Raw genomic sequence first — 53668 nt, 5'->3', positions numbered from 1 at the left:
CGGAAATCCGACAGGCGCGGCATCAGCCAGCTTGCCGCGAACATCGGCGTGGTGGTGATCTGGAGCGGACGGTCGGCATCGGCGCCAGTCATCGCGTCGATTTCGGCGCCGATCCCGTGGAACGCATCGCGCACCGTCTCGGCCAGCCGTGCGCCCTGTGCAGTCAGCGCAATGCCCCGCCCGTCGCGGATCACCAGCTTGAGCCCAAGATGCGCCTCCAGCGCGCGCACCTGCTGGCTGATCGCGGCATGACTGACGTTCAGGGACGCGCCCGCTTCGGTCATGCTGCGCGTCTCGGCCAGCGCAGCAAAGGCGCGCAGGCTGGACAGCGGCGGAAGGTCTTTCAAGGCCATGCGTAACCCAGGCTTACAGATGCAAATAATTCCTGAGTCGCAGAAACGCACGTAAAGCGCAATATGAGGACAATCGAAAAACCGTAGCAGGAGCCGCCGAGATGATAAATCCTTACGCATACACCTACATGATCGCCGCCCGCCTCGAGCGCCGCGACACCCCGACCCGCGCCGAAATCTTCGAGCGTCCCCGCCTGCGCGCCCCGGTGCGCGAAACGGATCAGGGCCGCCCCGAAGGACGGCCCTGAAAGGATAACTCGGCATCGGTCCCGGCAGACGCGCGAACATGAAACCGGGCCCGATGCCGTCCGGCGGATCTCTCCGCCGGAGCCTGTGCGCTATTCGCCGCCGCCCAACTGGTGGACGTAGGTGGCGACCGCGTTGATCTCGGCCTCGGTCAGTCCTGCCGCCGTGCGGTATTCCTCGGACCAGGCCGGCATGACACCGAAGCGCGCGTTGGTGACGGTCTCGGTCAGGGTCACGGGATCGCCGCCATAGAGCCAGATTGCGTCCGTCAGGTTGGGCGCGCCGACATAGACATCACCCAGCCCCTCATCGCCGTGACACGCCGCGCAGTTGTCGAGGAACAGCGTCTCACCCGCACCGGCGAGGGCCGCGTCATGCCCTTGCCCCGAGATCTGCAGGACATATTGCACGACCTCGCCGATTTCCTCGTCCGACAGGATGCCGTCGGCCCCGAAAGCGGGCATCTCGGACCAGCGGGTATCGGGCGATTGCTCGTTCCGGATGCCGTGGGTCACGGTGTACTGGATGTCCTCGATCGTCCCGCCCCAAAGCCAGGCGTCATCCAGAAGGTTCGGATAGCCCTTGGCCCCAGCCGCGCCGGAGCCGTGGCACTGCGAGCAGTTGGTGCGGAAGATCGCCGCCCCGCCCTGCACCGCGTAATTGTACAGCTCGCCGCCATTCGCAGAGATCGTCGTCAGGTCGGCGCTTGCAAGTTGTGTCTCGAGCGCGGCGTTCCGCGCCTCGACTTCGGAGATCTGTTCCGCGACCTGCGCGCGGGTCGAGAAGCCCAGCACGCCCGCCGTGGCGCCGCTGACCATCGGCCATGCCGGATACGCGATGGTATAACCGACGCCCCAGATGATCGTGGCGTAGAAGGTCCACAGCCACCAGCGCGGCAACGGGTTGTTCAACTCCTCGATGCCGTCCCACTCGTGGCCGGTCGTCTCGGGATCTTGTTTCTTTTCAGGCTGCCTGGCCATCACCGCGCCTCCTCGTTGTCCGCCACGGCGTCGGCGGGGGTGTCATCGTGCCGGAACGGAATGCCCGCGATATCGTCATGCACCGATCGGCTGCCGGGGCGGATCGTCCAGAGGACGACACCGCCAAAGAACAGGAACATCGCCAGCAGAACCCAGCTGTCCGCGAATTCCCGCAGGAGCGAATAGAAATCCATATCGGCCCCCTATCGGCTTGCGTCTGGAATGAAGGTCGAGAAATCGACCAGCGTGCCCAGCATCTGAAGGTAGGCGATCAGCGCATCCGTCTCGGAGATGCCCGGCTGCCCGTCGAAGTTGCGCACCTGTGCGTTCGGATACCGTTCCAGCAGGCCGTCATGGTCGCCAAAGGGATCGGCCTGCACGCGGAAGTCAGCGACCGCGTTCTCCAGCATCTCGTCGGTGTAGGGCACACCGACCGCCCGGTGCGTCAGCAGCGAGTCCTCGATGTACTTGCCGTCGATCAGGCGGTTTTCGAGGAAGCGATACTTGGGCATCACCGATTCCGGCACCACCAACTGCGGGTCGGCCAGGTGGTCGACATGCCATTCGTCGGAATACCGGCCTCCGACGCGGGCAAGATCGGGGCCCGTTCGCTTGGACCCCCACTGGAACGGATGGTCATACATCGATTCCGCCGCCAGCGAGTAATGGCCGTAGCGTTCCACCTCGTCGCGCATCGGACGGATCATCTGGCTGTGGCAGACATAGCAGCCCTCGCGGACGTAGATGTCGCGCCCCGCCAGTTCCAGCGGGCTGTAGGGCCGCACGCCGTCCACCTCTTCGATGGTGTTTTCCAGGTAGAACAGCGGGGCGATTTCCACCGCCCCCCCGATGGTCACCACCAGAAGCGAGCAGGCAAGAAGCAACGTGGCGTTCTTTTCCAGGATCTTGTGACGGTCGAGGATGCTTTTCCTCTTTGGCCGGTCGCCCAGCCCCGTGGCGCCCTTCGGCATCGGGTTCTTGTCTTCGGTAGCCATTGCTCGGCCCCCCTATTCAGCCGGAGCCATGACGGGACCCTCGGCTTTCGCCGGGGACCGCCGCACGGTCATCCAAAGGTTGTAGACCATGATGAGAGCGCCGGCGAGGTACATGACCCCGCCCAGCCCGCGCACCACATACATCGGAAACTTGGCGGCCACGGTGTCGGCAAAGGAGTTCACCAGGAACCCCTGCGCATCGACTTCGCGCCACATCAGGCCTTCCATGATGCCGGTGACCCACATCGACGCCGCGTAGAGAACGATGCCGATCGTGGCGAGCCAGAAGTGCCAGGACACCATGGGCAGGCTATACAGCCGCTCGCGGTTCCACAGCTTCGGCACAAGGAAGTAGAGCGCCCCGAAGGTTATCATGCCGTTCCAGCCCAGCGCGCCGGAATGGACGTGGCCGATGGTCCAGTCGGTGTAATGTGACAGCGAGTTGACCGCGCGGATCGACATCATCGGGCCTTCAAAGGTCGACATGCCGTAGAAGCCGACAGAGATCACCATCATCCGGATCACCGGGTCGGTGCGCAGCTTGTCCCAGGCCCCCGACAGGGTCATCAGGCCGTTGATCATTCCGCCCCAGCTTGGCATCCACAGGATGATCGAGAACACCATGCCCAGCGTCGACGCCCAGTCGGGCAGCGCGGTGTAGTGCAGGTGGTGCGGGCCCGCCCAGATATAGAGGAAGATCAGCGCCCAGAAGTGGATGATCGACAGCTTGTAACTGTAGACCGGCCGCTCTGCCTGTTTCGGGATGAAGTAGTACATCATCCCCAGGAAGCCTGCCGTCAGGAAGAAGCCGACCGCGTTGTGGCCGTACCACCACTGGGTCATGGCATCCTGCACGCCGGCGAAGACCTGCACCGATTTTGACCCGAAGATCGACACCGGCAGCGACAGGTTGTTGACGATGTGCAGCATCGCGATGGTCACGATGAACGAGAGGTAGAACCAGTTCGCGACGTAGATGTGGGGTTCCTTGCGCTTGATGATCGTTCCAAGGAACACCGCCAGGTAGGCGACCCACACCAGCGTCAGCCAGATGTCGACGTACCATTCCGGCTCGGCGTATTCCTTGGACTGGGTCGCGCCCAGCAGATATCCGGTCGCCGCCAGCACGATGAACAGCTGATAGCCCCAGAACACGAACCACGCGAGGTTGCCGCCCCAGAGCCGCGCCGCGCTGGTGCGCTGCACGACATAGAACGACGTGCAGATCAGCGCGTTGCCGCCAAAGGCAAAGATCACCGCCGAGGTGTGCAGCGGTCGCAGGCGGCCAAAGTTGGCGTAGCCTTGCGCCCAGTCGAAGTTCAGCACGGGAAAGGCCAGCTGGAAGGCGATGAAGGTGCCGACCAGAAACCCCGCGATGCCCCAGAAGGCCGTGGCGATGACGCCTGCCCGGATCACGCCGTCAAGATAGCCGGTCTCTACCGCCTGCCCCGGCTCGTCCGTGCGCCGCAGCGTCCACAGGAACACGCCGCCCGCGGTCAGCATGATGATGACCGCGTGAACCTGGAATGCCAGGTCCCGCGCGTAGTTGGCGGCGATCGCAGCCAGAAGCGTGATCAGCCCCAGCACCACCAGTTTCATGTAATCCCACATCTTTTTCGTCCCTTCGTCAGGCTCCGGCCGCAGAGGGGAATCTGCGGACGGGTATCTTGGCTTCAGGTTCGGGTTCTGGACCGGGGCCGGGACAGCCGCCTTGATCCATGTCAACCGTGAGCGCGGCAAGAATTGACATGCGTCAAGGACGGCGCCTCGCGCGTTGATCGAGGGTATCGCCAAGGTTCGCCAATCGACCGACCGAAGGAGGACACATGGCCTACAAGACAATCGCAACTGTGCTGACGGACGCCGAAACCGGTGCGGCCGGGCTGGACGCCGCCGCAGCTATCGCCCGGCGCGAGGACGGACATCTGCACGCCGTCTGCATCGGCGTCGATCGCACCGAGGCGGGGTTCTACTATGCCGGGGCCAGCGCTGTGGTGCTGGACACCAACCTGACCCAGGCGCGCGAGGATGCGGCCGCGCTGGCCGCGCTTGTCGATCACCGGATGAAGGGCACGGGAACGCTTTACACCTGCGAAACGGCGACGGCGCAATTCGCGGCGGTGTCGTCCATCGTGGCGCACCATACCCGCATGGCCGATCTGGTCGTGCTGCCGAAGCCCTACGGCGATGGGCGCGGTCCGGAACATGAGGCGGTCGTCGAGGCGGCGCTGTTCGGCGGACAGGTCCCGGTGCTCTTCATGCCGCTGAACGCCCCCCTGCCCGAGGACGCGCACCGCGTCGTCATCGCCTGGAACGAAAGCGCCGAGGCGCTGTCGGCGATTCGCGCCGCGCTGCCGATCCTCAAGGCGGCGGACAGCGTCAACATCGCAATCATCGACCCGCCGAAACATGGCCCCGACCGGTCGGACCCGGGCGGCGCGCTGGGTGAGATGCTGTCACGCCACGGCGTGCGCGCCGAGGTATCGGTGCTGGCCCGGACGATGCCGCGCATCTCGGACGTGCTGTGCCGCCATGTCGAGGATATCGGCGCCGATCTGGTGGTGATGGGCGCCTATGGCCATTCGCGGTTCCGCGAGGCGATCCTGGGCGGCGCCACCCGCAACATGCTGCAGACGGCGACGGTCCCGGTTCTGATGGCGCACTAGGCGCCGTCAGCCATACATCGCGGACAGGGACGCCATCGCCCCGGCCACAAGCGCGGTGTCAGGCCTTCCGGCCAGGCGCCGCGCTGCGCCTGCGGCGTTGAAGGCGACCAGAACCGGCGCCCCGGTGACGGGCAACAGGTTGATGAAGGCGGCGAACTCCCCGTCCGTCTGACCGGCGAAAGCGATCACTTCGGCGTCCTCGTCCCAGAAGACGTCGTCAAACCGCAGCGCCAGCTTGTCAAGGACGCCCATCGCAAGGCCCGCGATGGCCTGTGCCGTGCGGTCCGGTAGCGGCGGCGAGAACCGCACGCTGCCCGCCTTCAGCACACCCAACGGCACGGTCACGATCGCCGCATCAGCCCGCATCGCAGCGCCCCTGGCCGTCACATCGACCCCCGCGCCGCTTACGGCAACGTCCGTCACCGTCAGCCCAAGCCGGATGTCGAGGCCCTGCGCCAAGGCCTCGGGAATCGCCGCGTATCCGCCTTGAAAAACGTAGTCCGACCCGCCGAAGGCTTCCCCTTCGTCCAGTGCCTCGGGGGACAGCTCGGCGGGATCCTCGGCATATTCCTGCGCGATGAACAGCACGTCCCGCAGCTCGGGAGACAAACGGCGCACCCGCGCACCACCCGGCCCGCGCAGGACCAGCCCCTCGTAGTCGCTGCGCAGTCGGTCCAGCCGCAGCCCATCCGCGATCTTCGTCACCGGATTGCCCCGCGCCCCGTGAATCCAGGCCGCGCCCAGATCGACCGGGGTGCCGAGGCTGCGGTCGGTCCATACCCGCCCGCCGATCCGGGCGCGCGCCTCGATCACCGAAACCTCGCGCCCCGCGTCGGTCAGCACCCGCGCCGCAGCCAGCCCCGCGACGCCGGCGCCCACGACAAGGACGCGCCGTGCGCCGGTTTCAAGCACCCCGGCCGCGGCGTCGCGCCCAGACAGGATCGCGCCATGCACTGTGGATGGATGATCCGGATGCGCCGCCTCGCCCGCCAGCCAAAGACGTCCGTGAACATCGCCCGCCAGCGCCACGCGGTCCGCGCGCCGGGCGGTCAGCCCGAGATTCGAGTATGAGCCGAATGCGAAGGGATCACGCGACCAGTTCGTGCGAAGGTATCCGCTGGGCTGCGGCAAGGCGCGCTGCGACAGCGCAGGCGCGGCGACAAGGCTGGCGGCTCCGGCAAGGACACCCCTGCGCGACACCGGGGCCGCGGTCACGACAGAAGGCCACCATCGGCGTCGTCGCCGGTCTCGTCGATCAGGGCATCGAAATCGGGCACGATCACCCGCCGCTTGCCCTCAAGCGCGATCACGCCATCGCGCTTGAGCGCCGAGATCTGGCGGCTGACCGTTTCTAGCGTCAGGCCAAGGTAATCCGCCATCGCTTCGCGCGTCAGGGGCAGGTCAAAGGCGAACCCGTCGCCGGTCTTGCCAAGATGCAGCGACGCCTCGCGCCGGGCGATGATCGCCAAAAGGCTCGCGATCTTCTCGCGCGCGGTCTTGCGGCCAAGGATCAGCATCCATTCCCGCGCCGCGTCCAGTTCATCGAGCGTCATCTCGAGCAGGCGCTGGCCGATGTGCGGCGTCGTCACCATCATCGTCTCGAACGGCTTGCGCCGGAAGCAGCAGATCGTCACCTCGGACACCGCCGTGACGTCATAGCTGGCGCGCACCCGGCCCGGGCGCCCGATGAAATCGGACGGCAGCAGCAGCCCGACCATCTGGGTGCGCCCGTCTTCCATGGTCTGGGACAGGGTCGCGATGCCCGTGACGACCGAGGCGACAAATTCCATCTGGTCTCCGGCCCACATGATCGGCTGGCCCGCGTCGTAGGTTCGATAGAACTTGATGTCCTCAAGCTGCTCCAGCTCGTCCGGCTCGCACCGCGCGCACACGGCGCGATGACGGATCGGGCAATTGTCGCAATTCTTGAGGTCGATGACGGCTGAGGACATTTTTTCCGTTTGATCCGGATCAAGGCGCAACGTCGCGCGCCCCATATTGATAGGGGAATGGACAACCTCGCGCAACTCAGGCGGCTTGGGCTTTTTGACGCCCGCGTGCCGCGTTACACCAGCTACCCGACCGCGCCGCATTTCGTGGGAGGGGTCGATGCCGACACGGTATCGGGCTGGATCGGCTCGATCCCCGAGGGGTCGAACATCTCGCTTTATCTGCATGTGCCGTTCTGCCGAAGGCTGTGCTGGTTCTGTGCCTGCCGCACGCAAGGATCGCCCAGCGCGGCCCCGGTCGCGGCCTATGTCGACACGCTGAAGACAGAGTTGCGGCATCTGGCCACGATCCTGCCGCGCGGCGTGCGAATCGGCCATCTACACTGGGGCGGCGGCACGCCCACGCTCCTCGGTCCCGAAATGATCGCCGATCTGGCCCGGGCGATCGAGGATCTTGCCCCGCTCGCCCCCGGCGCTGAATTCTCGGTCGAGATCGACCCGAACGAGATCGACCAGCCCCGCACCGACGCTCTTGCGCGGGCGGGGATGACCCGCGCCTCCATCGGCGTGCAGGATTTCGACCCGCTGATCCAGCAGACCATCGGACGCCCGCAGACCTACCAGATCACCAAGACCGCCGTGGACATGCTCCGCGCCACCGGGATCGCCAGCCTGAACGTCGACATCCTCTACGGTCTGCCGCACCAGACCCGCGCCCGCATCGCCGAATCGGTCGAACTGGTGCTGTCGCTGTCGCCGGACCGCGTGGCGCTGTTCGGGTATGCCCATGTGCCCTGGATGGCCAAGCGCCAGACGATGATTCCCACCGATACCCTGCCCACGCCCGAGGAACGATTGAACCTGTTCAACACGGCGCGCCAGCTGTTCGTCTGGGACGGCTACGACGAGATCGGCATCGACCATTTCGCGCGGCCCGGGGACCGGCTGCAGACTGCGCAGCGCGGCGGACGGCTGCGGCGCAATTTCCAGGGCTACACCGACGATGCGATGGATGTCCTGATCGGGGTCGGCGCGTCGTCCATCTCGCGCTACCCGCAAGGCTACGCCCAGAACGACGCTGCGACCTCGCGCTACCAGGCGGCGGTGCGCGGCGGGCTTGTGCCGATCAAGCGCGGGCACGTCTTCACCAGGGACGACATCCTGCGCGGCCGCCTGATCGAGATGCTGATGTGCGACTTCGCCGCCGATCTCGGCAGGCTGGCCACCGAGACAGGGGCCGCGCCGACCGAGATCGCGCGCCTTGTGGACGGCGTCGAAAGCGCCTTTCCCGGCATTGTGCAGATGCGAGACGACCGGCTGTCGATCCTGCCGAACGCCCGCCCCCTGACCCGGATCATCGCGCGCCACTTCGATGGCTACGAGGCACCGCAAACAGCCTATTCCTCCGCCGTCTGACCTAACGCCCCGCTTGCCCCTCGGCGCGAAACGCGGCATCCCAAGCGGGTTACGCGCCTTGGGGAGGATCGGCATGGACGTGATCGGCAGACTGACCGAGGCGCTGGGCGAGGGCCATGTCCTCACCGGCGAGGACATGGCACGCTATGCGCGCGACTGGACGGGCCGCTACGTCAGCACGCCAATGGCCGTCACCCGCCCCGGATCGACCCTCGAGGTCTCGGCGGTGCTGAAGATCGCTCATGACACCGGAACGCCCGTGGTCCCGGTCTCGGGCAACACCGGCGTCGCGGGCGGCACGAAATCCGACGGCGCGATCATGGTGTCTGTCGAACGCCTGCGCGCCGTTCGCGCGATCAACCCCGCCGCCCGCACCGCCACCGCCGAGGCCGGCGTGATCCTGTCGAAACTGCATGATGCGGTGGCCGAGCACGACCTTGCCTTCCCGGTGTTCTTCGGCGCGCGCGGCTCGGCGATGGTGGGCGGCATCCTGTCCACCAACGCGGGCGGCTCGAACGTGCTGCGCTACGGCAACACCCGCGCGCTGGTGCTGGGGATCGAGGCGGTGCTTCCGGACGGCACCGTGCTCGACCTGATGAGCGAATTGCACAAGGACAACTCTGGCTACGACCTGCGTGATCTGTTCATCGGCGCCGAGGGCACGCTGGGGATCATCACCGCCGCCGTGGTCAAACTGGTGCCTGCGCCGCGCGCCCATGCCACCGCGATGGTGGCCGTCCCTTCGCTCGCCGACGCGCTGGCGCTGCTGAACGACCTCCAGGCCGAGACCGGCGGCGGGGTCGAGGCGTTCGAATACATGCCGCAAAGCTATTTCGACGCGCTGGCCACCGTGCATCCCGACCTGCGCGCGCCCTTCGCGGACCGGCACGAGGTCAACATCCTCATCGAGGTCGCCGCCACCGCCGCCCGCGACGCCGCCGAAACGTCCGAGGGCACGATCCCGGTCGTCGACCTGCTCGAAGCGACGCTGGCCCGGCGATTGGAGGACGGCACCGTGACCGACGCCGTGGTCGCCCGCACCGGGCGCGACCGGCAAGAGATGTGGGCGCGGCGCGAGGCCGCCGCCGAGGTCTCGGTCGCCCGCAAGCCGAACCTGACGACTGACATCGCGGTGCCGCTCGACAAGGTGGCGGCCTTCCTGGACCAGACCTATGCCGCCCTCGCCGCGCTTGACGCCGGGGTCGAACATACCCTGGTCTCGCATCTGGGCGACGGCAATGTGCACCTGACCATCTGGCCCTCTTCCGAAGACGAGGCACTGCGCGACCGCATGAACGAGGCCGTCGAAGAGGTCGTGCTGGCCCTCAATGGCAGCTTCTCGGCCGAACATGGCATCGGCCTGTCGAAACTGCCCTCGATGCGGCGCCGCAAGAACCCGGTTGCCCTTGCCGTGATGCGCCGGATCAAGCGGGCGATCGACCCCAAGGGCATCATGAACCCCGGCAAGGTGATCCCCGACTAGCGCGCTCCCCCCGCATCATCTTTGGTCCCCAAATACTCGAAACGGGGGAGTCGCGCGGCAGCGCGGCGGGGGCGGAGCCCCCCAAGGCATCGCGTGCGCCGAAGGCGCTCATTTCCAGTCGAAAAAGCCCTCTCCGGCCCGCGCCAGCAGGCCAGCCGCCAGGGCGCTGCCCATCTCGGGGCCGTCCTCGACCGCGCCGCTCACGGCATCGGCCAGGCATTCCGACCCGTCCGTGCGCAGGATCTCGCCGCGCAGGCGCAGCGTTGCGCCGTCGATCTCGGCCAGTCCGGCGATGGGCGTCTCGCAGGACCCGTCGAGCGCGGCCAGAAACGCGCGTTCCGCCGCCAGCCGCTTCCCGGTCTCGGTGTCGTGGATCGCCGCCAGCATCTCGGCGACGCGGGTGTCGTCCTCGCGCCGCTCGATCCCGATGGCGCCCTGCGCCACGGCGGGCAGCATGTCGTCGGTTTCAATGGTTCCGTGCGGCACCTCGTCCAGCATCCCCAGCCGGTTCAGTCCCGCTTGGGCGAGGAACGTCGCCACGGCGACGCCGTCCGCCAGCTTGCGCAGGCGGGTCTGCACGTTGCCACGGAACTCCACCACCTGCAGGTCGGGCCGCCGATTTAGAAGCTGCGACTTGCGGCGCAGCGACGACGTGCCGACCACCGCGCCCTCGGCCAGATCGGCCAAACCCTTGACCGACAGCGACACGAAGGCGTCGCGCGGGTCCTCGCGCGGCAGGTAGGTGTCCAGCACCAGCCCGCCCGGCTGGTCCACCGGCATGTCCTTCATCGAATGCACGGCGATGTCGATCTCGCCTGCCAGCATCGCCTCTTCGATCTCGCGGGTGAACAGTCCTTTGCCGCCGATCTCTTTCAGTGGGCGGTCCAGCACGCGGTCGCCGGTCGTCTTGATGACGATGACCGAGAATGCCTCTTCGGGCAGTCCGAAGGCGTCGGCCAGCCGGTGCCGCGTCTCATTGGCCTGCGCCAGCGCAAGCGGAGACCCACGGGTGCCGATCTTGAGGGGTGAAGCGGGACTGGGAAGTGTAAGTGCCATGCAAAGTCCTTTAGCCGGTGTCAGCCCGGATTGACAATCGCCTGCCTTGACAGGCGCGCGGCGACAAGGGACGACAGGGCAGCAATAAACCGGGGACAGGCATGGCGGAAACCAAAAAACTGATGCGGGCGCTCAAGGGCGAGATTATGGACGTGCCGCCGGTGTGGCTGATGCGGCAAGCCGGGCGCTATCTGCCCGAATACCGCGAAACGCGCGCCAAGGCGGGCGACTTTCTGTCGCTGTGCTACAATCCCGAACTGGCCGCCGAGGTCACGTTGCAGCCGATCCGCCGCTACGGCTTTGACGGGTCCATCTTGTTCGCCGACATCCTGCTGGTGCCCGACGCGCTGGGGGCCGACCTGTGGTTCGTCACCGGCGAAGGCCCGCGCCTGTCCACGATCACCGGGGCGGATGATTTCGCCAAGCTGAAACCGGCGGACGCGATCCACGAGACCCTGTCGCCGATCTACGAGACGGTGAAGATCCTGGCGCGCGAGCTGCCTGCGGAGACCACGTTGATCGGCTTTGCGGGCGCGCCCTGGACCGTGGCGACCTACATGATCGCCGGGCGCGGCACGCCCGACCAGGCCCCCGCCCATGCGCTGATGCGCGAGGACCCCGCGACCTTCGATGCGCTGATGGACCGGATCACCGAGGCGACGATCCTTTACCTGTCGGCACAGATCGACGCGGGCGCGGAAGTGGTCAAGCTGTTCGACAGCTGGGCCGGATCGCTGCGTGGCGAAGCGTTCGACAAATACGCAACGGCACCTGCCAAGCGGATCATCTCGGCCCTCAAGGCCAGGTATCCCCACGTCCCCGTCATCGCCTTCCCGCGTGAGGCAGGCGATGCCTACATCGGCTTTCACGCCGCGACAGGGGCCGATTGCGTGGCCATCGACAACTCGGTCGATTCCGACTGGGCGGCGGCGAACGTGCAAAAAGACGGCTGCGTTCAGGGCAACCTGTCCCCGGCGCTGATGATCGAGGGCGGCCAGCGCCTGATCGACGAGACAAAGCGCATCAAGGCCGCCTTCGCCGGAGGCCCGCACATCTTCAACCTTGGCCACGGCATCACGCCCGAGGCCGACCCCGAGAATGTGCATGTCATGCTCGAGGCGCTGCGCGGCTAACCTTGCGTCGGCCAGGCATGGTGTTCGTCGTCGATGACGAACACATGCCTGTGCCAGTAGGCGCCGCCGCGTCGCTCGGCACCGCGCAAATGCGGATGATCGGGCGGAAGGTCGTCATGCGTATGCGCCACCGCATCCGGCAAGCCTGCGGGCCACAGAAGGGCAGCATAGGCAACCCCGCCCAATGCCGCCGCCCCCAGTGCCAGCATGGCCGCCGCAGGCCCGCCCGCAGACCCGATCAGCCCCGCCGCCGGATAGGCCACCAGCCAGCACGCATGGCTTAGCGCGAACTGCGCGGCGAAGACGGCGGGGCGATCCTCGGCATGGGCAGAGCGTCGCAGAAGACGCCCGGACGGCGTCATGATCCCCGACGCCGCAGCGCCCATCACGCACCACAGCGCAAGGAACGCGCCCCATCCCGGCCAACCCGTCAGCAGGATCACCGCGCCCGTCCCCGCCATGCCTCCGCCCGCCAGCAGCCCGGCCAGCAGCATGACAGGACGCTCGCCCGCGCGGTCCAGCACCATCGGCAAGCCCAGCGCCACAAGCATCGAGCCCAGCCCGTAGGCGCCCATCGCCCAGGCCAGATCGCCCTCGCCCCCGCCATAGACGGACCGCGCGATCACCACCGACAGCACGATCACCACCGCGCCCGAGAACGCGACGGCGACATTCAGCGCCAGAAGCCCGCGCAGCCGGGGCGTTGCGATGAAAATCCGTGTCCCGCGTGTCAGCCTGTCGCGGAACGGACGCGGCGCGATGCCGCGCGGCGTGGGCACCGCCGCCCCCGCCACCAACGCGGCAGAGACCAGGAACCCGATGCCGGTCCCCGCGAATAACCCGTTGCTTGCGATCACCGTCAGCAGCAGCCCCGCCAGCGCGGGCGACAGGACGTTTTCCAGATCATAGGCCAGCCGCGACAGCGACAGCGCGCGGGTATAGTCGGCCTCGTCCGGCAGGATGTCGGGGATCACCGCCTGAAACGTGGGCGTGAACGTCGCGGACGCGGCCTGAAGCACGAAGATCAGCGCGTAGATCTGCCATTCCTCGGTGACGAAGGGCAGGCACAGCGCGGCGCCCGCCCGCACCAGATCGGCACCGACCAGCACCCGCCGCCGGTCAAGCCGCGCGACCACCGCCGCCGCGACAGGGGACAGCCCGACATAGGCCAGCATCTTGATCGTGAGCGCGAGGCCCAGTACACGCCCGGCGTCGGCGCCCGCCAGATCGTAGGCCACCAGCCCCAGCGCGATGGTCAACAGTCCCGTGCCCATCAGCGCAATCACCTGCGCGCCGAACAGGCGCGCGAAATTGCGGTGGCTCAGGACCGACAGCATGGCCCAACGCCCGTGCCTGCGGTGTGCCGTGGCCACCGCAAGGCGGTCAGTACCACTTGGCGATCGGCGGCAAGCTCATCAGGACGGCATCGGGGTCGTGCCCCGTCTCCAGCCCGAACTTGGTGCCCCGATCGTAGACAAGGTTGTATTCCGCATAAAGGCCCCGGTGGCGCAGCTGCGTCTCGCGGTCGTCCTCGGTGAAGGCATCGGTGCGATGCTTTTCGACCAGCGGGACATAGGCGGGCAGGAAGGCGCGCCCGACATCCTGCGTGAAGGCGAAATCCTTGTCCCAGTCGCCCGAGCAATGGTCGTCATAAAAGATGCCGCCGACCCCCCGCGCGCGCTTGCGGTGCGGGATGTAGAAATACTCATCCGCCCACGCCTTGTAGCGCGGGTAGAACGACACGTCGTGCGGCTCGCAATGGGCGCGCAGCGTGTCGTGGAAATGCGCGGTGTCTTCGGCGAACTCGATGCAGGGGTTCAGGTCCGATCCGCCGCCGAACCACCAGGCGTGGGGGGTCCAGAACATCCGCGTGTTCATGTGGACCGCCGGAGCCATCGGGTTGCGCATGTGCGCCACAAGGCTGATGCCGGACGCCCAGAAGCGCGGGTCGTCTGAAATGCCGGGAATGTCCTTGCGCGCCGCCATCGCCTTTTGCGCACGCTCCTGCAGCGTGCCGTAGACGGTCGAGACGTTCACGCCGACCTTCTCGAACACCCGCCCGCCACGCATCACGCTCATCAACCCGCCGCCCGCGTCGCTGCCATCGTCAGAGGTGCGGCTGGTCTCTGTCACCTCGAAGGACCCCGGTGCCTCGTCCGCAAACGGCCCTTCGGTGTGCGACTGTTCCAGCGCCTCGAAGGACGCGACGATCTCGTCGCGCAAGTGCCGGAACCAGGCGGCTGCGGTGGCCTTGCGGTCGTCGAACATCTCGGTCATGGGCGCCTCTTTCCGTCTGCGGATCGCGCTTGGCGGTAGCTGGCGAGGCGGGGCGCTGTCAAGGTGACGGGATGACTATGCCGCCCGCCGCCCCGCGACCGCGATCACCAGAGCTGATAGGAAATACATCGCAGTCGCAATCGCTCCCGCAGCGGCAAGGAACATCCCGAAGGCCGCAAGCAGCGGGGCCGTCCCGTCCGGCACCACGTCGCCCAGCGGCGCGGGCAGCGCGCCGGTGACGATCACCGCGCCCATCGTCACCGCGAAAGCGCCAGCAACCAGAAGGGCGGACAGGACCGTCGCCGCCTGCACGCCGCGCGCCGGGCGCCCTGCGCCCAGCCCGCGCCGGAACGCGCGCACCTGCTTGCCGACGTCCTGCTGCATCGCCAGAAGCGCGGGCACCACCAGCAGCACCAGCACCATGCCGAAGCCAAGGCCGTAGACCAGCGTGATCACCGTGGGCTTGAGGAACTGCGCCTGTTCGGACGTCTCGTACAGCAGCGGCGCAAGGCCCAGAACCGTCGTCGCCGTCGTCAGGAACACCGCGCGCAGGCGGTCCGCCGCACCGTCGATGATCGCAGGGATCAGGCCCCTGTCCTCGGCGTATTCGTCGACCGTCGTGACCAGCACGATGGAATCGTTGATGATGATCCCGGTCATCCCGATCATCCCCACGACCGAGAACATCGTCAGCGGCACATCCCACAGGGCATGACCGTAGAACGCCCCCACAAGGCCAAAGGGAATGATCGCCATGACCACGACGGGCCGCGTCCAGCTGGAAAAGATCCAGGCCAGCACAAGGTAGATGCCCAGCAGGCACAGGATGAACCCGTCCCGCGCGTCGTTCAGGAATTCGCCCTCCTGCTCGGCCAGACCGGCAAGCCGCCAGTTGACGCCGTATTCCTCTTCGATGCCGGGCAGGATGTCCTCGCGCAGCGACTGGATGATCTCGTTGGCGCGGTCCGGGTCGTCGTCGGCGATGTCGCCCGTGACAGACACCAGCCGCAGCCCGTTCTCGCGCCGCACGGTCGAGAATCCGGTGTCCTCGGTCACGGTCACGATGTCCGCCAGCGGAACATAGGCGCCGGACGTGCTGCGCATCAGCGTGCGGTTCAGGAAATCCGCCGTCAGCTCGTCCGGCGGTAGTTCCACACGGATCGACGCAGATCGGGGGCCGACAGGGTAGGTCGCCGCCTCGATCCCGTTTAGCCGGTTGCGCAGCACGCGCCCCAACTCGTCGATGGTAAAGCCAAGCGCCGTGCCCTGCGGTGTCAGATTCAGCACCAGCTCCGACTTGTCGTAGGCCAGCGTGTCCTCCAGCGCCGAGACCTCGCCGAACTGCCCGACACGCGATTTCAGCGCCTCGGCGGCGGCTTTGAGCGTCGTGGCGTCCGCGCCCGAGAATTCAACGTCCAGCGCGTCGCCGCCCGGTCCCGACCGCCAGCCGCGAAAGCTGACGGTTTCGGCCAGCGGGTGGTTGACGACCTCTTCCTGAAGCTCGGCGACGAACTCGAAGGACGAGTACGGGCGCAGGTCGGCGTCGATCAGTTCGATGGCGATGGAGCCAAGCTGATACGCCTCCTTGCTGTCGGTTCCCGACAGCGCGCGCCCGGTGTTTCCGCCGATCTCGGCGATGACGTAGTCCAGCGGGTTCAGCCCGTGCTCGGCCTCCAGCCGGGCGGCGACGGCGTCGGTTGCGCGCTGCATCTCGCGCATCATTTCAAGCGTGTCTTCGCGCGTGGCACCCGGCGCCATGGCAAAGTTACCCGAAACGCTGCCCTGTTCGGGCGACGAGAAAAAGCGCCATTGCAGATCGCCGCGCACGAAGGATGCGATTTGCGTGCCCAAGAGCAGGATCACCAGCGCAAGCACCGGATACCGCGCCCAGACGACGCCCGCCATCAGCGGGCGGAACAGCGTGTCGCGCACAAAGGTGAAGCCCCGGTTCACGAAGCGGCTGGGCACATCGTACCAGGGCGACTTGCCCGGCGCCGACACCGCATGCGCCATGTGGTTGGGCAGGATCAGGAAGCATTCCACAAGCGACGCCAGCAGCACCACGATCACCGTGAAAGGAATGTCCGAGATCAGATCACCGAACCGCCCGCCGATGGCCACGAGGCCGAAGAACGCGATCACCGTGGTGATGGTGGACGAGAACACCGGCGCGAACATCCGGCGCGCGGCGTTCTCGGCGGCCAGCATCGGCGGCTCGCCCAGCCGCTTGGCGCGGAAATCGCTGTGTTCGCCCACGACGATGGCATCGTCCACCACGATGCCCAGCGTAATGATGAGCGCGAACAGCGAGATCATGTTGAGCGTCAGGCCAGCGGCATACATGATCGCGATGGCCGCCGTCATGGCGACGGGGATGCCTGCGGCGACCCAGAACGCGGTGCGCGCATTCAGGAACAGGAACAGCAGCAGCACCACAAGGCCAAGGCCGGTCAGCCCGTTTTCCAGCAGGATGTTCAAACGACCGCTGATCGCCTCGGCGCGGGTGCGGATCAGATCGACCGACACGCCCGCGGGCAACGTGCGTTCCAGTTCGGCGGCGACCTCTTCGACCTGCCGCTGGATGTCGATGGCGTCGCCCCGGTCCGACCGGTCGACCTGCACCGAGATCGCCGGGTTCTCGCCCACGAAATAGGCGCGGTCACGGTCGATCCCGCCGACGCGCACGGTCGCGACATCGCCGATCCGCAGTTTCGATCCGTCGGGGTTCGAGCGCAGCTCAATGTTCGCGATTTGGTCAGCCGAGGTGCGCGCGGTGCCGGTGCGGACCCGCGCATTGGCTCCGTCCACGTCACCCGCAGGATCGGTTTCCGCCTCGGCCGCGATGGCCTGCGAGATTTCGGCCATGGTGATCTCGTGGCGGATCAACGAAAGCGAGGGCACCTCGACGACCGTTTCGGGCGCGGCAAGGCCCCGGATCGTGGCGCGCGTCACACCCTCGGCGAACAGCCGCGTCACCAACTCGTCCGCGAAGCGCCCAAGCTGGTCCGGCCCCACCGGGCCGGTGATGACCACATCCGTCACCCTGTCGCGCCAGCCGCCCCGGCTGACTTCGGGCGCATCGGCGTCCTCGGGCAGGTTCGACACCCCGTCCACCGCCGCCTCCACGTCGTCGGCGGCGCGCGACATGTCCCAGCCCGGCTCGAACTCGATCTCGATGCTGGCGCGCCCTTCGCGCGACGTGGCTTCTGTGCCCTCGACGCCCTCGACGGCCAGCAGCGCCTGTTCAAGTGGCTGCACGATGGCGCGGTCGATGTCCTCGGCCCCGGCGCCGTCCCAGGTGACAGAGACATCGACTTCGTCGATGATCACGTCGGGAAAGAACTGCGCCCGCATCTTGGGAAAGGACACGATGCCCGCCGTCAGCAGAAGCACCAGAAGCAGGTTCGCCGCCGTGCCGTGGCGGGTAAAGTAGGACAGCAGCCCGCCAACCGGCTTGAAGCGCTCGGCCATGGATCAGCCTCCCATCCGGCTTTCGATGCGCTCGACGGTGCGCACCGGAACGCGGTCCTGCGACAGTTGCGCAAGCACCCGCTTCTTGGCCTCGTCCGGCATGAAGCTGTTGCCTTCGACAAAGGCTACCAGCCGCGCGCGGCGTTCCTCGGTCAACTCGACCAGATCGTTCACCGGCTGGGGCGCGTCGCCCGCTTCAGGCGGATTGACGACGCGCACCTTGATCCCGGCGCCCAATAGCGGCGTGCGTTCCCGCACGGCCTGACGGCCCGCAAGCCCCGCCGCGGACACGACAACGGCATCGCCCTGGCGCCGCAGGACCTCGGTCTGCGCGACCTCCAGGCGGTCGTCCTCGCCCACCACCAGCACGGTTCCGGCGGCATCGACAGCCGTCGCGGGCAGCGAAGCGACACGCTCGAGAGGCGGCTCCTCGATCCTTACCGTGACGAAATCGCCGGGCCGGAAGCCCTGCGCGTCGTCGAGGCGTGCGAAGATCTGGCGCCCGGTCTGGCCGGTGCCCACGGCGGCGCCCTCGCGGCTGATTGTGCCCGTGGCGGTCAGATCGACCCCGAGAACGTCCAGACCGGCGACCACGGGCGCACCGATCAGCCGCCCGTCACCGTCCAGCAGGCGCGAATATTGCGAGGTGGAAACCCGGAACGCGACTTCCAGCGCATTGGGGTCGATCAGGCTGGCAAGCTGTTCGTTCGCAGTGACGATGCCGCCTTCGACTGCGGTGACGCCGCTGAGGGTTCCGGCGAATTCAGCAAAGACCTCGGTTTCGGCGACCCGGCGCTGCGCCTCGTTCACCGCGATTTCCTGCCGCCGCAACGCGGTGCGGGCACCATCGACCCGTGCCATCGCCGTGGCCATCGCCTGCCGCCGCGACACCAGCGACTGCCGCGCCGAACTTGCCGCAAGCGCCGCAGTCTCGACCGCCGCTTCGGTGCCGACGCCGCGCGTCACAAGATCGCGCTGCCGGTCAAGCGCCTGCGTGCGCAACTGCAACTGTTCCTCCGCCGCTGCGACGTCATCCTCGGCCAGCGTGACGGCACGCGTCGCCTCGGCGACCTCTGCCTCTGCCTCGGCCAGCGACGTCTCAGCCGTATCGAGCGCGGATTGCGCGTCGGTGGGGTCGATCCGCAGCAGCAACTCGCCCGCCGCCACTTCGCCGCCTTCCTCGAAATTCTCGGACAGCTCGACGATCGTTCCGCCCGCGCTGGCCCGCAGTTCCAGCGTGCGGCGGCTGCGCACCTCGCCGAAAACGGTCATCACCGGCGTGATCGTCTCGGGCGTGACGGTGACGGTATTGACGGCGAACACACGCTCGCGCGCGGGCCGTTCGGGCGGCTCGTCGGACAGCCGGGCCTGCACCGCGCCGTAGATCATCTGCCCGGCATAGGCGAGCACGCCCAGCGTCACGGACAACAGGAACAGCCCCACAAGGCTGCGGCGTAGAAATCTCATCGCGGTTGGGTCCCCTGCGACTGCCGACGTTGCGTTAGCTAGCGCGAGACAGTCGCTTCACAAAGCGGCAGCTCGTCACAAGGGGGTTATACGTCCGGTTTGCCTATTTCCGTCGCCGATGTTCGTCCAGACGCGGAAATATTTCGACAAAGTTGCAGGGGCGATGCCGATAGTCGAGCTGCGGGGCCAGGATTTCGTCCCAGGCATCCTTGCAGGCGCCGGGGCTTCCGGGCAGCGCGAACAGGTAGGTGCCCATCGCCACGCCCCCAGTCGCGCGGCTTTGCACCGCCGACGTTCCGATCTTCTGCATCGAGACGATGGTGAACACGGTGCCGAACGCCTCAATCTCTTTCTCATAGACATCGCGGTGCGCCTCGACCGTAACGTCACGGCCCGTCAGGCCGGTGCCGCCGGTGGACAGGATCACGTCGATGGCCGGGTCGGCGCACCAGTCGCGCAGTTGTTCCGCAATCGCCGCGCGATCGTCGCGGACGATCCCGCGCGCGGCCAGCCGGTGCCCCGCCGCCGTCAGCCGGTCCACCAGCGTGTCGCCAGAGCGGTCGTCAGCCTCAGTCCGGGTGTCGGAGACGGTCAGGACCGCGATCCGCACCGGGATGAATTCAAGCGTCTCGTCGATGCCGGGCATTCGCTCAGCTCCTTTGCATGAGAGCCAGCCGCACCGCGAGGCCGACGAAGACGGCCGCGCTGATCCGGCCCAGCCAACGCGCGGCGGTGGCCGACCGCGCCAGCCTGCGCCCGGCCCCGCCTGCGAAGACGCCGACCAGCCCGTTGATGACAAGCCCGCCCAGCGACAACACCGCGCCGAGGATCAGGAACTGCGGCAGCACGGGCCGCGCGGGATCGACGAATTGCGGCAGGAAGGCCAGCACGAACAGGATCACCTTGGGGTTGGTCAGGTTTACCACCAGCGCCTCGCGGAACGCCCGCGACGGGCGTACCGGCGGGACATCGCGCACTACCGGACCGGCGCGCAACGTCTGCACGGCAAGGATCAGCAGATAGGCGACACCGATCCAGCGGATCGCCTCGAACAGCCACGGCGCGGCGGCGACGGCGGCCCCCAGCCCGATCCCCGCCAGAAGCACATGCACCATGCAGCCCGCCGCGATGCCGACATCCGCCGCCAGCGCCGCACGCGGCCCGCCGCGCAGGCCTTGGCCCAGACAGAACATCATGTCCGCCCCCGGCGTCAGGTTCAGCGCCAGCGCGGCCGGAACGAAAGCCAGAAGAACCACGGGGTCGATCATGCCCCGTCCCGCAACCGCGCCTGAAGCGCCAGAAGATCCGCCCAGGCCTCGCGTTTGCGTTCGGGGTTTCGCAGCAGGTAGGCAGGATGGAACATCGGCAGCACCGGCGTGCCGAACGCCTCTGTCCACTCGCCGCGCATCCGGGTGATGCCCTTGCGCCCCAGCACCGCCTGACATGCGATATTGCCCATCAGCACGATGAGGCGCGGCGCGGCCAGTTCGACATGGCGGCGCAGGAACGGCAGCATCATCGCGATTTCCTCGGGCGACGGATCGCGGTTCTGCGGCGGTCGCCACGGCAGCACGTTGGTGATGTAGACCGGCGCGTGGCCGTCCTGCGGGGCCCGTGCATGGGAAATCGCCCCAAGCATCCGGTCCAGCAACTGCCCAGCCCGACCGACAAAGGGCTTGGCCTGCATGTCCTCGTCGCGCCCCGGCGCCTCGCCGATGACCATCACGGCCGCGCCCGGCACGCCGTCCGAGAACACGAGGTTCCGCGCCCCGCGTTTCAGATCGCACAGATCATACGCAGCCATCGCCGCCGCCAGCCCGTCAAGATCGGACGCCGACCGCGCCGCCACCTCGGCCAAGGCCACCGGATCGATTTCGGCGGGTGCCTCGGCAGGCGCGGGCGCGGCGGCCTCGGCGCGGCGGATCGCGGGTGCGGGCCGCTCTGCCACCTCGTAGCGGTTCACCGGTGTCTCGCAGATCGCCTCGGTCACGCCCAGCTCGACCTGCCATTCCAGCAGGGCCTTGGCGGTGTGGTAATCCAATGCAAGACTCATGGGGTGCAGGCTATGCGCGCCGCGCGGCGCGGTAAATGGGCGTTGTCCGGCGCGCCTGCCGCCCGTATAACGCCCGCGACCCGGCACGAGGCGCGCATGAGTTTCAGGCAATCCCATCTGCTCGGGATCGAGCATCTCGCCCCCGACGAAATTGTCACCCTGTTGGATCTTGCGGCGGAATACGCCGCGCTCAACCGGTCCGACCGCAAACACGGCGACGCGCTGGACGGTCTGACGCAGATCAACATGTTCTTCGAGAATTCGACCCGCACTCAGGCCAGTTTCGAGCTTGCCGGCAAGCGGCTTGGCGCGGACGTGATGAACATGTCGATGCAGGCGTCGTCGATCAAGAAGGGCGAGACGCTGATCGACACCGCGCTGTCGCTGAACGCGATGCACCCGGACCTTCTGGTGGTGCGGCATCCTCAGTCGGGCGCGGTGGACCTTTTGGCGCAAAAGGTGAACTGCGCGGTCCTCAACGCGGGCGACGGGCGGCACGAACACCCCACGCAGGCGCTGCTGGACGCGCTGACCATTCGCAACGCCAAGGGCCGCCTGCACCGCCTGTCCATCGCCATCTGCGGCGACATCGCGCACAGCCGCGTCGCGCGGTCCAACATCCTGCTGCTGGGCAAGATGGAGAACCGCGTGCGCCTTGTCGCACCGCCGACGCTGCTGCCCGCCGGGATCGAGAATTTCGGCGTCGAGGTGTTCCACGACATGAAGGCGGGGCTGGAAGACGTCGACGTGGTGATGATGCTGCGGCTTCAGAAGGAACGCATGGACGGCGGCTTCATCCCGTCGGAACGGGAATATTATCACCGCTACGGGCTGGATGCCGAAAAGCTGGCCCATGCCAAGGACGACGCCATCGTCATGCACCCCGGCCCGATGAACCGGGGCGTCGAGATCGACGGCACGCTGGCGGACGACATCAACCGCTCGGTGATTCAGGATCAGGTCGAGATGGGCGTCGCCGTTCGCATGGCCGCGATGGACCTGCTCGCGCGGAACCTGCGCGAGCGGCGCAAGGAGGCGGCGGCATGAGTGACCGCATGACCATCGGTCCGCGCGATCATGGGCTTGTCCGGGTGTTCGCGCTCGACATCGACACCGCCGATCTGGCCACTTGGCAGCCGCCGGAAGACGGGCGCGACTGGCCGTTGAAGGATGCGCTTGGCGCGGCGCACCTCGATCCCGCCAAGGTCGAGGTCTTTCCCGCCAGTACGCTCGATGGCCTCGGCCTGTCGCGCTACCTTATCGATGGCGCGGGTGTAGCGCCGTCCGAGATCGGCGCCGATGCGGCACGGCTGGACGGGATCACCGGCGTGATCGTGGTGATCCCGTCTTCGGCGCTCGGCTCGGGCGACCAGACGCTGACCATCATCGCCCCGCTGCGTCATGTCGGCACCTACCGCGAAGAGGACAGCCCCGTCGCCTTTGCGCCGCTGCCAGCGGGCAGCTCCGAGGGCCTGATCACCGGCGCGCCCAAGTCGGTGCCCGCGCCGGGCCGTGCGCCGCGCGGATCGCTGATCGTCGTCGCGGCCATCGCGCTGGTGGCACTGATCGCGGTCGCCTTCAGCCTTGCGAGCGGCCGGTGAGCGAGGCCGCCGCCCCGCCGCCCCCGGCGCCGCCTGCGGACGTTCCCGACGGCTGGCAGGGCATCCTTGATCCGGGCGAGCGCATTTTGTGGCAGGCACGCCCCGACGCACGGCTGGTCTGGCGCGCGCGCGACCTGCCGCTGATCGGCTTCGGCATCGTGTTCGCCGGGTTCGCGCTGTTCTGGATGATCATGGCCGCCTCGGCGGGCGGCTTCATGTGGATGTTCGGCCTGATCCATTTCTCGGTCGGGGTCGGCCTTGTGCTGACGCCGACCGTGTTCTCGGCCTACCGCCGTGCGCGCACCTGGTACACCCTGACCGACAAGCGCGCCTTCATCGCGTCGGAACTGCCGATCCGGGGCCGCAAGCTGGACAGCTATCCGATCGCCCGCGATACCGTCCTGACGCTGGAAGACGGCACGCCCGGCGACGTCTGGTTCGCCAGCACCTACCGCCGCACCAAGAACGGATCACGCGAGGTGAAGATCGGGTTCGAACGGATCGACGACCCCCGCGCCGTCTACGCGCTCATGCGCCGCATCCAGAGAGGAGAGGCATGAGCCTTCTGCTGACCAACGCCCGCCTCATCGACCCCGAGGCGCTGACCGAAACGCACGGCGCGGTCTACATCGACGGCACCACCATCGCCGAGGTGCTGACCGACCCCGCCGCGATCGAGGCCCGCGCCGCCCGCGCCCTGCGCGTCGAGGATTGCGGCGGCAAGGTGCTGGCCCCCGGCATGGTCGATCTTGGCGTCAAGATCGGCGAGCCGGGCGAGCGGCACAAGGAATCCTTCCGTTCTGCCGGTCTGGCGGCGGCAGCGGGCGGCGTCACCACGATGGTCACGCGCCCCGACACGCTGCCGGTCACCGACACGCCGGAACAGCTCGAATTCATCACCCGCCGCGCCGCCGAAGCCTCACCGGTGCGCATCGCGCCGATGTCGGCGCTGACCAAGGGGCGTGCGGGGCGCGAGATGGTCGAGATCGGCTTCATGCTCGACGCCGGTGCGGTGGCCTTCACCGATGTCGACCACGTCGTGACCGACACCCGGGTGTTCTCGCGCTGCCTGACCTACGCGCGGTCCCTTGGCGCTTTGGTCATCGCCCACCCGCAAGACCCCGGTCTCAGCGCGGGCGCGGCGGCGACGTCGGGCAAGTTCGCCTCTCTCAAGGGTCTTCCGGCTGTGTCGTCGATGGCCGAGCGCATGGGATTCGACCGCGACATGGCCTTGGTCGAAATGACCGGCGCACGCTACCACGCCGACCAGATCACCACCGCCCGCGCCCTGCCCGCGCTGGAGCGTGCCAAGGCGAACGGGCTGGACGTAACGGCGGGCGTGTCGATCCATCACCTGACGCTCAACGAATTCGATCTGGGCGACTACCGCACCTTCTTCAAGCTGACGCCGCCGCTGCGATCTGAAGACGACCGCATGGCGGTGGTCGAGGCGGTCGCGACAGGGCTGATCGACACCGTCTCGTCGATGCACACGCCGCAGGACGAGGAATCCAAGCGCCTTCCCTTTGAAGAGGCCGCCGCCGGGGCCGTGGGCCTGCAAACCCTGCTGCCCGCCGCCCTGCGCCTCGCGCATGAAGGTCTGATCGAGTTGCCCCGGCTTTGGGCGGCACTTTCGCTGAACCCCGCGCGCCGCCTTGGCCTGCCGCAGGGGCGTCTTGCGCCCGGTGCCCCCGCCGATCTGGTGCTGTTCGACCCCGGCGCGCCCTTCGTGCTCGACCGCTTCACGCTCTTGTCCAAGTCCAAGAACACTCCCTTCGACAGCGCCCGGATGGAGGGCCGCGTCACCGCAACATGGGTCGGCGGGCAAGAGGTCTATCGCCGCGCTTGACCGCCCGCTAGGCTGACGCAATGCCGCGCCCGTTCGATCCAGAGACGATCCTGCACCTGCCGCTGATGGCGAACCTCGCGACGGTCGCCGCCGATGGCAGTCCGCGCAACGGCCCGGTGTGGTTCATCTGGGAAGCGCCCGCGCTGTGGATGCTGGGCGATGCGTCATCGTCCAGCGTGAAGCGTCTTGCCGCCAACCCCGCCTGCGCGGTGGAAATCGTGGACTACGACAATGCCGGGGGCATCCTGCGCCACCTCGGCCTGCGCGGCAGCGCTACGGTCGAGCCATCCGACCCCGCCCGCCTTCGTCGCCTGCTGACGAAATACCTCGGGCCACAAAGCACATGGAACCCGTGGTTCATCGACACCGTGGCGCGTATCGATGCGCCCGATGGCAGGATGATCCGGCTGGAACCGGAAAGCGTCTTCACCAACGACGTGTCGTATTTCCGCACGGGGCCAGAGCTGGCCAGCGGGGGCGACAGCGAGAGCCGTTAGAACTCGACGCCGATCTGCGCCTTGATGCCCGACCGGAACGGATGCTTGACCAGCTCCATCTCGGTCACAAGGTCGGCGATCTCGATCAGCTCGTCCTTGGCGTTGCGCCCGGTTAGCACGACATGGGTCATCGCGGGCTTTCCATCACGCAGGAAGGCAACGACATCGTTGATGTCGATATAGTCATAGCGCAGCGCGATGTTGATCTCGTCGAGCAGGACCATCCGGTTGGCCGGATCGCGGATCAGTTCCTTCGCCTTCTCCCACGCGGCCTGCGCCATCTCGGTGTCGCGGGTGCGGTCCTGGGTTTCCCAGGTGAACCCCTCGCCCATGGTGTGAAACTGGCACAGGTCGGTGAAGCGCGACAGGATCAGGTCGCGCTCACCGGTCGACATGCCGCCCTTGATGAACTGGACCACCGCAGACGGCATCCCGTGCGCGATGCAGCGGAATATCATCCCGAACGCGGCCGAGGATTTGCCCTTGCCCTTGCCGGTGTGGACGATGATCAGGCCCTTCTCACCGGTTTTGGTGGCCATGATCTTGTCGCGGGCGGCCTTCTTCTTGGCCATTTTCTGGGCGTGGCGGTCGGGATCGTCGGTCATTCTGCACTCCTGTGGGTCGGGGCAGAGACTGGCCTTGGCGGACGCCCAAGGCAAGCGGTCAGACCGGGCGTTCCATCGTCAGGCTGGTTGGGCGGTCAAAGCCCGGATGCGCGGTGCGCGCCGTCTCGGCAAAGCCAAGGCGGGCGAACGTCACGTGATTTTCCACCAGTTCGATCCGCGCCTGAAGCCGCAGGCGGGGCAGGCCCAACACCTGCGCGCGCCCGGCGGCGTGATCCACCAGTCGCCGCGCAAGGCCGCAGCCGCGCCGGTGCCGCGCCACGGCCAGCTTGCCAAGATACAGCGCGTCCTCTTGCGGCGTCAGCACCATGCAGGCCTCTGGCGCATCGACAGCACCGATGATCCAGACCTCGCCCGCCTCGGCCTGCCGGTCCAGATCGCCTGGTCCCAGCCGGTGCAGCGACGACGGCGGGTCGATCCGCCCCTCCATGTAGGCAAACGCCTCGTGCAGCAGGGCCAGCGTTCCCGTCCAGTCGGTGCCGGACCGCAGGCGCGCAAGGATCATCCGAACACCAGCGACACCACCAGCGGTGCAAGGATCGCCGTCAAGAGCGCGTTCAGCCCCATGCCGATCCCTGCAAAGGCGCCTGCCGTCTCATTCACCTGGAACGCCCGCGCGGTGCCGATGCCATGCGCCGCCACCCCCACCGCAAAGCCGCGCGCGCGCCAGTCGGTGATCTTCATCGCGTTCAGCAGCGGGGTTGCGATGATCGCGCCGGTGATGCCGGTCAGGATCACCAGCACGGCGGTCAGCGTGGTCGAGCCGCCGATCGCTTCGGAGATGCCGATGGCGACCGGGGCCGTGGCGGATTTCGGGGCGACGGACAGCAGCGTCTCGCCGGTCACGCCCAGCGCCCATGCGATGCCGACAGCAGACCCGATGGCGGTCAGAGAGCCTGCAAACAGCGCGCAGATCATCGGCAATGCGGCGCTTTTCAGCCGGTGCAGGTTGCTGTGCAGCGGCACAGCCAGCGCGACCGTCACCGGGCCGAGCATGAAGTGGATGAACTGCGCGCCCTCGAAATAGGTGGCATAGGGCGTGCGCGTGGCTTGCAGGACGACCGCAAGGAACACCACCGACAGCAGCACCGGGTTGGCGATCGGCTTGCGCCCCGACGCGCGAAAGATCGCATCCCCGGCGACATAGGCGATCAGCGTGGCGGTCAGCCAGAGCAGCGGATCGCGGCTAAGGTAGCTCCAGATATCGGCGAATTCAGTCATCGCGGCCTCCGGTCAGCCGGGCGACGCCCACGAAGGTCAGCACGCCCACGACGATGGCCAGCGTGGTCGATCCCAGGATCGCCGCGAACAGCGCCAGCCCGTCCGACCCGAGCCGGTCGAGATGCCCGACGATGCCGACCCCCGCAGGCACGAACAGCAGCGACAGGTGCGCCAGCAAACCTTGCGCCGTCGCGCGGATGCTGTCCGCAAGCCGCGGGACCAGCAGAAGCGCGGCAAAGAACAGCGCCATCCCGATGACCGGGCCGGGAATGGTCAGGCCCAGCGCGGTGCGGATGACCTCGCCGACCAGCTGGAAGGCGAGCAGAATGGCGATGTGGGCGATCATGAGGGCCTTCCGCAATGAGGCATGCCCCTCGATGCTGGCGCGAGCGCAGGGCATGTGCAAGGCGTCGATGCGATCCGGGGTCACCGGAGCCGATTAACCGGCGGTTAACACGCGGCGGTCAAGTATGGCGGGATGAAACATGGTGTCGTTGTTGTCCTGTGCCTTGGGCTGTCCGCGTGCGACAGCCCAAGCCCGTCGATGTGGGGGGCGGATGCGGCGCGGGTCGAGGTGGACGGCGCGACCTTCAACGTTCGGGCGCAGCGCGGTAAGGCAGAGGCGATCCGCATCGGCTGGGACGCGCGCATCGCCCGCGCGTCGATGGTGGCGCGGGGCGTGACCGCGATCGAACTCGCCACCGGCTGCGCAGTGATCCCGCGCTCGGTCGAGGGCGATACGAACATCGTCAAGGCCGCCATCCGCTGCCCGAGGGATCAGGTGAAACTGTCGCCGTAGGTCTCGCGCAGCGCGTTCTTCTGCACCTTGCCCATCGTGTTGCGGGGCAGCTCGTCCACGACCACGAACCGCTTGGGCTGCTTGTACTTCGCCAACGTCTCGCCGAGGGCCGCAGCAAGCGCGCCGGTGTCGATCGCCGCGCCGGGTTGCGGCACCAGCACCGCCACGACGCCCTCACCGAAATCGGGATGCGGCACGCCGATCACCGCGCTTTCCAGAACGCCGGGTTGCTGGTCAAGCGCATCCTCGACCTCCTTTGGATAGACGTTGAAGCCGCCCGAGATCACCAGATCCTTGCCGCGTCCGACGATGGTGACGTAACCGTCCGCGTCGATCATCCCCAGATCGCCGGTGATGAAGAACCCGTCCGCGCGCAGTTCCTCGCGGGTCTTTTCGGGCATCTGCCAATAGCCCTGAAACACGTTCTCGCCCCGCACCTCGATCACGCCGATCTCGCCTTGCGGCAGGGTCGCGCCGGTTTCGGGATCGCAGATCTTCAGCTCGACGCCCGGCAACGCCAATCCGACCGTGCCCGCGCGGCGGTCGCCGTCATAGGGGTTCGAGGTGTTCATGTTCGTCTCGGTCATCCCGTAGCGTTCCATGATGCGGTGGCCGGTGCGGTCCTCGAACTGGCGATGCGTCTCGGCCAGCAGCGGGGCAGAGCCCGAGATGAACAGACGCATTCCGGCGGTCAGATCACGGTCGAACCGGGCGTCCGACAGAAGCCGGGTGTAGAATGTCGGCACGCCCATCATCGTCGTGGCGCGCGGCATCTCGGCAATCATCCGGTCCAGATCGAATTTCGGCAGAAAGATCATCGATCCCCCTGCCAGCAGCATGACGTTGGTCGCCACGAACAGGCCGTGCGTGTGGAAGATCGGCAGCGCGTGCAACAGCACGTCATCGGAAGTGAAGCTCCAGTGCGCCGCCAACGTCTCGGCGTTCGACAGCAGGTTCCGCTGGCTCAGCATCGCGCCCTTGGACCGGCCCGTCGTGCCCGAAGTATACAGAAGCGCGGCGAGGTCGCCGTCGCTGCGCGGCGCGGTGTCGAAGGTGTCCGGCTGACTGGCCGCCAGATCGGTCAGCGATCCCGTGCCATCGCCGTTCAACGTCTCGACCCGCGCGCCCGCCGCATCCGCAATCGGCGCAAGCGTGTCGCGGGTGCGTCCGTCGCAGACAAACAGGGCGGCGCCGGAATTCTCTATGAAATAGGTGATCTCGGCGCCGGTGTAGGCGGTGTTGAGCGGCAGGAACACCACGCCCGCTTGCGCGCAGGCGGCATAGAGCATCAGCGCTTCGGGCGACTTGTCGATCTGCGCGGCGAGCCTGTCGCCCGGGCCGAGGCCAAGCGCCGTCAGCGCATTGGCCAGCCGGGCCGCGCGGCGTACGAACTCGGCGTAGCTGATCGTCTCGCCGCAGTCGGTGTGCAGGAATGGAGCCGGGTTCCCGGCGTGGCGACCGAACAGCCGGTCATACAGCGGATTTGCCATGTCTCGTCCCCTTCCCGGATGCACGCCCGTATTGGCGCGACCGGGCGGGGCATGGCAAGGGCGTCAGTTGAACAGAAGACCGCGCAGCGTGTTGCGCCCGCCTATGGCAGAACGGATCATCGCGCGCTTGTCGGATTCGCTGCGCCCGCCGTGCATGATGCTGTAGATCGTCGCCAGTTGGCCGTTCGACAGGTCCGCGACATCGACCCCGTCAACGTAGGTGTCGATTTCATTGGCCACCAGCGATTCCAGCTGCGTGTTGCGCGCGTCGGCGTGCGCCGGAGCGGCAAGCGCCAGAAGCGCGATCAGGGGTATCAGGCGGAACATGGTCACTTCGCTTTCAGTCCGGGGTTCATCAGAATGGCGTTTATGCGGCGGTTCTTCTCGAACCAGGGGTCGTTGCCGCTGAGCGCGAGGTGAAGCGCGGCGACGGTCGCCACATCATAGCGCGAGACGTCGGCAGCGTAACCCGCCCCGTCAAGCCGTTGCTGCACCGACAGGACAAGCTGCGGATGCGGGTCGGCCGCATGGACAGGTGCGGCGCCAAGCGTCGCGGCGATCGCCATGATCTGCAGGAAGCGTTTCATGGTTCAGATCATATTGGCGAATGTCCCGGCTGCCAAATCACGCCTCAGTGGTCCGGCGGGCTTTTGGCAAAGTCCTGCTGTTGCGCTGCGCTCGCCTCGGTCTGGTGGCGGTCTTTCCACTCGTCATAGGGCATTCCGTAGACGATGGTCCGGGCGTCCTCCTTGCCCATGTCGATGCCCCGCTCCTGCGCGGCTTCCATGTACCAGCGGCTCAGGCAGTTCCGGCAGAACCCGGTCAGATTCATCATGTCGATGTTCTGAACATCCGTCCGTTCCTGCAGGTGGTCGCGCAGGCGGCGAAAGGCGGCAGCTTCAAGTTCCGTGCGGGTCTGGTCGTCCATGTGTATCCTCCTCGGCGTTATGCCCAAGCTGTGGGCGGCGACGTGCGGAATCAAGCGCCGGGCGCAGGCTTGGCACGCAAGCTGCTTGACCCGAACGCCGCAGCGCCGCTTTTCTGCGCGCGCAAAGCCGAACGCGCCGTTGCGGCAGACGCCAATTTCCGCCATCAGGGCGGTGGCGGTGCGTGATACCGCTAACTGCGGGCAAGAACAGGGAACGACCGATCCGATGAGACGCCTCAGAAACGTGAAGATCGTGGCCACGCTGGGCCCCGCGTCCAGCGACTACGACACGATACGCAAGCTGTTCGAGGCCGGGGCCGACGTGTTCCGCCTGAACATGAGCCACGGCAGCCATGACGAGATCGCCGCTCGGCACAAGATCATCCGCCAGTTGGAGGAGGACACGGGTCGCCCCATCGCGATTCTCGCCGACCTTCAGGGCCCCAAACTGCGCTGCGGCACCTTTGCCAACGACTCCGAGGAGTTGACGGAAGGCCAGGCGTTCCGCTTCGACCTTGACGATGCGCCGGGCGATGCGACGCGCGTCCTGCTGCCGCACAAGGAAATCTTCGACGCGCTCGAACCCGGGTCGCGCCTTCTGGTCAATGACGGCAAGATTTGTTTGCGGGTCGACGACTGTGGCCGGGATTTCGCCAATTGCACCGTTACCGTGGGCGGCACGATCTCGAACCGCAAAGGCGTGAACGTGCCCGACGTGGTGCTGCCGCTCGCCGCCTTGTCGGAAAAGGACCGCGCCGATCTGGAATTCGTGTGCGAACTGGGCGTGGACTGGCTTGCCCTGTCCTTCGTGCAGCGCGCACGCGACGTGAACGAAGCGCGAGAGCTGTCGCGTGGCCGGGCGTCGATCCTGTCGAAGATCGAAAAGCCTGCAGCCGTGAAGGCGTTTCAGGAAATCCTCGACGCCTCTGACGGTATCATGGTGGCGCGCGGAGATCTGGGCGTCGAATTGCCGGTGCAGAACGTCCCGCCGATCCAGAAGCGCCTGACCCGTGCCTGCCGCCGCGCCGCCAAGCCGGTGATCGTCGCGACGCAGATGCTCGAATCGATGATCGAATCGCCGATGCCGACGCGGGCCGAAGTGTCCGATGTGGCCACCGCGATCTACGAGGGCGCGGATGCCGTCATGCTGTCAGCGGAATCGGCGGCGGGCCAGTATCCGATCGAAGCCGTGACGACGATGCACAACGTCGCCATCGAGGTCGAGAACGACCCGACCTACCGCGATGTCATCGACGCCTCGCGCGGGGCGGACAAGACCAGCGTCGCCGACGGTATCGTGTCGGCCGCCCGCGAGATCGCAGAGACCGCGGATATCAAGGCCATCGCTTGCTTCACGGATTCGGGCACCACCGCGCTTCTGGTGGCGCGTGAACGCCCGCACGTCCCGATCATCGCGATGACCCACCGCATTGGCACGGCGCGCAAGCTGTGCCTGACCTGGGGCTGCTATTGCGTGATGTCCGACGAGCTGACGCGGTTCAAGCAAGCCGTCGTGCGGGCCGTGCGCGCCGCCACCGAAGAAGGCTTTGCCACGGCGGACGACCAGATCGTCGTGACGGCGGGGGTTCCGTTCAACAAGCCCGGCACCACAAACATTCTGCGTGTGGCGCCGTGCGACGTGAAAGAGATCTTCGCCGCCGAGCCCGAGTGACCTAGGCTCGTCCCGATGAGCAACTACGATGTCTACATCGTCATCGGGGTGATCCTGTGCGGTCTCGCGATGCCGTCGTTCTTCGGCGCGCTTGCAGAGCGACGCTCGCCCAGGGCGTCGCTGTTCGTGATGATCGTTGGCGCCAGCCTGATTTTCTTCACGCACAGCCAGCGCCCGGCCCAGTATGACCTGCGCGAGGTTCCGCACGCCTTTGTCCGGGTCCTGGCCTATCTGATCCGGTAGTCCCGGCAGGGGTTGCCAGACGTGTTGGGGCGTCGTATACGCCCGCGCTCAGGTGCGCGTCCGGCCTATGTGGCATGCCGAGTCGCGCGACAACCGCTCATCCGAAGGAGACGGAAATGCCCAAGATGAAGACCAAGTCGAGCGCGAAGAAGCGCTTCAAAGTGACCGGGACCGGCAAAATCATGGCCGGTCAGGCAGGCAAGCGGCACGGCATGATCAAGCGGACGAAGAAATTCATCCGCGACGCACGCGGCACAGCTGTGCTGAGCGAGCCCGATCAGAAGATCGCCAAATCCTACATGCCCTACGACCGCTAAGGAGAGCCTGATATGTCCCGTGTCAAAGGTGGAACGACCACCCACGCCCGCCACAAGAAGGTTCTGAAGGCCGCCAAAGGCTATTACAGCTCGCGCAGCCGGAACTTCCGCACCGCCACCCAGGCGGTCGACAAGGCGAACCAGTACGCAACCCGCGACCGCAAGGTTCGCAAGCGGAATTTCCGCGCGCTGTGGATTCAGCGGATCAACGCGGCCGTCCGCGCCCATGACGAGGCGCTGACGTATTCGCGCTTTATCAACGGCCTGTCGCTGGCCGGGATCGAGGTGGACCGCAAGGTTCTCGCCGATCTTGCCGTGCACGAGCCTGCAGCGTTCAACGCGATCGTCGATCGCGCCAAGGCCGCACTTCCCGCCGCCTGATCGCTCTTTTCTATCTCACGTCAGGGGCCGCGTTCGAAAGGACGCGGCCCTTTGCGTTCGGGTTCGCTGCAAGGACGCGGCATGACCATGCTTGCAGGCAACGCGCCGCCGCCTACCTTTCTGGCAGCTTGTTCCCCTGAAAGGCCGCCCCATGCCCCGCCTGATCCTCATGATTGCCCTTGTTCTGACGGCGCTCGTCTCCTGTGCGCGCACCACGGGGGGCGGCCAGCCATCAGTCCTTGCCATCGGCGATTCCGTGATGGCGTGGAACCGCGACAAAAGCGCGTCGATCCCGGATGTCGTAGCGCGGGCGACCGGGCGCACGGTGCTGAACGCATCTGTCCCTGGTCAGGGGCTGACGCGCGAGGGATCGCTGTTTCCGGGCACCATCGGCGGGCAGCTTCGGCGCGGGAGCTGGGATTGGATCATCGCCAACGGCGGCGCGAACGATCTCAACCGCATCTGCAACTGTTCGCGCTGCGATGCCGAGATCGACAGGCTGATCTCGGTCGATGGCAGCGGCGGGCTGTGGCCCGGGCTTGTCCAGCAGATGAAGGCGGCAGGCGGGCGGAATATCCTCATCATGGGCTACTACGGCCCGGCGCAGGGCGGCGGTGGTGCCTTTGCGAAATGCTCGGATGAGGTGGCGGAACTCGACCGCCGTTTTGCCCGTCTGGCCGCCGCCGATCCGCGCGTGACGCATGTGCTGACCCGCGATCCGTTCGGCGGCGCGCGTGCGCTCTATGACGACGACCTGATCCATCCGTCCCTGCGCGGCTCCGAGGTGCTGGGGCAGCTTCTGGCGCGGACGGTGGGCGCGGGAGGCTGAGCCCGGCTTGCAATCGGCCCCGCCGCTCGCTAGCAGTCCCGCGACCAGCGCGAAGGGGCGTTTCATGGACGATCTGAAACGAAAGTATCTTGCCGCAATCGACGCAGCGGGCAGCGAGGCCGCGCTGGAGGACCTGCGCTTGGCAGCGGTCGGCAAGAAAGGCGAGATCAGCCTGAAGATGCGCGAGCTGGGCAAAATGTCGCCCGAGGAACGGCAGACCGCCGGCCCCGCGCTGAATGCGCTCAAGGACGAGATCAACTCGGCGCTCGCCGCCAAGAAATCCGCGCTGGGGGATGCCGCGCTGAACGAACGCCTGCGGGGCGAGTGGCTTGACGTCACGCTGCCTGCCCGCCCGCGCCGCATGGGCACCATTCACCCGGTCAGCCAGGTGACGGAAGAGGTCACGACGATCTTCGCCGATATGGGCTTTGCCGTGGCCGAAGGGCCGCAGGTGGAAAGCGACTGGTACAACTTCGACGCGCTCAACATCGCGCCCGAGCATCCGGCCCGGCAGGAATTCGACACCTTCTACATGCACCGCGCCGAAGGTGACGACCGCCCGCCGCACGTCTTGCGCACCCACACCTCGCCGGTGCAGATCCGCGCGATGGAAAAGCAGGGCGCGCCAATCCGGGTGATCGCGCCGGGGCGTGTCTATCGGTCGGACTACGACCAGACGCACACGCCGATGTTCCACCAGATCGAGGGTCTGGCGATCGACACCGACATCTCGATGGCGAACCTGAAATGGTGCCTCGAGGAATTCTGCCGCGCCTTCTTCGAGGTAGACGAGGTTGAGCTGCGGTTCCGCGCGTCGCATTTCCCGTTCACCGAACCTTCGGCAGAGGTCGACCTACGCTGTTCCTGGGTGGACGGCACGTTGAAGGTCGGCGAGGGCGACGACTGGATGGAGATCCTGGGGTCCGGCATGGTGCATCCCAAAGTGTTGCAGGCCGCTGGCGTCGATCCGTCGGTCTACCAGGGTTTTGCCTTTGGCATCGGGATCGACCGGCTGGCGATGCTGAAGTACGGCATACCCGACCTGCGCGCGTTCTTCGACAGCGACCTGCGCTGGTTGCGGCACTACGGCTTTGCATCGCTCGACGTGCCGACGATGCGCGGCGGGCTGAGCCGGTAGATATTCCGGTGGCGGCGGGACAAGTCCCGCCCTACGCCTGCAGCGCTGGATTGACCCCGCCATCCCGAAAAGCACGCCCGTAGGGCGGGATTTATCCCGCCTCCCCGCCAGACCCCTTCGATGTCCTTGACAGCCGCGCGCCCCTCGGCGGACGCTTTGCGCGATTGTTCGCAAGGGAATTTCCGCATGACCAGATTCTTCGCCATCGCCGCGCTCATCGCGGTATCGGGCGCGGCGCAGTCCCAGCCGTTCGGGCTGTGCGGCAACTATGTGCAACTGACATCGAATGCGGGCGACTGCTTCGAATGCCGCCTGCTGATCGCAGACAACCCCGAGATCCAGAAGTATTTCGTCGAGGCGAACAACGGCTGGACGGCGGAACTGGTGTGGGTGGACGGCGACGCCTCGGTCGCCACCGGCCAGGGGTTCTGGGGGCCGGTCGGGGGGCTGTTCGACAACGCGGGCTTCGAGATCGACCTGAACCAGCAGGGCCGCATCATGACGATGCTGATGACGCACCACCTGCCAGAGCTATCGGGCACCATCGAGGCGACCTACGCCTGCACCGACTGACACCTTCCCCCCGGCACCGGTCTGCGCTAAGGACGCCCCGGCATGGACCAGGGGCGCACAAATACCCTAGCGATACGTCGCGCTGACAAAGACCGCACCGTTCACGTTGCGGCCGGTCTGGCTTTTGCAGCGCGTCGAGATCAGCAGCGCATTCGTCTGGCAGGCGGCACCGCCCATGCCGCTGGCCGCGAACAGGCGCGGGGCACCCTGACGCAGATCGCCGTCGGCGAGGTAGAGGATGCTGCACGCGATCAGCACCAGCGCGGCGACGATGCGAAGAAGCGGATGTGTTTCGCCCATATCGGTTGTTCCTTGCGGACTGCTCGTTTCCGCAGGGTTAGCCGTTCATTTGGGCGACATAATGACCGCAATCGTTCGAGTTTGAATGAAATTCGGGGACAATCCCCCCTGACTGAGGCACGGCCATGAAATTCACCCTGTCCTGGCTTAAGGACCATCTCGACACCACGGCCAGCGTCGCCGAGATCGGCGAGGCGCTGACCGACCTGGGGCTGGAGATCGAGGAGATCGTCGATCCGGCTGCGCGGCTGGCGGGGTTCACGGTGGGCTTTGTCCAGTCCGCGGAAAAGCACCCCGACGCCGACCGTCTGCGGGTCTGCCAGGTCGAGACGGATGACGGGGTCAGCCAGATCATCTGCGGCGCGCCGAACGCGCGCGCGGGAATCCGCGTCGTCGTCGCCAAGCCGGGCATGTATATCCCCGGTCTCGACACGACGATCAGCGTCGGCAAGATCCGCGGCGTCGAGAGCCACGGCATGATGTGCTCGGAACGCGAGATGGAGCTGTCGGACGAACACGACGGCATCATCGAGTTGCCGGGCGAGCCGTCCGTCGGCACGGCTTTCGCCGATTGGCTGGCCGAGAACGCGCCCGACAAGATCGACCCCGTGTTCGACATCGCCATCACGCCGAACCGCCCCGACGCACTTGGCGTGCGCGGCGTCGCGCGCGATCTGGCGGCGCGCGGTCTTGGCACGCTGAAGGCCTGGACTGCCGAACCTGTGCCCGGCAATGGCCCCAGCCCCATCGGCGTGTCCATCGACGAGGACGTGAAGGCCAAGGGCTGCCCTCTGTTCGCGGGCCGCGTCATTCGCGGCGTGACAAACGGGCAAAGCCCCGACTGGCTGCAGAAGCGGCTGAAAGCCATCGGCCTGCGCCCGATCTCGGCCCTTGTCGATATCACCAATTTCTTCACCTACGACCAGAACCGCCCCCTGCACGTCTTTGACGCCGACAAGGTGGCGGGCGACCTGCGCATCCATTCCGCAAAGGGCGGCGAGCGCATCGAGGCGCTGGACGAGCGGGCGTATGAATTCGCGCCGGGCATGATGGTGATCTCTGACGACAATGGCCCTGAATCCATCGCCGGGATCATGGGGGGGCAGCATTCGGGCTGCACCGAGGAAACGGTCAACGTCTTCCTCGAATCCGCCTATTGGGACCCGATCACGATCGCCACCACCGGGCGGCGGCTCAAGGTGAATTCGGACGCCCGATACCGGTTCGAGCGGGGTGTCGATCCGGCCCTGACCCTGCCGGGGCTCGAGGCGGCGACGCGCATGATCCTCGATCTGTGCGGCGGCGAGGCCTCTGATGTGGTGATGGACGGTGCGGTGCCGGACGTCGCCCGCGCCTACCGGCTGGACACCGACCGGGTGCAGTCGCTGGTGGGCATGGACATTCCCGCCGGCACGCAGCGCGCGACGCTGACCGCGCTGGGGTTCACGCTCGACGGCGACATGGCCACGCCGCCAAGCTGGCGCCCCGATGTTCTGGGCGAGGCCGATCTTGTGGAAGAGGTCGCGCGCATCGCGTCGCTGACCAAGCTGCAGGGGCGTCCCCTGCCCCGCGCCAGCGTCGGCGTGCCCAAGCCGATCCTGACTCCGATCCAGCGGCGCGAGCAGATCGCACGCCGCACGGCGGCGTCGCTTGGTTACAACGAATGCGTCACCTATTCCTTCATCGACGCCGCATCGGCGGCCCTGTTCGGCGGCGGCACCGAAGCGACGATGCTGGACAACCCGATCTCGTCCGAGATGAGCCACATGCGCCCGTCGCTTCTCCCGGGGCTATTGCAGGCCGCCGCCCGCAACCAGGCACGCGGCTTTGCCGATCTGGCGCTGTTCGAGGTCGGCCCCGCCTTTTCGGGCGGCGAACCCGGCGAGCAGCGCATGATGATCGCGGGGCTTCTGGTCGGCCACAGCGGACCCAAGGATCTGCACGGCACGCGCCGCCCGGTGGATGTCTATGATGCCAAGGCCGATGCCGAGGCCGTTCTGGCCTCTGCCGGGGCCCCCGCCAAGGCGCAGATCCTGCGCGGCGCGGGCGACCAGTGGCACCCCGGACGGCACGGCATGGTGTGCCTTGGACCCAAGAAGGTGCTGGCAATCTTCGGCGAGATTCACCCCAAGGTCCTGTCCGCGATGGACGTGAAAGGCCCCGCCGTCGCCTTCACCGTCGCGCTGGACGAAATCCCCGACGCACGGGCCAAGACCGCGACGCGCGGCGCCCTGGGCGCCTCCAGCCTGCAGGCGGTCGAGCGTGACTTTGCCTTCGTCGTCGATGCCCAGGTCGAGGCGCTGGCGCTGGTCAACGCCGCCGCCGGGGCCGACAAGGCGCTGATCGAGGATGTGCGCGTGTTCGACGAGTTCATCGGCGGATCGCTTGGCGAGGGCAGGAAGTCGCTGGCCATCGCCGTGCGGCTGCAGCCCACCGACAAGACCCTGACCGACGAGGAAATCGACGCGGTCGGCAAGAAGATCGTCGAGAAGGTGACGAAAGCGACCGGCGGCACATTGCGCGGCTGAGCCCGCGGCCAACGCCAAGGAGGAACGCATGACCCTGTCCGTCTACCTGTCCGGAGAGATCCACACCGACTGGCGCGAGCAGATTACCAGCGCCGCAGGGGATCTTGACGTGGTCTTCTCTGGCCCCGTCACCGACCACGCCGCAAGCGACGGCTGCGGCGTGGCGATCCTTGGGGACGAGCCCGACAAGATCTGGCATGACCACAAGGGCGCGCGCCTGAATGCGATCCGCACCCGCAAGGGCATCGCCGATGCCGATATCGTCGTCGTCCGGTTCGGCGAAAAGTACAAGCAGTGGAACGCGGCCTTCGATGCCGGTCAGGCGGCCGCGCTGGGCAAATCGCTGATCGTGCTGCACGGGCCCGAGCATGCCCACGCGCTGAAAGAGGTCAACGCCGCTGCCCTGGCCGTAGCAGAGCGCCCCGAACAGGTGGCGCAGATTCTCCGCTACGTGCTTCACGGAACCCTTCCGCCCGCTTGATCAAAAGGGCTTTTCTTCGGCTCCGGTTTCGCTATCGGTTGCCGTAGCGTCCGGCACAGGGGCGCATGACCGGAAAAGTGGGGACACATGCTTCAAGAGTTCAAGAATTTCATCGCGCGCGGCAATGTCATGGACATGGCCGTCGGCATCATCATCGGCGCGGCTTTCACGGCGATCGTCAGCTCGCTGGTGGCGGACCTGATCAACCCGATCATCGGCCTGTTCATGGGCGGGATCGACTTTACCAACTATTTCCTCGTTCTGGACGGCGGTGAGTATGCCACGCTGGCAGCGGCCGAAGAGGCCGGTGCGGCGGTGTTCGCCTATGGCCGGTTCCTGATGGCGATCCTCAATTTCCTCATCATCGCCTTCGTCGTGTTCATGCTGGTCAAGGCAGTGAACCGGGTGAAGGACGCGGCCGAAACCAAGGCCGTCGAGCCCGAAGCCGCCCCCGACGCGCCGAAGCCCCCGACCGAGGTCGAGTTGCTGGCAGAAATCCGCGACGCCCTGAAGGCGCGCGCCTGACGCAAGGACGCAGCGGCGCTGGTCAAGCGCCGCTGCATCGACGATCCTTGCGCGCATTGGACACCGCACAAGGATTCCTTTCGCGATGCAGGATATCGACGACACGGACCGCCGCATCCTGACGGTTCTGCAATCCTCGGGCCGCATCTCGAATGCCGATCTGGCCGAGCGGGTGCATCTGTCCGCCTCGGCCTGCCACCGGCGCGTCCACCGGCTTGAGGCCGAGGGAATCATCGACCGCTACGTTGCCCTGCTCAACCGGCGTGCGCTGGACCGGCAGACCATCGTGTTCGTCGAGATCACGCTGAGCGCACAGGCCGATTCGGTGCTCGACGCCTTCGAGCGCGAGATTGCGCTGATCCCGGACGTTCTGGAATGCCACCTGATGGCGGGAACTGCGGATTACCTGCTCAAGCTGGCGGTGCGCGACACCGAGGATTTCGCGCGCATCCACCGCCGCTATCTGTCGCGCCTGCCCGGCGTGGCGCAGATGCATTCGTCCTTTGCGCTCAAGACGGTGCGCGAGACGACCGCGCTGCCGGTCTAGCGCGCCTTCACGAAAATCACCCCCGCCGCCATGACGATCACCATGCCGATGGCCTGCATCGGCGCGATCGAGGTCTGGAACAGCAGCAGCGACAGGATCAGCACGAACGGGATCTCGGCGTAGGCGTAGACCGTGACCGACTTCCATTCGCCCAGCGCCATCAGGTGCAGCGCGATCAGCTGGCTGAATGTCGCCGCCGCGCTGAGCAGGACGATCAGAAGTAGGGTGTGTGTGCCGGGGACGAGAGTTCCGAAGTCCACGAACGGAACCAGCATGACAGCGGCAGCGAGCGAGCTGAAGAACAACACCTGCAACGGGTTCAGGTCGAATTCCAGCTGACGTTCCAGGTTGATGCGGAATGACATCAGGACGGCGCTGGCAAGCGCAAAGACCGCGCCGATCTCGCCCGCTGCGGCGTGCGGGCCAAGGATCAGGGCGACGCCGACAAAGGACACGCCGCAAAGTGCCAGCGGGACAATCGACACCCCCCCGCGATAGATCAGGCTGCCGACAAGGAACACCAGAAGCGGGTAGGTGTGGAACAGTGTGGCCGCAAGCGCGGCGTCTGTCGCCCCAAGGGCAGTGAAGTACAAGGCGGTGACTCCGAGAAGAAAAACGCCCCTAAGAACACTCACCTTGATTAGAGCGTTAACATTTATTAACGAACCCTGCGAAACAGCCGCAGGAAGCAGAAATGCCGAGCCAATCAACATTCTAAGAAATATGAGATTCTGGACGGAAATTTGAGAACTAAGCTCTTTCGCTGTCAACGTAGCCACCGACGCAAGCAACATCGACAGCATCATCGGAAAAACAGGGTTAAAAATTGTTACTATTCTAATCAACAGCTTACCTACTTTTCCACAGGTTAATTTATACTTGGTCTTGTGCTTTGGTGTCATTCTCGTAACCTACTAGCGTAATACGAGACTCAAACTCAATCCAGAGGTGCATATCATGACCACGACCCTCCTTCCCAGCGCTCTCCGCGACACCGGTGCAGTTCGTCTTGGCAACTCGGGCATGAAGACTGCCAAAGTGCCCGCCGACCTGCGCGACACCGCTGCCGTCCGCCTCGGCAACTCCGGCATGAAGACCGCAAAGGTCCCCGCAGACCTGCGTGACACCGCTGCTGTCCGCCTTGGCAACTCCGGCATGAAGACTGCAAAGGTCCCCGCAGACCTGCGTGACACCGCTGCTGTCCGCCTCGGCAACTCCGGCATGAAGACCGCCAAGGTCCCTGCCGATCTGCGCGACACCGCCGCCGTTCGCCTCGGCAACTCCGGCATGAAGACCGCCAAGGTCCCCGCCGATCTGCGTGACACCGCCACTGTCCGCCTCGGCAACTCCGGCATGAAGACCGCCAAGGTCCCCGCAGACCTGCGCGACACCGCTGCCGTCCGCCTCGGCAACTCCGGCATGAAGACCGCAAAGGTCCCCGCAGACCTGCGCGACACCGCCGCCGTTCGCCTCGGCAACTCCGGCATGAAGACCGCAAAGGTCCCCGCCGACCTGCGTGACACCGCCGCCGTCCGCCTCGGCAACTCCGGCATGAAGACCGCGAAGGTTGTGTCTGCCTGATCCCGCCACTATCACCATTCCAAGGGCGGTGCGGTTTCCGCGCCGCCCTTTGGCATTCAAGGGCAGCGGGCGGTCGGCAGCATGATCCAGTTCTATTCCCTGATCGATGGTGGTCACCCCCCACAAGCGGCGGACAAGTCCGCCCTCGGCACTTTGCCGACCGATGGTTTCAGATATTGTGAACCTGTGCGCACCGCGTCCAGCTTTGGGTGGTATGTTTTTCTGCCCTTCAGCCTTTGGTTGACGTTTTCAGGCTATGATATCCGGTTTTCGCTGGATGAGGGGGACACCTGGCATCCGCTCGACGACGCGATTCAGTATCCGGGCTTTCGCACACGCTTCGACGAATCGGCGCCAGAGCGAATCAGGGGCTACTCTCCGCCGTTCCTTGCCCGCACCGCCGACCGCGACATCCTGCAGGTCTGGACGGGCGCGCTGGCTCGCACCCGGCCGGGCCTCCATTCCTATGTCCGGGGGCCGGTGAACTTGCGCCGCACCGATGCCTACGAAGTGCTTGAGGGCGTGATCCAGACCGACTGGTGGTTCGGGCCGCTGTTCACCAACATCCGGCTTCTGAAGACGGATGTGCCGATCTTCCTGAACAAGGACGCGCCCTTCATCCAGGTGCAGCCGTTGCCTGTGGAGCTGATGAAGGACAAGGCGCTTGGCGATGCGCCCGTCGCGCATGGCCTCGACGCACTGACCGAACAGGACTGGACCGCCTACGCCGACACGGTCGTGCGCCGCATGCAGACGCGGCAGCGACTTGGCGATTACGCGGTCGAGGCGCGGCGCAAGGGCAAGTCGGGCGATCCGTCCTGACCCGCAAGCCTGACTCAAGGGATGGCCCCCAGAAACGACAAACCCCCGCGCGGGCTACCGGCGGGGGTCATTTGACAAAGGCCCGAGGGCCCACAGGTTCACACGCCGTTAGAGCATGCCTTCGCGCTGAGCTTTCTTGCGTGCGAGTTTGCGGGCACGGCGGATAGCCTCTGCCTTCTCGCGCGCTTTCTTCTCGGACGGTTTTTCGAAATGCTGCTTGAGCTTCATTTCACGAAAAACGCCCTCACGCTGGAGCTTTTTCTTCAGGGCACGAAGCGCCTGATCGACGTTGTTGTCGCGAACACTGACCTGCATGTGGTTGTCACCACCTTTCTAGGTTGAGGTTGCAAGGATTTGCAGGAGGCCTCGACATAGGGGCGAAACACCGCTTTGTCCAGTCTTTTGGCCATCTGTGCAGGCTGGCGGAGCGGGCTGGCCCTTGCGCCTGTTGCGCTTATGTTGCCGTGTAGACCAGACATACCGGAGGCACCCATGATCGACCCGACATCGAGCCCCGAGACGGTGAAAACCGCTCTTGTCGACGCCATCCTGCCCCATGTGGCCTTTGACGGATGGTCCGAACCCGCGTTCCGCGCCGCCTGCCGCGATGCAGGCGTTTCCACGGACATGGCCCGCGCCGTCTGCCCCAAGGGCGCCGTGGACCTTGCCATCGCCTATCACCGGCGCGCCGACGACGAGATGGCGCGCAAGGTCGCCGCCACCGACCTGTCGGCGATGCGGTTCCGCGACCGTGTCGCACAAGCGGTGCGCTGGCGAGTCGAGGCGATCGACGACCGCGAGGCGGTGCGCCGTGCCTCGTCGCTGTTCGCGCTGCCGATGCATGCCGCCGAGGGCGCGCGGCTGATCTGGGGCACCGCCGACCGCATCTGGGACGCGCTGGGCGATCCGTCCGACGACATCAACTGGTACACCAAGCGCGCGACGCTGTCGGGCGTCTATGGCTCGGTCGTGCTGTATTGGCTGGGCGATGACAGCACCGGCCATCAGGCGACCTGGGCCTTTCTTGACCGCCGCATCGATGACGTGATGCGGATCGAGAAGGCCAAGGCGCAAGTGAACGCCAACCCGGTGCTCAAGCGCGTGTTCGCCGGACCGAACTGGCTGATGAGCAAGGTCAAGGCGCCGACGCGGATGCCGCAGGTCGACCTGCCCGGACACTGGACCCCCAAGGAGTGACGATGCCCCTGCCAAGGACGATGACCGCCGTCGAGATCACCGAACCCGGCGGCCCCGAGGTGCTGAAGCCCACGACGCGCGACGTGCCGACGCCCGGACACGGACAGATCCTCATCAAGGTCGCCTACGCGGGTGTGAACCGCCCCGATGCGTTGCAGCGCGCGGGCGCCTACGCGCCGCCACCCGGCGCGTCGGACCTGCCGGGGCTGGAAGCCTCGGGCGAGATCATCGCGCTGGGCGATGGTGTCACCGACTGGGCGGTGGGCGATACCGTCTGCGCGCTTCTGCCCGGCGGCGGGTATGCCGAATACGTCGCCACGCCCGCGGCCCACGCCCTGCCGGTGCCGCTCGGCATCGGCCTGAAAGAGGCCGCCTGCCTGCCCGAGACCTATTTCACCGTCTGGACCAACGTGTTCATGCGCGGCGGCCTCGCTGCCGGGGAAAGGTTTCTCGTCCACGGCGGATCAAGCGGCATCGGCACCACCGCGATCCAGCTTGCCGCACATTTCGGCGCGCGCGTCTTCGCTACTGCGGGCACGGCGGACAAGTGCCGGGTCTGCACCGAACTGGGCGCAGAGCGCGCGATCAACTACCGCGACGAGGATTTCGTCGAGATCCTGCGCGCCGAGGGTGGGGCGAACCTGATCCTCGACATGGTCGGCGGCGACTATATCCCGCGGAACGTCAAGGCGCTGGCCGATGACGGACGGCTGGTGCAGATAGCCTTTCTGTCAGGTCCCAAGGCCGAGTTGAACTTTGCGCAGGTCATGGCACGGCGGCTGACCATCACCGGCTCGACCCTGCGCCCGCAATCGGACGCGGCCAAGGCGAGGATAGCCGAAGGCCTGCGCGATCATGTCTGGCCACTGCTCGAGGCTGGCACCGTGGCGCCAGTCATGGACAGTGAGTATCCGCTGGCAGAGGCTGCCAAGGCCCATGCCCGCATGGAAACCTCGGACCATATCGGAAAGATCGTGTTGAAGGTCGGGTGACACCGACACAAGGGAGGGACAGATGGCAAGAACGGTAATCATCGAGGAACACGGCGGACCCGAGAAACTCAAGGTGGTCGACCGCGACGTCGGCGATCCGGGACCGGGCGAGATCCGCATCCGGCACAAGGCCTGCGGGCTGAACTTCATCGACGTCTACCAGCGCGACGGGCTTTACCCTCTCACGCTGCCGCAAGCCCTTGGGATGGAGGCCGCGGGCATCGTCGAAGCGGTGGGCGACGGCGTGACGCATCTGAAGGTCGGCGACCGTGCCGCCTATGCCTCTGCCCCGCCCGGCGCCTACACCGAGGCGCGGGTGATGCCCGCCGCGCAGGTGTGCCCCCTGCCAGACGCGATCCCCTTCGAGGAAGGCGCGGCGATGATGCTCAAGGGGCTGACGGTGCAGTACCTGTTCCACCGCACCACGCCGCTGCAAGAGGGCGATACGGTGCTGTTCCACGCTGCCGCCGGGGGTGTGGGGCTGATCGCCTGCCAATGGGCCAGGTCCGAGGGCATCCGGCTGATCGGCACCGCCGGAACCGACGAGAAATGCCAGCTTGCGCTCGATCACGGCGCCGATGCCTGCATCAACTACCGGACCGAGGATTTCGTGGCGCGCGTCAAGGAGCTGACGGGCGGCAAGGGCGTGCAGGTGGTGATGGACGCGGTCGGCAAGGACACCTTCGACGGCTCGCTCGACTGCCTTGCGCCGTTCGGCATGATGATCCTGTTCGGCAATGCCTCGGGGCCGGTGCCGCCGTTCAACCTTGGCCTGCTGGGGTCGAAGGGATCGCTCAAGGTCACGCGGCCGACGCTGTTCACCCATATCGGCGATCACCAGACCTGTCAGGACATGGCGGCGATGCTGTTCGGCAAGGTCACGTCCGGCGCGGTGAAGATCCGCATCGACCAGCGTTTTCCGCTGGAAGACGTCGCCGAGGCGCACCGTTCGCTTGAGGCGCGCAAGACCACAGGGCAAACGATCCTGACATTGTAACGGGCCTGACCGCTCGACCCTGCGGGGGCGCACGGCGCGCGCCCCCGCCAACCACCCTACTCGACGGCGCGGCGATAAAGGTGCCAGGTCGCGTGGCCAAGGACCGGCATCACCAGGACCAGCCCGATCAGCGCCGGGATCGCGCCGAGCACCAGCAGAGCGGCGACGATAGCGCCCCAGATGGCAACGGTGCGCGGGTTCTTCCGCGCCACGGCGACAGATGTGGCGATGGCCTGCGGCACCCCGACATCACGGTCGAGCAGCAGCGGGAAGGAAACGATACTGATCGAGATGGCGGCGGCGGCAAACACCGCACCCACCGCGCAGCCGATCAAGATCATCGCCCAACCCTCGGGCGTGGTCAGCGCAGCGCCAAGGAACGCGCCGATGGATGCGGGCTGTTCCGGGCCAAGCGTCAGCGAATGCACCAGCGCCGCGACCATCAACCAGGCCACGAACAGCCCGATCAGATACAGCCCCATCACCACGAGCGCCGGAAAGGCGGGTGAGCCGATCACGCGGACCGCATCGCCCCACCCAGCCTCTTTCCCCGCCTCGCGCAGGCGGCTCATCTGGTAAAGGCCCGTGGCGGCCAGCGGGCCGACGATGGCAAAGCCTGCCAGCAGCGGGAACAGAAGCGGCAGAAGGTCCATGTTCAGCCCGACCCCCGCAAGGATCAGGCCGATCACCGGGTAAAGCACGACGATAAACAGGACATCGCCGCGAAAATGCATCGCGTCGCGATAGCCTTTGCCCAGCGCCTCACGGATGTCGGCAAGGCCGATCTCTCGCACGACCGGTTCTGCAGTGCTGCGGTCGGTGCCGACGGCGCGCGCGGCATCGGCGGTGTATTCACCCGCGCCAAGGATCTTGCGCGCGGCCCAGGCGATGGGATTGACGACTGTATCAGGCATGAACGTATCCTTGCTGGTGTTGCGGTCAGCCAGCACGGGCGCGCACCCAGGATGCGCGGCCGCGTCTGGTGCTGGCATAACGGTAGCACGGGTGCGGCGGGATGCCGCACACAATTCATTGATGCCGAAGGGAAAGCCCTATTCGATCGGGTCGAGCAGTGCGTCGCGCATGGAACAGTCGCGCACCACGTCATCGCCGCAGACCCGTGGCTTCAGATCCTGCGTCAGGCACAGTCGCGCCTCCTGGATGCGCCCGGCCTTGCAGGTGATCGTCAGCATGTCCGCCGACAGGTCCGGGTTGTCCTTGAGGAATGCCTCTTCGACCACAGAGGCGGGCAGGGTCACGGGGCGGTCCAGCTTGCGAAACACCTCGGGCTTGGCGACGGCATCAAAGGCGGCGCGCGCCTGCTCGAAATAGGCGGTCGCGGGCAAGCCAGAGCAACGCCCGTGCTTTTGCCACTGATACCAGGCAAGGCCGCCCGTGCCCATGATGTCGGCCATGGCGGCCGTCTGCGCACGAGACGGATTTCGTTCGGTCGTGGGGCAGTTGGCGGGATACCCGTCCTCGTATTGTGGCCAAAGCCCGTGCAGCACCCAACCGAAATCGGCGTCCGCATCGCATTGCGGCGAGCCGCGCGCGTCGCCCTCAAGCGCGCACCAGGTCGGCGACCACGACATCGACAGGACGTAATAGTCGAAGTCGCCGGCACGCTCGCCGTCGGCCCGTGCCACGCCTGCGGCCATGAGGAAGGCAAGGAACCAGCGCATTTCTCTCTTTTCTCTGCAGCGTCGAGGGACTATATCACCGGAACTTCCCTGAAAACGTGGTAAGGGTCCAGCCGGACCAGCCGTTTTCCCCGGCGAAGGAAGATATTGTCTAAGGAGACGGAACATGGCGAAACCGCTGATGGCGAAAGCGACCGCAGTCTGGCTGGTCGACAACACCACGTTGAGCTTCAAGCAGATCGCCGATTTCTGCGAGCTTCACGAACTCGAGGTGCAGGGCATCGCCGATGGCGACGTGGCCACCGGCGTTAAGGGTTTTGACCCGATCGCCAACAACCAGCTGGACCAGTCCGAGATCGAGAAGGCCGAGAAAGACCCGGCCTACCGGATGCGGCTCAAGCACAACCCGGCCTCCGTCGGCGAGGAAAAGCGCCGCGGCCCGCGCTATACGCCGCTGTCCAAACGTCAGGACCGCCCCGCCGCGATCCTGTGGCTGGTGAAATTCCACCCCGAACTGGCGGACAGCCAGATCTCCAAGCTGGTCGGCACCACCAAGCCGACGATCCTGACGATCCGCGAGCGCACGCACTGGAACATCCAGAACATCCAGCCAATCGACCCGGTTGCGCTGGGGCTGTGCAAGCAGTCCGAACTTGATGCCGCCGTGCAGAAGGCCGCGAAGAAGCGCGCAGCCGAGGGCGGGGTTCTGACCGACGACGAGCGGCGCAAGCTGGTGTCGACCGAGCAGTCGCTTGGCATGTCCTCCGAACCCAAGATCCCCACGGCGATCTCGGGGCTCGAGACCTTCTCGCTGTCGGGCAACGACACGGAAGAGGACGAGAACAAGGCGATCCCCGATGCGGAAAGCTTCTTCAACCTGCCGAACGACAGCGACGACGACGAGGATGACGACGACCGCTGATCGCCGCCCGACTTGATCAATCCCAAAGGCCCGCCCTCTCGGCGGGCCTTTTTCTTGGCACGAGGCGGGGCCGCGCGGGGTGGACTCTGCCCAAGACTTCGGCATCCTTGGGGATATATCGGGCAAGGTCCGCCCCGCGGCGTGCCGAACGCCCGCTTCCGTTGGTTCCCGCTGCCTCTGCGGCTACCATGAAAGCAGGACGAACAGACCATGAAACGCTTGGCCCTTGTCGCGTCGATGGTAATGGTTCCGGGTGCTTCCCTTGCCTCGGATGTCTGCGACGATCTGTGGTTCACGCGGAACCTGATCCTGGACCGCAATGGCTATTGCTTCGAAAGCCCTCTTGGGCAGGCGGTGTTCGACAACGAAGGCTGCACCGAGGCGGAGCCCGTGCTTGGAGGAGACGACCAATACCTGATCGCTTACGCGACATGGCGCGAGGAAGAGCTTGGCTGCGCCGTGGATACCGCGCGCACCACGCTGGATGTGAGCCAGATCGAGTTGCGCCGCAAGGTGGCCGAACTGCCGCTCGGAACCGGGACCGAACGCGCTTGCATCGGCTGGCGCGGCGGGCGGGTTTCGCTGCGAGCGGCGCGCGACGATATCTCGCCGCTGCTGGGCGCGATACGCACCGGCGACACGATCCTCTTTCGCTTCGACAGGATCAGGGGCTGGAGCTTTGTCGAGGTAGTGCAGAACGGGGTCGGCGCGGGCGCGGGCTGGGCGCAGATAACGCTACTGGACGAATCCTGCGAGGCGGTCGTGGGATGATGACGGCCAACCCGGCCGCCGATGCAGGGGAACACACGTTCGCCCCTGCGCGTTTCGACGAAATGGCGGCGTGGCGGCCCACTGGCCGACGACGCCACCGATAGGAGACCAGATGGAAAGCATGACCTTCTACGAGATGATCGGCTTCTCGGCCCCGGACCTAGGCGACACGCTGACCGACCTGCCGACACCCAAGCTGTCCGAAAGCGCGCTGCTGTTCGATTTCGACGGAACGCTGGTGGACATCGCAGACACGCCGGATTCGGTCGAGATCGCCAAGGGTCTGCCCGAGATGCTGGATCGTCTGATGATCGCCACCGGCGGCGCGGTCGCGCTGGTCTCGGGTCGCAGCGTGCAAAAGCTGCGGTCCTACCTGCCGGATTTCGCGGGGCATGTGATCGGCAGCCACGGCGCACAACGGCAAAGCGACGGCACGCTGACTGAACACCCGATGGCAGGAACCGAAGCGGTGGATCATCTGGCCGACATGGTCGCGCAATTCGCTGACTCGGTGCCCGGCCTTCACGCCGAAAAGAAGCCCACCGGCGCCACGCTGCACTATCGCAAGGCTCCCGAGGCGCATTCCCAGGTGCTCAAGTTCATGCAGGCGCTGGAAGGAGTCTGGCCCGACTTCGAAATGCACCCGGTCAAGATGGCCTACGAGATGCGGCCAAAGGGCATCGGCAAAGACCTTGCCATCGAAGAGCTGATGACCGAGCCGCCGTTCAGTGGCCGCGTTCCGGTGTTCTTCGGCGACGATTCCACCGACGAGCCTGCGCTGGCGATGATCGCACAGCGTGGCGGTATCTCAATCAAGGTGGGCGAAGGCGAGACGGCGGCGCAATACCGCGTTCCCACGCCCGCGTCGGTCATCGACATTCTGGGTAAATGGAGCGGCGCGCGCTAGAACGCCTTACGGGCGCGCAGGGCAGCGCTGATCGTGCCGTCGTCGAGATAGTCCAGCTCGCCGCCCACCGGCACGCCCTGGGCAAGCGATGTCACCGACACCCGGCCCTGCAACTGGTCCGAGATGTAGTGTGCGGTGGTCTGCCCGTCGATCGTGGCGTTCAGCGCAAGGATCACCTCTGTCACGCCTTCGCTGTCGATGCGTGAGATCAGCTTGGGGATGCGCAGATCCTCTGGCCCGATTGCGTCCAGCGCCGACAGCGTGCCGCCAAGGACGTGATAGCGCCCCTTGAAATGGCCCGAGCGTTCCATCGCCCAGAGGTCCGCGACCTCTTCCACGACGCATAATTCGCCGTTGGCGCGCTTTTCGGAGGTGCAGATCGGGCAGATGTCCGAGGTCGCGACGTTGCCGCAGTTGAGGCATTCGCGCGCGGTATCGGCAACGGCGCGCATCGCCTGCGCCAACGGCATCAAGAGCTGTCCGCGCTTGCGGATCAGGTGCAGCACGGCACGCCGCGCAGACCGGGGGCCAAGCCCCGGCAGCTTTGCCATCATCTCGATGAGGGCGTCGATTTCGCGTGGCGTGTCGCTCAAGCGCGGCTCAGAACGGCATCTTGAAATCAGCCGGAAGGCCAAGGCCCTCGGTCAGCTTTGCCATCTCGTCCTGGCTGCGGTCCTGCGCCTTGGCCTGCGCGTCCTTGATCGCGGCAAGAATCAGGTCCTCGGCGACTTCCTTGTCGCTTTCGTTGAAGATCGACGGGTCGATATCAAGGCCCGTCAGAACGCCCTTGGCCGTCGATGTCGCCTTGACCAGCCCCGCGCCGGATTCGCCGGTGACGATGATCGTCTCAAGCTCTTCCTGCAGGTCGTTCATCTTGGCCTGCATGTCCTTGGCCGCCTGCATCATCTTGGCCATGTCGCCAAGCCCGCCCAGTCCCTTGAACATCGTCTGTCTCCGTCAGTCTGCACGCGCGACGCGCGGCCGGGTGTAAAGGATCGCTGTTACACATATCGCAGCGGCCAGCGTGATGAACAAGGCAGGAGAGCCCATGCAGCCCTCGGCGATCGCCTGCGCCTGCACGCCGGTGTCCCGGCCCATCACGATGACCGAGGCCCAGATCGTCCAGCCGACAACGCAGGCCAGCGCGCCCCACTGGCTGCGAAACCGAAGCGCCAGCGCGGTTGCCGCGACAAGCCCCAGCGAGGCAGGAGCGGACAGCAGAAGGATCGCCTCGTCCACGGACGACACCGCCGTGCCGGGAACCCAGGACGGGCGCACCGCTTCGCACACCTCGGCCGATGCGGCAGAGGGCACCGACAGCGCGGCGGCGCAGGACAAATGGCGGCGCATCAGTCTTCCTCGAACGGGTCCCATTCCTCGTCGACCTCGGGCAGCGCCTCGACGGCGGCATCTTCGGCGATCTGGTCGGGGGTCCGGATCTCGGTGATCCTGGCGTTCGGAAAGGCGGCGAACACCGCCTGCACCAGCGGGTGCGCCCGCGCCTTGTCCTCAAGCGCCATCCGGTCCGCGTCGCGCAGGTCCGCGATGGTGTCCTTGCCGCCCTCGCTGACCACCGACACGGCCCAGCGCACCCCGGTCCAGGCCTGAAGCCGCTGCGACAGGCGCGCGGCAAGGTCGGTGGGGGCATTGTCCTTCGGCTGGAACTCGATCCGGCCGGGGCTGTAGCGCGCAAGGCGCAGGCAGGTTTCCACGTCGACCAGAAGCTTCACGTCACGGTGGCGCCGGATCAGCTCGACCACCTGTTCAAAGCGGTCATAGCGCGCCAGCGCCTGCTCGGGGTCAAGCGCGCGGGCGGTGGCGGTGCCATCGCTGCCATAGGACGGCGCCGCGCCGCGCGACACCGCGTTGGTCGGCGCGGGCTGCGGCGGGCTGGCGGGCGCACGCGGCGCCGGGCCGGGGCTGCCCTGCGTCGGGGGGCCGTCCTGCAGCTTGCGGATCAGGTCTTCGGGCGGCGGCAGGTCGGCGACATGGGTCATGCGGATCAGAGCCATTTCGGCTGCCATCATCCCGTTGGGCGCCTGCGCCACCTCGTCCAGCGCCTTGAGCAGCATCTGCCACATCCGCGTCAGCACCCGCATCGGCAGGCGCTCGGCCATGTCGCCGCCGCGCGTGCGCTCGTCCGGGCTGACCGTGGGGTCCTCGACCGCCTCGGGCGTGATCTTGATGACGCTGATCCAGTGCGTGATCTCGGCCAGATCGCGCAGCACGGCCAGCGGATCGGCGCCCTCTGCGTATTGCGCCGACAACTCGGCAAGCCCACCCGCAGCGTCGCCTTTCATCACCAGATCGAACAGGTCGAGCACGCGGCCCCGGTCGGCCAGCCCCAGCATCGCGCGCACCTGTTCGGCGCTGGTCTCGCCGCCGCCCTGGCTTAGCGCCTGGTCCAAGAGCGAGGTCGCATCGCGCGCCGACCCTTCCGCCGCGCGGGTGATAAGCCCCAGCGCCTCGTCGGTGATCTGCCCGCCCTCGCTGCCCGCGATCCGGCGCAAGAGGCCGATCATCACCTCTGGCTCGATCCGGCGCAGGTCGAACCGCTGGCAGCGCGACAGAACCGTGACCGGAACCTTGCGGATCTCGGTCGTGGCAAAGATGAATTTCACATGCGCGGGGGGTTCTTCCAGCGTCTTGAGAAGCGCGTTGAACGCGTTCACCGACAGCATGTGAACTTCGTCGATGATGTAGATCTTGTAGCGCGCAGACGCGGCCCGATAGTGGACGCTGTCGATGATCTCGCGGATGTCGCCGACGCCGGTGTTCGATGCCGCATCCATCTCGAACACATCGACATGCGCGCCCTTGGCGATGGCAACGCAATGCTCACACTGTCCGCAGGGATCGGTGGTCGGCCCGCCTGTGCCGTCCGGCCCGATGCAGTTCATCCCCTTGGCGATGATCCGCGCCGTCGTCGTCTTTCCGGTGCCCCGGATGCCGGTCATGATGAAGGCCTGCGCGATGCGGTCGGCCTCGAACGCGTTTTTCAGCGTGCGCACCATCGCATCCTGCCCGACGAGATCGGCAAAGGTTTCGGGCCGGTATTTCCGGGCCAGCACCTGGTAGCCTTGGGTCGTCTCGTCGGTCATGCGCCTCACCGGGATTCGCGGATCACGCCCAAGCTAAGGGGGCGGGGCCGGACAGTCCACCGGCGGGCTTGAACGACCGCAGCGCCACGGCTACCCTGACAGCGCCTTCAGGGAGGCATCCAGGTCCGCGGAAAGCCGTATCGGCACCCTCATTTCCGGAACGACTGTTCACATGACGGTCTTTCTCATGGCTCCCGATAAAGCGGACCGGCGGGAACTTCGATGAGGAAGCCGATGACCGATCCCCTTGAGCGCCTGCGCAGGCAGGCCAGAACCCTGAAACGTGACCATGACGCGGGCGCCCCCCGCGCAGCCGAACGGCTTGCCGTGTATCCGCCCCGCCCCGAAACGGCGCATCTGAAGCATGCCGACTACCTGCATGTCATCGCGCGCGAACAGGGCTTTGCCTCGTGGCCCGACCTGAAGGCGGCGGTCGAAGTGCAGGGCATGGACCGCGCGCAGCGTCTTCAGCGGCTCAAGATCGCCCTGATGCACGGCCAGACCGGCGTGGTCGAGCGACTGCTGGCCGAGACACCGGACCTCGCCAATGGCCAGTTCGGGTTGCAGGTGGCGCTGTATGGCCGCGCCGCCGTCGCGTCTGCGCTGGCCGAGGACCCCGCCCGTGCCACACGGCAGCACGGACCGCGCACG

General features: G+C 66.5%; 63 protein-coding genes (2 of these 63 cut by a window edge). 31 read left to right on the top strand and 32 right to left on the bottom strand.

Going from position 1 to position 53668, the window contains the following annotated elements:
- Window positions 1–353, bottom strand: partial view of a LysR family transcriptional regulator gene (locus KTJ87_RS00580; RefSeq protein ID WP_267137120.1) — the start only. Its footprint begins 523 nt before the window's first position; only the first 353 of its 876 coding nucleotides appear in the window; its start codon is at window positions 351–353; its stop codon lies off the left edge, out of view.
- A 101-nt stretch (window positions 354–454) separates the two neighbouring features.
- On the opposite strand from KTJ87_RS00580, the gene KTJ87_RS00575 reads away from it, so the two are divergent.
- On the top strand, window positions 455–601 hold the full coding sequence (locus KTJ87_RS00575) for a hypothetical protein (RefSeq protein WP_267137119.1): 147 nt from the start codon (window positions 455–457) through the stop codon (window positions 599–601).
- 90 nt (window positions 602–691) lie between these two features.
- Here the strand turns inward: KTJ87_RS00575 and ccoP are convergent, their stop codons facing one another.
- Genes ccoP through ccoN form a run of 4 tightly spaced genes read right to left on the bottom strand, consistent with a single transcriptional unit; the run spans window position 692 to window position 4185 of the window.
- Window positions 692–1579, bottom strand: a complete 888-nt coding sequence (gene ccoP / locus KTJ87_RS00570; protein WP_267137118.1) for a cytochrome-c oxidase, cbb3-type subunit III — start codon at window positions 1577–1579, stop codon at window positions 692–694.
- A complete protein-coding gene (locus tag KTJ87_RS00565; RefSeq protein WP_267137117.1) occupies window positions 1579–1773 on the bottom strand; it encodes a cbb3-type cytochrome c oxidase subunit 3 in 195 nt (64 codons plus the stop codon). The genes ccoP and KTJ87_RS00565 overlap by 1 nt, the downstream gene beginning before the upstream one ends.
- Window positions 1774–1782: 9 nt before the next feature.
- Window positions 1783–2550 carry a cytochrome-c oxidase, cbb3-type subunit II gene (gene ccoO / locus KTJ87_RS00560; protein WP_267137905.1) on the bottom strand — a complete coding sequence of 256 codons (768 nt, stop codon included), beginning with the start codon at window positions 2548–2550 and terminating at the stop codon, window positions 1783–1785.
- Window positions 2551–2586: 36 nt separating this feature from the next.
- A complete protein-coding gene (ccoN, locus tag KTJ87_RS00555; RefSeq protein ID WP_267137116.1) occupies window positions 2587–4185 on the bottom strand; it encodes a cytochrome-c oxidase, cbb3-type subunit I in 1599 nt (532 codons plus the stop codon).
- 215 nt (window positions 4186–4400) lie between these two features.
- Between ccoN and KTJ87_RS00550 the strand changes: the two genes are divergently transcribed.
- Window positions 4401–5240: a universal stress protein gene (locus KTJ87_RS00550; RefSeq protein ID WP_267137115.1), complete on the top strand. Its 840-nt coding sequence runs from the start codon at window positions 4401–4403 to the stop codon at window positions 5238–5240.
- 6 nt (window positions 5241–5246) lie between these two features.
- Here the strand turns inward: KTJ87_RS00550 and KTJ87_RS00545 are convergent, their stop codons facing one another.
- Together KTJ87_RS00545 and fnrL are read right to left on the bottom strand one after the other, a co-directional pair.
- Window positions 5247–6455 carry an FAD-dependent oxidoreductase gene (locus tag KTJ87_RS00545; RefSeq protein WP_267137114.1) on the bottom strand — a complete coding sequence of 403 codons (1209 nt, stop codon included), beginning with the start codon at window positions 6453–6455 and terminating at the stop codon, window positions 5247–5249.
- The gene (gene fnrL, locus KTJ87_RS00540; RefSeq protein WP_267137113.1) at window positions 6452–7192 is read right to left on the bottom strand and encodes a transcriptional regulator FnrL; all 741 of its coding nucleotides are present in this window, start codon (window positions 7190–7192) and stop codon (window positions 6452–6454) included. The genes KTJ87_RS00545 and fnrL overlap by 4 nt, the downstream gene beginning before the upstream one ends.
- 57 nt (window positions 7193–7249) lie before the next feature.
- Between fnrL and hemN the strand changes: the two genes are divergently transcribed.
- A complete protein-coding gene (gene hemN / locus KTJ87_RS00535; protein WP_267137112.1) occupies window positions 7250–8605 on the top strand; it encodes an oxygen-independent coproporphyrinogen III oxidase in 1356 nt (451 codons plus the stop codon).
- A 73-nt stretch (window positions 8606–8678) separates the two neighbouring features.
- Complete coding sequence (locus KTJ87_RS00530) at window positions 8679–10088, top strand: FAD-binding oxidoreductase (protein ID WP_267137111.1); 1410 nt, start codon at window positions 8679–8681, stop codon at window positions 10086–10088.
- Window positions 10089–10196: 108 nt separating this feature from the next.
- Here the strand turns inward: KTJ87_RS00530 and hemC are convergent, their stop codons facing one another.
- Window positions 10197–11144 (bottom strand): hydroxymethylbilane synthase, encoded by a 948-nt coding sequence (gene hemC / locus KTJ87_RS00525; protein ID WP_267137110.1) that lies wholly within the window; start codon window positions 11142–11144, stop codon window positions 10197–10199.
- A gap of 101 nt (window positions 11145–11245) precedes the next feature.
- Here hemC and hemE point away from each other — a divergent pair, with 101 nt between their 5' ends.
- Complete coding sequence (hemE, locus tag KTJ87_RS00520; protein ID WP_267137109.1) at window positions 11246–12277, top strand: uroporphyrinogen decarboxylase; 1032 nt, start codon at window positions 11246–11248, stop codon at window positions 12275–12277.
- Here hemE and KTJ87_RS00515 read toward each other — a convergent pair.
- The 7 genes from KTJ87_RS00515 to KTJ87_RS00485 all read right to left on the bottom strand — a co-directional run bounded on the left by KTJ87_RS00515 (window position 12274) and on the right by KTJ87_RS00485 (window position 21545).
- Window positions 12274–13614, bottom strand: coding sequence for an MFS transporter (locus KTJ87_RS00515; protein WP_267137108.1), 1341 nt, complete (start codon window positions 13612–13614; stop codon window positions 12274–12276). The two genes, hemE and KTJ87_RS00515, sit on opposite strands and share 4 nt — an antisense overlap.
- A 46-nt stretch (window positions 13615–13660) precedes the next feature.
- Window positions 13661–14545, bottom strand: coding sequence for an oxygen-dependent coproporphyrinogen oxidase (gene hemF / locus KTJ87_RS00510; protein ID WP_267137904.1), 885 nt, complete (start codon window positions 14543–14545; stop codon window positions 13661–13663).
- Between the two features lie 84 nt (window positions 14546–14629).
- Window positions 14630–18025 (bottom strand): efflux RND transporter permease subunit, encoded by a 3396-nt coding sequence (locus KTJ87_RS00505; RefSeq protein ID WP_267137107.1) that lies wholly within the window; start codon window positions 18023–18025, stop codon window positions 14630–14632.
- Between the two features lie 3 nt (window positions 18026–18028).
- Window positions 18029–19492: an efflux RND transporter periplasmic adaptor subunit gene (locus KTJ87_RS00500; RefSeq protein ID WP_267137106.1), complete on the bottom strand. Its 1464-nt coding sequence runs from the start codon at window positions 19490–19492 to the stop codon at window positions 18029–18031.
- A gap of 103 nt (window positions 19493–19595) precedes the next feature.
- On the bottom strand, window positions 19596–20138 hold the full coding sequence (gene moaB / locus KTJ87_RS00495; RefSeq protein ID WP_267137105.1) for a molybdenum cofactor biosynthesis protein B: 543 nt from the start codon (window positions 20136–20138) through the stop codon (window positions 19596–19598).
- Window positions 20139–20142: 4 nt separating this feature from the next.
- Window positions 20143–20760: a LysE family translocator gene (locus tag KTJ87_RS00490; RefSeq protein WP_267137104.1), complete on the bottom strand. Its 618-nt coding sequence runs from the start codon at window positions 20758–20760 to the stop codon at window positions 20143–20145.
- The gene (locus KTJ87_RS00485; RefSeq protein WP_267137103.1) at window positions 20757–21545 is read right to left on the bottom strand and encodes a uracil-DNA glycosylase; all 789 of its coding nucleotides are present in this window, start codon (window positions 21543–21545) and stop codon (window positions 20757–20759) included. Before KTJ87_RS00485 ends, KTJ87_RS00490 begins: the two co-directional genes overlap by 4 nt.
- A 96-nt stretch (window positions 21546–21641) precedes the next feature.
- Between KTJ87_RS00485 and KTJ87_RS00480 the strand changes: the two genes are divergently transcribed.
- The 5 genes from KTJ87_RS00480 to KTJ87_RS00460 are packed head-to-tail and all read left to right on the top strand — an operon-like array spanning window position 21642 to window position 25492.
- Window positions 21642–22592: an aspartate carbamoyltransferase catalytic subunit gene (locus KTJ87_RS00480; RefSeq protein ID WP_267137102.1), complete on the top strand. Its 951-nt coding sequence runs from the start codon at window positions 21642–21644 to the stop codon at window positions 22590–22592.
- The gene (locus KTJ87_RS00475) at window positions 22589–23146 is read left to right on the top strand and encodes a hypothetical protein (protein WP_267137101.1); all 558 of its coding nucleotides are present in this window, start codon (window positions 22589–22591) and stop codon (window positions 23144–23146) included. The genes KTJ87_RS00480 and KTJ87_RS00475 overlap by 4 nt, the downstream gene beginning before the upstream one ends.
- The gene (locus KTJ87_RS00470; RefSeq protein ID WP_267137100.1) at window positions 23143–23706 is read left to right on the top strand and encodes an aspartate carbamoyltransferase catalytic subunit; all 564 of its coding nucleotides are present in this window, start codon (window positions 23143–23145) and stop codon (window positions 23704–23706) included. The genes KTJ87_RS00475 and KTJ87_RS00470 overlap by 4 nt, the downstream gene beginning before the upstream one ends.
- Window positions 23703–24995: a dihydroorotase gene (gene pyrC / locus KTJ87_RS00465; RefSeq protein ID WP_267137099.1), complete on the top strand. Its 1293-nt coding sequence runs from the start codon at window positions 23703–23705 to the stop codon at window positions 24993–24995. Before KTJ87_RS00470 ends, pyrC begins: the two co-directional genes overlap by 4 nt.
- A gap of 20 nt (window positions 24996–25015) precedes the next feature.
- On the top strand, window positions 25016–25492 hold the full coding sequence (locus KTJ87_RS00460; protein WP_267137098.1) for a pyridoxamine 5'-phosphate oxidase family protein: 477 nt from the start codon (window positions 25016–25018) through the stop codon (window positions 25490–25492).
- Here KTJ87_RS00460 and cobO read toward each other — a convergent pair.
- The 4 genes from cobO to KTJ87_RS00440 are packed head-to-tail and all read right to left on the bottom strand — an operon-like array spanning window position 25489 to window position 27682.
- On the bottom strand, window positions 25489–26097 hold the full coding sequence (gene cobO, locus KTJ87_RS00455; RefSeq protein ID WP_267137097.1) for a cob(I)yrinic acid a,c-diamide adenosyltransferase: 609 nt from the start codon (window positions 26095–26097) through the stop codon (window positions 25489–25491). The two genes, KTJ87_RS00460 and cobO, sit on opposite strands and share 4 nt — an antisense overlap.
- Before the next feature lie 58 nt (window positions 26098–26155).
- Window positions 26156–26620, bottom strand: a complete 465-nt coding sequence (locus KTJ87_RS00450) for a GNAT family N-acetyltransferase (protein ID WP_267137096.1) — start codon at window positions 26618–26620, stop codon at window positions 26156–26158.
- Window positions 26617–27336 (bottom strand): LrgB family protein, encoded by a 720-nt coding sequence (locus KTJ87_RS00445; RefSeq protein WP_267137095.1) that lies wholly within the window; start codon window positions 27334–27336, stop codon window positions 26617–26619. Before KTJ87_RS00445 ends, KTJ87_RS00450 begins: the two co-directional genes overlap by 4 nt.
- Window positions 27329–27682 (bottom strand): CidA/LrgA family protein, encoded by a 354-nt coding sequence (locus KTJ87_RS00440; RefSeq protein ID WP_267137094.1) that lies wholly within the window; start codon window positions 27680–27682, stop codon window positions 27329–27331. Before KTJ87_RS00440 ends, KTJ87_RS00445 begins: the two co-directional genes overlap by 8 nt.
- A gap of 132 nt (window positions 27683–27814) precedes the next feature.
- Here KTJ87_RS00440 and KTJ87_RS00435 point away from each other — a divergent pair, with 132 nt between their 5' ends.
- Entirely contained in the window at window positions 27815–28135 is a 321-nt protein-coding gene (locus KTJ87_RS00435; RefSeq protein ID WP_267137093.1) for a hypothetical protein, read from the top strand.
- On the opposite strand, the gene KTJ87_RS00430 is transcribed toward KTJ87_RS00435, so the two are convergent.
- From KTJ87_RS00430 to KTJ87_RS00415, 4 genes are all read right to left on the bottom strand, one after another.
- Window positions 28114–29625, bottom strand: a complete 1512-nt coding sequence (locus KTJ87_RS00430) for a malonate--CoA ligase (protein ID WP_267137092.1) — start codon at window positions 29623–29625, stop codon at window positions 28114–28116. The genes KTJ87_RS00435 and KTJ87_RS00430 overlap by 22 nt on opposite strands.
- Before the next feature lie 63 nt (window positions 29626–29688).
- Window positions 29689–29952 (bottom strand): hypothetical protein, encoded by a 264-nt coding sequence (locus KTJ87_RS00425; protein WP_267137091.1) that lies wholly within the window; start codon window positions 29950–29952, stop codon window positions 29689–29691.
- Between the two features lie 2 nt (window positions 29953–29954).
- Window positions 29955–30212 (bottom strand): hypothetical protein, encoded by a 258-nt coding sequence (locus tag KTJ87_RS00420; RefSeq protein ID WP_267137090.1) that lies wholly within the window; start codon window positions 30210–30212, stop codon window positions 29955–29957.
- Window positions 30213–30256: 44 nt separating this feature from the next.
- Window positions 30257–30553, bottom strand: coding sequence for a DUF1244 domain-containing protein (locus tag KTJ87_RS00415; protein ID WP_267137089.1), 297 nt, complete (start codon window positions 30551–30553; stop codon window positions 30257–30259).
- Window positions 30554–30779: 226 nt separating this feature from the next.
- Here KTJ87_RS00415 and pyk point away from each other — a divergent pair, with 226 nt between their 5' ends.
- The 7 genes from pyk (at window position 30780) to KTJ87_RS00380 (ending at window position 35706) form a co-directional block, all read left to right on the top strand.
- The gene (gene pyk / locus KTJ87_RS00410) at window positions 30780–32225 is read left to right on the top strand and encodes a pyruvate kinase (RefSeq protein ID WP_267137088.1); all 1446 of its coding nucleotides are present in this window, start codon (window positions 30780–30782) and stop codon (window positions 32223–32225) included.
- Window positions 32226–32240: 15 nt separating this feature from the next.
- Complete coding sequence (locus KTJ87_RS00405; protein WP_267137087.1) at window positions 32241–32468, top strand: hypothetical protein; 228 nt, start codon at window positions 32241–32243, stop codon at window positions 32466–32468.
- A 116-nt stretch (window positions 32469–32584) separates the two neighbouring features.
- The gene (gene rpmI / locus KTJ87_RS00400; protein ID WP_267137086.1) at window positions 32585–32785 is read left to right on the top strand and encodes a 50S ribosomal protein L35; all 201 of its coding nucleotides are present in this window, start codon (window positions 32585–32587) and stop codon (window positions 32783–32785) included.
- Between the two features lie 12 nt (window positions 32786–32797).
- Window positions 32798–33166, top strand: coding sequence for a 50S ribosomal protein L20 (rplT, locus tag KTJ87_RS00395; protein WP_267137085.1), 369 nt, complete (start codon window positions 32798–32800; stop codon window positions 33164–33166).
- A gap of 151 nt (window positions 33167–33317) precedes the next feature.
- The gene (locus tag KTJ87_RS00390; protein ID WP_267137084.1) at window positions 33318–33995 is read left to right on the top strand and encodes an SGNH/GDSL hydrolase family protein; all 678 of its coding nucleotides are present in this window, start codon (window positions 33318–33320) and stop codon (window positions 33993–33995) included.
- A gap of 64 nt (window positions 33996–34059) precedes the next feature.
- Window positions 34060–35133, top strand: a complete 1074-nt coding sequence (gene pheS, locus KTJ87_RS00385) for a phenylalanine--tRNA ligase subunit alpha (protein WP_267137083.1) — start codon at window positions 34060–34062, stop codon at window positions 35131–35133.
- 186 nt (window positions 35134–35319) lie between these two features.
- A complete protein-coding gene (locus KTJ87_RS00380; protein WP_267137082.1) occupies window positions 35320–35706 on the top strand; it encodes a hypothetical protein in 387 nt (128 codons plus the stop codon).
- A gap of 66 nt (window positions 35707–35772) precedes the next feature.
- Here the strand turns inward: KTJ87_RS00380 and KTJ87_RS00375 are convergent, their stop codons facing one another.
- On the bottom strand, window positions 35773–36006 hold the full coding sequence (locus KTJ87_RS00375) for a hypothetical protein (RefSeq protein ID WP_267137081.1): 234 nt from the start codon (window positions 36004–36006) through the stop codon (window positions 35773–35775).
- A 125-nt stretch (window positions 36007–36131) separates the two neighbouring features.
- On the opposite strand from KTJ87_RS00375, the gene pheT reads away from it, so the two are divergent.
- The 4 genes from pheT (at window position 36132) to KTJ87_RS00355 (ending at window position 40087) form a co-directional block, all read left to right on the top strand.
- Window positions 36132–38534 carry a phenylalanine--tRNA ligase subunit beta gene (gene pheT, locus KTJ87_RS00370; RefSeq protein ID WP_267137080.1) on the top strand — a complete coding sequence of 801 codons (2403 nt, stop codon included), beginning with the start codon at window positions 36132–36134 and terminating at the stop codon, window positions 38532–38534.
- Window positions 38535–38562: 28 nt separating this feature from the next.
- On the top strand, window positions 38563–39015 hold the full coding sequence (locus KTJ87_RS00365; RefSeq protein WP_267137079.1) for a YtoQ family protein: 453 nt from the start codon (window positions 38563–38565) through the stop codon (window positions 39013–39015).
- 87 nt (window positions 39016–39102) lie between these two features.
- Window positions 39103–39540: a large conductance mechanosensitive channel protein MscL gene (gene mscL, locus KTJ87_RS00360; protein WP_267137078.1), complete on the top strand. Its 438-nt coding sequence runs from the start codon at window positions 39103–39105 to the stop codon at window positions 39538–39540.
- A gap of 85 nt (window positions 39541–39625) precedes the next feature.
- Window positions 39626–40087, top strand: coding sequence for an Lrp/AsnC family transcriptional regulator (locus KTJ87_RS00355; protein ID WP_267137077.1), 462 nt, complete (start codon window positions 39626–39628; stop codon window positions 40085–40087).
- Here the strand turns inward: KTJ87_RS00355 and KTJ87_RS00350 are convergent.
- Complete coding sequence (locus tag KTJ87_RS00350; RefSeq protein ID WP_323371627.1) at window positions 40084–40881, bottom strand: DMT family transporter; 798 nt, start codon at window positions 40879–40881, stop codon at window positions 40084–40086. The two genes, KTJ87_RS00355 and KTJ87_RS00350, sit on opposite strands and share 4 nt — an antisense overlap.
- A 163-nt stretch (window positions 40882–41044) precedes the next feature.
- Between KTJ87_RS00350 and KTJ87_RS00345 the strand changes: the two genes are divergently transcribed.
- Window positions 41045–41668, top strand: coding sequence for a hypothetical protein (locus KTJ87_RS00345; protein ID WP_267137076.1), 624 nt, complete (start codon window positions 41045–41047; stop codon window positions 41666–41668).
- Between the two features lie 240 nt (window positions 41669–41908).
- Window positions 41909–42490: a DUF6065 family protein gene (locus tag KTJ87_RS00340; protein ID WP_267137075.1), complete on the top strand. Its 582-nt coding sequence runs from the start codon at window positions 41909–41911 to the stop codon at window positions 42488–42490.
- 108 nt (window positions 42491–42598) lie between these two features.
- On the opposite strand, the gene rpsU is transcribed toward KTJ87_RS00340, so the two are convergent.
- Complete coding sequence (gene rpsU, locus KTJ87_RS00335) at window positions 42599–42805, bottom strand: 30S ribosomal protein S21 (protein ID WP_008207378.1); 207 nt, start codon at window positions 42803–42805, stop codon at window positions 42599–42601.
- Between the two features lie 177 nt (window positions 42806–42982).
- Here rpsU and KTJ87_RS00330 point away from each other — a divergent pair, with 177 nt between their 5' ends.
- The 3 genes from KTJ87_RS00330 to KTJ87_RS00320 are packed head-to-tail and all read left to right on the top strand — an operon-like array spanning window position 42983 to window position 45676.
- Window positions 42983–43687, top strand: coding sequence for a COQ9 family protein (locus KTJ87_RS00330; RefSeq protein WP_267137074.1), 705 nt, complete (start codon window positions 42983–42985; stop codon window positions 43685–43687).
- Between the two features lie 8 nt (window positions 43688–43695).
- On the top strand, window positions 43696–44679 hold the full coding sequence (locus KTJ87_RS00325; protein WP_267137902.1) for an NAD(P)H-quinone oxidoreductase: 984 nt from the start codon (window positions 43696–43698) through the stop codon (window positions 44677–44679).
- A 22-nt stretch (window positions 44680–44701) separates the two neighbouring features.
- Window positions 44702–45676, top strand: coding sequence for a quinone oxidoreductase family protein (locus KTJ87_RS00320; RefSeq protein WP_267137073.1), 975 nt, complete (start codon window positions 44702–44704; stop codon window positions 45674–45676).
- Between the two features lie 56 nt (window positions 45677–45732).
- On the opposite strand, the gene KTJ87_RS00315 is transcribed toward KTJ87_RS00320, so the two are convergent.
- A complete protein-coding gene (locus KTJ87_RS00315) occupies window positions 45733–46590 on the bottom strand; it encodes a DUF2189 domain-containing protein (RefSeq protein WP_267137072.1) in 858 nt (285 codons plus the stop codon).
- A 138-nt stretch (window positions 46591–46728) separates the two neighbouring features.
- Entirely contained in the window at window positions 46729–47358 is a 630-nt protein-coding gene (locus KTJ87_RS00310; RefSeq protein ID WP_267137071.1) for a ribonuclease T2, read from the bottom strand.
- 124 nt (window positions 47359–47482) lie between these two features.
- On the opposite strand from KTJ87_RS00310, the gene KTJ87_RS00305 reads away from it, so the two are divergent.
- The 3 genes from KTJ87_RS00305 to otsB all read left to right on the top strand — a co-directional run bounded on the left by KTJ87_RS00305 (window position 47483) and on the right by otsB (window position 49916).
- Entirely contained in the window at window positions 47483–48238 is a 756-nt protein-coding gene (locus KTJ87_RS00305; protein WP_267137070.1) for a DUF1013 domain-containing protein, read from the top strand.
- Between the two features lie 210 nt (window positions 48239–48448).
- Entirely contained in the window at window positions 48449–49009 is a 561-nt protein-coding gene (locus tag KTJ87_RS00300; RefSeq protein ID WP_267137069.1) for a DUF4453 domain-containing protein, read from the top strand.
- Between the two features lie 112 nt (window positions 49010–49121).
- Window positions 49122–49916: a trehalose-phosphatase gene (gene otsB / locus KTJ87_RS00295; RefSeq protein WP_267137068.1), complete on the top strand. Its 795-nt coding sequence runs from the start codon at window positions 49122–49124 to the stop codon at window positions 49914–49916.
- On the opposite strand, the gene recR is transcribed toward otsB, so the two are convergent.
- Genes recR through KTJ87_RS00275 form a run of 4 tightly spaced genes read right to left on the bottom strand, consistent with a single transcriptional unit; the run spans window position 49913 to window position 53017 of the window.
- Window positions 49913–50509, bottom strand: a complete 597-nt coding sequence (gene recR, locus KTJ87_RS00290) for a recombination mediator RecR (RefSeq protein ID WP_267137067.1) — start codon at window positions 50507–50509, stop codon at window positions 49913–49915. The genes otsB and recR overlap by 4 nt on opposite strands.
- 7 nt (window positions 50510–50516) lie before the next feature.
- Window positions 50517–50861 carry a YbaB/EbfC family nucleoid-associated protein gene (locus KTJ87_RS00285; RefSeq protein ID WP_267137066.1) on the bottom strand — a complete coding sequence of 115 codons (345 nt, stop codon included), beginning with the start codon at window positions 50859–50861 and terminating at the stop codon, window positions 50517–50519.
- A 12-nt stretch (window positions 50862–50873) separates the two neighbouring features.
- Window positions 50874–51266 carry a hypothetical protein gene (locus tag KTJ87_RS00280; protein WP_267137065.1) on the bottom strand — a complete coding sequence of 131 codons (393 nt, stop codon included), beginning with the start codon at window positions 51264–51266 and terminating at the stop codon, window positions 50874–50876.
- Window positions 51266–53017: a DNA polymerase III subunit gamma/tau gene (locus KTJ87_RS00275; RefSeq protein ID WP_267137064.1), complete on the bottom strand. Its 1752-nt coding sequence runs from the start codon at window positions 53015–53017 to the stop codon at window positions 51266–51268. The genes KTJ87_RS00280 and KTJ87_RS00275 overlap by 1 nt, the downstream gene beginning before the upstream one ends.
- A 234-nt stretch (window positions 53018–53251) precedes the next feature.
- On the opposite strand from KTJ87_RS00275, the gene KTJ87_RS00270 reads away from it, so the two are divergent.
- Window positions 53252–53668, top strand: partial view of an ankyrin repeat domain-containing protein gene (locus KTJ87_RS00270; RefSeq protein ID WP_267137063.1) — the 5' portion only. 1095 nt of this gene lie beyond the right edge of the window; the window shows 417 of its 1512 coding nt (coding positions 1–417); its start codon is at window positions 53252–53254; the stop codon falls past the right edge of the window.

It is taken from the genome of Anianabacter salinae (genome assembly GCF_019061145.1).
Classification (GTDB): domain Bacteria; phylum Pseudomonadota; class Alphaproteobacteria; order Rhodobacterales; family Rhodobacteraceae; genus Anianibacter; species Anianibacter salinarum.
This window is presented reverse-complemented; position numbering and strand designations above follow the sequence as displayed.

Coding starts and splice junctions, on each gene's coding strand:
- KTJ87_RS00575 (WP_267137119.1), top strand. CDS start 455: ATGATAAATCCTTACGCATACACCTACATGATCGCCGCCCGCCTCGAG.
- ccoP (WP_267137118.1), bottom strand. CDS start 1,579: ATGGCCAGGCAGCCTGAAAAGAAACAAGATCCCGAGACGACCGGCCAC.
- KTJ87_RS00565 (WP_267137117.1), bottom strand. CDS start 1,773: ATGGATTTCTATTCGCTCCTGCGGGAATTCGCGGACAGCTGGGTTCTG.
- ccoO (WP_267137905.1), bottom strand. CDS start 2,550: ATGCCGAAGGGCGCCACGGGGCTGGGCGACCGGCCAAAGAGGAAAAGC.
- ccoN (WP_267137116.1), bottom strand. CDS start 4,185: ATGTGGGATTACATGAAACTGGTGGTGCTGGGGCTGATCACGCTTCTG.
- KTJ87_RS00550 (WP_267137115.1), top strand. CDS start 4,401: ATGGCCTACAAGACAATCGCAACTGTGCTGACGGACGCCGAAACCGGT.
- fnrL (WP_267137113.1), bottom strand. CDS start 7,192: ATGTCCTCAGCCGTCATCGACCTCAAGAATTGCGACAATTGCCCGATC.
- hemN (WP_267137112.1), top strand. CDS start 7,250: ATGGACAACCTCGCGCAACTCAGGCGGCTTGGGCTTTTTGACGCCCGC.
- KTJ87_RS00530 (WP_267137111.1), top strand. CDS start 8,679: ATGGACGTGATCGGCAGACTGACCGAGGCGCTGGGCGAGGGCCATGTC.
- hemC (WP_267137110.1), bottom strand. CDS start 11,144: ATGGCACTTACACTTCCCAGTCCCGCTTCACCCCTCAAGATCGGCACC.
- hemE (WP_267137109.1), top strand. CDS start 11,246: ATGGCGGAAACCAAAAAACTGATGCGGGCGCTCAAGGGCGAGATTATG.
- KTJ87_RS00515 (WP_267137108.1), bottom strand. CDS start 13,614: ATGCTGTCGGTCCTGAGCCACCGCAATTTCGCGCGCCTGTTCGGCGCG.
- hemF (WP_267137904.1), bottom strand. CDS start 14,545: ATGTTCGACGACCGCAAGGCCACCGCAGCCGCCTGGTTCCGGCACTTG.
- KTJ87_RS00505 (WP_267137107.1), bottom strand. CDS start 18,025: ATGGCCGAGCGCTTCAAGCCGGTTGGCGGGCTGCTGTCCTACTTTACC.
- KTJ87_RS00500 (WP_267137106.1), bottom strand. CDS start 19,492: ATGAGATTTCTACGCCGCAGCCTTGTGGGGCTGTTCCTGTTGTCCGTG.
- moaB (WP_267137105.1), bottom strand. CDS start 20,138: ATGCCCGGCATCGACGAGACGCTTGAATTCATCCCGGTGCGGATCGCG.
- KTJ87_RS00490 (WP_267137104.1), bottom strand. CDS start 20,760: ATGATCGACCCCGTGGTTCTTCTGGCTTTCGTTCCGGCCGCGCTGGCG.
- KTJ87_RS00485 (WP_267137103.1), bottom strand. CDS start 21,545: ATGAGTCTTGCATTGGATTACCACACCGCCAAGGCCCTGCTGGAATGG.
- KTJ87_RS00480 (WP_267137102.1), top strand. CDS start 21,642: ATGAGTTTCAGGCAATCCCATCTGCTCGGGATCGAGCATCTCGCCCCC.
- KTJ87_RS00475 (WP_267137101.1), top strand. CDS start 22,589: ATGAGTGACCGCATGACCATCGGTCCGCGCGATCATGGGCTTGTCCGG.
- pyrC (WP_267137099.1), top strand. CDS start 23,703: ATGAGCCTTCTGCTGACCAACGCCCGCCTCATCGACCCCGAGGCGCTG.
- KTJ87_RS00460 (WP_267137098.1), top strand. CDS start 25,016: ATGCCGCGCCCGTTCGATCCAGAGACGATCCTGCACCTGCCGCTGATG.
- cobO (WP_267137097.1), bottom strand. CDS start 26,097: ATGACCGACGATCCCGACCGCCACGCCCAGAAAATGGCCAAGAAGAAG.
- KTJ87_RS00450 (WP_267137096.1), bottom strand. CDS start 26,620: ATGATCCTTGCGCGCCTGCGGTCCGGCACCGACTGGACGGGAACGCTG.
- KTJ87_RS00445 (WP_267137095.1), bottom strand. CDS start 27,336: ATGACTGAATTCGCCGATATCTGGAGCTACCTTAGCCGCGATCCGCTG.
- KTJ87_RS00440 (WP_267137094.1), bottom strand. CDS start 27,682: ATGATCGCCCACATCGCCATTCTGCTCGCCTTCCAGCTGGTCGGCGAG.
- KTJ87_RS00435 (WP_267137093.1), top strand. CDS start 27,815: ATGAAACATGGTGTCGTTGTTGTCCTGTGCCTTGGGCTGTCCGCGTGC.
- KTJ87_RS00430 (WP_267137092.1), bottom strand. CDS start 29,625: ATGGCAAATCCGCTGTATGACCGGCTGTTCGGTCGCCACGCCGGGAAC.
- KTJ87_RS00425 (WP_267137091.1), bottom strand. CDS start 29,952: ATGTTCCGCCTGATACCCCTGATCGCGCTTCTGGCGCTTGCCGCTCCG.
- KTJ87_RS00420 (WP_267137090.1), bottom strand. CDS start 30,212: ATGAAACGCTTCCTGCAGATCATGGCGATCGCCGCGACGCTTGGCGCC.
- KTJ87_RS00415 (WP_267137089.1), bottom strand. CDS start 30,553: ATGGACGACCAGACCCGCACGGAACTTGAAGCTGCCGCCTTTCGCCGC.
- pyk (WP_267137088.1), top strand. CDS start 30,780: ATGAGACGCCTCAGAAACGTGAAGATCGTGGCCACGCTGGGCCCCGCG.
- KTJ87_RS00405 (WP_267137087.1), top strand. CDS start 32,241: ATGAGCAACTACGATGTCTACATCGTCATCGGGGTGATCCTGTGCGGT.
- rpmI (WP_267137086.1), top strand. CDS start 32,585: ATGCCCAAGATGAAGACCAAGTCGAGCGCGAAGAAGCGCTTCAAAGTG.
- rplT (WP_267137085.1), top strand. CDS start 32,798: ATGTCCCGTGTCAAAGGTGGAACGACCACCCACGCCCGCCACAAGAAG.
- KTJ87_RS00390 (WP_267137084.1), top strand. CDS start 33,318: ATGCCCCGCCTGATCCTCATGATTGCCCTTGTTCTGACGGCGCTCGTC.
- pheS (WP_267137083.1), top strand. CDS start 34,060: ATGGACGATCTGAAACGAAAGTATCTTGCCGCAATCGACGCAGCGGGC.
- KTJ87_RS00380 (WP_267137082.1), top strand. CDS start 35,320: ATGACCAGATTCTTCGCCATCGCCGCGCTCATCGCGGTATCGGGCGCG.
- KTJ87_RS00375 (WP_267137081.1), bottom strand. CDS start 36,006: ATGGGCGAAACACATCCGCTTCTTCGCATCGTCGCCGCGCTGGTGCTG.
- pheT (WP_267137080.1), top strand. CDS start 36,132: ATGAAATTCACCCTGTCCTGGCTTAAGGACCATCTCGACACCACGGCC.
- KTJ87_RS00365 (WP_267137079.1), top strand. CDS start 38,563: ATGACCCTGTCCGTCTACCTGTCCGGAGAGATCCACACCGACTGGCGC.
- mscL (WP_267137078.1), top strand. CDS start 39,103: ATGCTTCAAGAGTTCAAGAATTTCATCGCGCGCGGCAATGTCATGGAC.
- KTJ87_RS00355 (WP_267137077.1), top strand. CDS start 39,626: ATGCAGGATATCGACGACACGGACCGCCGCATCCTGACGGTTCTGCAA.
- KTJ87_RS00350 (WP_323371627.1), bottom strand. CDS start 40,881: ATGTTGCTTGCGTCGGTGGCTACGTTGACAGCGAAAGAGCTTAGTTCT.
- KTJ87_RS00345 (WP_267137076.1), top strand. CDS start 41,045: ATGACCACGACCCTCCTTCCCAGCGCTCTCCGCGACACCGGTGCAGTT.
- rpsU (WP_008207378.1), bottom strand. CDS start 42,805: ATGCAGGTCAGTGTTCGCGACAACAACGTCGATCAGGCGCTTCGTGCC.
- KTJ87_RS00330 (WP_267137074.1), top strand. CDS start 42,983: ATGATCGACCCGACATCGAGCCCCGAGACGGTGAAAACCGCTCTTGTC.
- KTJ87_RS00320 (WP_267137073.1), top strand. CDS start 44,702: ATGGCAAGAACGGTAATCATCGAGGAACACGGCGGACCCGAGAAACTC.
- KTJ87_RS00315 (WP_267137072.1), bottom strand. CDS start 46,590: ATGCCTGATACAGTCGTCAATCCCATCGCCTGGGCCGCGCGCAAGATC.
- KTJ87_RS00310 (WP_267137071.1), bottom strand. CDS start 47,358: ATGCGCTGGTTCCTTGCCTTCCTCATGGCCGCAGGCGTGGCACGGGCC.
- KTJ87_RS00305 (WP_267137070.1), top strand. CDS start 47,483: ATGGCGAAACCGCTGATGGCGAAAGCGACCGCAGTCTGGCTGGTCGAC.
- KTJ87_RS00300 (WP_267137069.1), top strand. CDS start 48,449: ATGAAACGCTTGGCCCTTGTCGCGTCGATGGTAATGGTTCCGGGTGCT.
- otsB (WP_267137068.1), top strand. CDS start 49,122: ATGGAAAGCATGACCTTCTACGAGATGATCGGCTTCTCGGCCCCGGAC.
- KTJ87_RS00285 (WP_267137066.1), bottom strand. CDS start 50,861: ATGTTCAAGGGACTGGGCGGGCTTGGCGACATGGCCAAGATGATGCAG.
- KTJ87_RS00280 (WP_267137065.1), bottom strand. CDS start 51,266: ATGCGCCGCCATTTGTCCTGCGCCGCCGCGCTGTCGGTGCCCTCTGCC.
- KTJ87_RS00275 (WP_267137064.1), bottom strand. CDS start 53,017: ATGACCGACGAGACGACCCAAGGCTACCAGGTGCTGGCCCGGAAATAC.